The sequence below is a fragment of the Microbacterium sp. PI-1 genome (assembly GCF_004337555.1).
GTDB classification, from domain to species: domain Bacteria; phylum Actinomycetota; class Actinomycetes; order Actinomycetales; family Microbacteriaceae; genus Microbacterium; species Microbacterium aurugineum.
Map to the genome: position 1 here is coordinate 1 of NZ_SJYZ01000005.1, position 55,944 is coordinate 55,944.

At 68.6% G+C, this 55,944-nt stretch carries 58 protein-coding genes (1 of these 58 only partly in view); 34 read left to right on the top strand and 24 right to left on the bottom strand.

The features are described from left to right. The first annotated feature begins 181 nt into the window (after nt 1–181). Genes E0W80_RS06135 through E0W80_RS06160 form a run of 6 tightly spaced genes read left to right on the top strand, consistent with a single transcriptional unit; the run spans nt 182 to nt 7,875 of the window. A complete protein-coding gene (locus tag E0W80_RS06135; protein WP_047520504.1) occupies nt 182–1,519 on the top strand; it encodes a cytosine permease in 1,338 nt (445 codons plus the stop codon). Nucleotides 1,520–1,560: 41 nt separating this feature from the next. Continuing rightward, nucleotides 1,561–3,108, top strand: coding sequence for a hydantoinase/oxoprolinase family protein (locus E0W80_RS06140; protein WP_131491729.1), 1,548 nt, complete (start codon nt 1,561–1,563; stop codon nt 3,106–3,108). 1 nt (nt 3,109) lies between these two features. Beyond that, nucleotides 3,110–4,210, top strand: coding sequence for a DUF917 domain-containing protein (locus tag E0W80_RS06145; RefSeq protein WP_047520506.1), 1,101 nt, complete (start codon nt 3,110–3,112; stop codon nt 4,208–4,210). Then, a complete protein-coding gene (locus E0W80_RS06150; protein WP_131491730.1) occupies nt 4,207–5,325 on the top strand; it encodes a DUF917 domain-containing protein in 1,119 nt (372 codons plus the stop codon). The genes E0W80_RS06145 and E0W80_RS06150 overlap by 4 nt, the downstream gene beginning before the upstream one ends. A 10-nt stretch (nt 5,326–5,335) precedes the next feature. Beyond that, the gene (locus E0W80_RS06155) at nt 5,336–6,364 is read left to right on the top strand and encodes a DUF917 family protein (RefSeq protein WP_131491731.1); all 1,029 of its coding nucleotides are present in this window, start codon (nt 5,336–5,338) and stop codon (nt 6,362–6,364) included. After that, the gene (locus E0W80_RS06160) at nt 6,361–7,875 is read left to right on the top strand and encodes a helix-turn-helix domain-containing protein (protein ID WP_131491732.1); all 1,515 of its coding nucleotides are present in this window, start codon (nt 6,361–6,363) and stop codon (nt 7,873–7,875) included. The genes E0W80_RS06155 and E0W80_RS06160 overlap by 4 nt, the downstream gene beginning before the upstream one ends. A gap of 12 nt (nt 7,876–7,887) precedes the next feature. Here the strand turns inward: E0W80_RS06160 and E0W80_RS06165 are convergent, their stop codons facing one another. Continuing rightward, nucleotides 7,888–8,301 carry a VOC family protein gene (locus E0W80_RS06165; RefSeq protein WP_131491733.1) on the bottom strand — a complete coding sequence of 138 codons (414 nt, stop codon included), beginning with the start codon at nt 8,299–8,301 and terminating at the stop codon, nt 7,888–7,890. Between the two features lie 119 nt (nt 8,302–8,420). Next, nucleotides 8,421–9,161: an NAD(P)H-binding protein gene (locus E0W80_RS06170; protein WP_131491734.1), complete on the bottom strand. Its 741-nt coding sequence runs from the start codon at nt 9,159–9,161 to the stop codon at nt 8,421–8,423. A gap of 120 nt (nt 9,162–9,281) precedes the next feature. Between E0W80_RS06170 and sigJ the strand changes: the two genes are divergently transcribed. The 3 genes from sigJ to E0W80_RS06185 are packed head-to-tail and all read left to right on the top strand — an operon-like array spanning nt 9,282 to nt 13,045. Continuing rightward, nucleotides 9,282–10,163 (top strand): RNA polymerase sigma factor SigJ, encoded by an 882-nt coding sequence (sigJ, locus tag E0W80_RS06175; RefSeq protein ID WP_131491735.1) that lies wholly within the window; start codon nt 9,282–9,284, stop codon nt 10,161–10,163. A 16-nt stretch (nt 10,164–10,179) separates the two neighbouring features. After that, the gene (locus tag E0W80_RS06180) at nt 10,180–11,529 is read left to right on the top strand and encodes a M20/M25/M40 family metallo-hydrolase (RefSeq protein ID WP_165875408.1); all 1,350 of its coding nucleotides are present in this window, start codon (nt 10,180–10,182) and stop codon (nt 11,527–11,529) included. Nucleotides 11,530–11,584: 55 nt separating this feature from the next. After that, entirely contained in the window at nt 11,585–13,045 is a 1,461-nt protein-coding gene (locus E0W80_RS06185) for an MFS transporter (RefSeq protein ID WP_131491737.1), read from the top strand. A 2-nt stretch (nt 13,046–13,047) separates the two neighbouring features. On the opposite strand, the gene E0W80_RS06190 is transcribed toward E0W80_RS06185, so the two are convergent. The 4 genes from E0W80_RS06190 to E0W80_RS06205 form a co-directional block, all read right to left on the bottom strand. Beyond that, entirely contained in the window at nt 13,048–13,875 is an 828-nt protein-coding gene (locus E0W80_RS06190; protein ID WP_131491738.1) for an acyl-CoA thioester hydrolase/BAAT C-terminal domain-containing protein, read from the bottom strand. Then, the gene (locus E0W80_RS06195) at nt 13,875–14,132 is read right to left on the bottom strand and encodes a hypothetical protein (protein WP_227991990.1); all 258 of its coding nucleotides are present in this window, start codon (nt 14,130–14,132) and stop codon (nt 13,875–13,877) included. Before E0W80_RS06195 ends, E0W80_RS06190 begins: the two co-directional genes overlap by 1 nt. A gap of 236 nt (nt 14,133–14,368) precedes the next feature. After that, complete coding sequence (locus E0W80_RS06200; RefSeq protein WP_131491740.1) at nt 14,369–15,538, bottom strand: RtcB family protein; 1,170 nt, start codon at nt 15,536–15,538, stop codon at nt 14,369–14,371. 393 nt (nt 15,539–15,931) lie between these two features. Next, on the bottom strand, nt 15,932–16,699 hold the full coding sequence (locus E0W80_RS06205; protein WP_131491741.1) for a siderophore-interacting protein: 768 nt from the start codon (nt 16,697–16,699) through the stop codon (nt 15,932–15,934). Nucleotides 16,700–16,799: 100 nt separating this feature from the next. On the opposite strand from E0W80_RS06205, the gene E0W80_RS06210 reads away from it, so the two are divergent. Genes E0W80_RS06210 through E0W80_RS06225 form a run of 4 tightly spaced genes read left to right on the top strand, consistent with a single transcriptional unit; the run spans nt 16,800 to nt 20,618 of the window. Continuing rightward, entirely contained in the window at nt 16,800–17,795 is a 996-nt protein-coding gene (locus E0W80_RS06210; protein WP_131491742.1) for an ABC transporter substrate-binding protein, read from the top strand. 48 nt (nt 17,796–17,843) lie between these two features. Further along, nucleotides 17,844–18,830 carry an iron chelate uptake ABC transporter family permease subunit gene (locus E0W80_RS06215; RefSeq protein WP_131491743.1) on the top strand — a complete coding sequence of 329 codons (987 nt, stop codon included), beginning with the start codon at nt 17,844–17,846 and terminating at the stop codon, nt 18,828–18,830. A 7-nt stretch (nt 18,831–18,837) separates the two neighbouring features. After that, nucleotides 18,838–19,866: an iron chelate uptake ABC transporter family permease subunit gene (locus E0W80_RS06220; RefSeq protein ID WP_131491852.1), complete on the top strand. Its 1,029-nt coding sequence runs from the start codon at nt 18,838–18,840 to the stop codon at nt 19,864–19,866. Further along, a complete protein-coding gene (locus tag E0W80_RS06225) occupies nt 19,863–20,618 on the top strand; it encodes an ATP-binding cassette domain-containing protein (RefSeq protein ID WP_131491744.1) in 756 nt (251 codons plus the stop codon). Before E0W80_RS06220 ends, E0W80_RS06225 begins: the two co-directional genes overlap by 4 nt. A gap of 18 nt (nt 20,619–20,636) precedes the next feature. On the opposite strand, the gene E0W80_RS06230 is transcribed toward E0W80_RS06225, so the two are convergent. Genes E0W80_RS06230 through E0W80_RS06240 form a run of 3 tightly spaced genes read right to left on the bottom strand, consistent with a single transcriptional unit; the run spans nt 20,637 to nt 22,567 of the window. Next, a complete protein-coding gene (locus tag E0W80_RS06230; protein ID WP_047520535.1) occupies nt 20,637–20,834 on the bottom strand; it encodes a hypothetical protein in 198 nt (65 codons plus the stop codon). Nucleotides 20,835–20,856: 22 nt separating this feature from the next. Beyond that, entirely contained in the window at nt 20,857–21,816 is a 960-nt protein-coding gene (locus E0W80_RS06235; RefSeq protein ID WP_131491745.1) for a DNA-3-methyladenine glycosylase 2 family protein, read from the bottom strand. Nucleotides 21,817–21,859: 43 nt separating this feature from the next. Further along, the gene (locus tag E0W80_RS06240) at nt 21,860–22,567 is read right to left on the bottom strand and encodes a winged helix-turn-helix domain-containing protein (RefSeq protein ID WP_131491746.1); all 708 of its coding nucleotides are present in this window, start codon (nt 22,565–22,567) and stop codon (nt 21,860–21,862) included. A gap of 333 nt (nt 22,568–22,900) precedes the next feature. Here E0W80_RS06240 and E0W80_RS06245 point away from each other — a divergent pair, with 333 nt between their 5' ends. The 3 genes from E0W80_RS06245 to E0W80_RS06255 all read left to right on the top strand — a co-directional run bounded on the left by E0W80_RS06245 (nt 22,901) and on the right by E0W80_RS06255 (nt 27,491). After that, nucleotides 22,901–23,209, top strand: coding sequence for a GNAT family N-acetyltransferase (locus E0W80_RS06245; RefSeq protein ID WP_047520540.1), 309 nt, complete (start codon nt 22,901–22,903; stop codon nt 23,207–23,209). A gap of 112 nt (nt 23,210–23,321) precedes the next feature. Next, nucleotides 23,322–24,491 carry an exonuclease SbcCD subunit D gene (locus E0W80_RS06250; RefSeq protein WP_131491747.1) on the top strand — a complete coding sequence of 390 codons (1,170 nt, stop codon included), beginning with the start codon at nt 23,322–23,324 and terminating at the stop codon, nt 24,489–24,491. Then, nucleotides 24,492–27,491, top strand: a complete 3,000-nt coding sequence (locus E0W80_RS06255; protein ID WP_131491748.1) for an SMC family ATPase — start codon at nt 24,492–24,494, stop codon at nt 27,489–27,491. It abuts the gene before it with no gap. A 26-nt stretch (nt 27,492–27,517) separates the two neighbouring features. On the opposite strand, the gene E0W80_RS06260 is transcribed toward E0W80_RS06255, so the two are convergent. Next, nucleotides 27,518–28,075, bottom strand: a complete 558-nt coding sequence (locus E0W80_RS06260) for a nucleoside phosphorylase (RefSeq protein ID WP_131491749.1) — start codon at nt 28,073–28,075, stop codon at nt 27,518–27,520. 109 nt (nt 28,076–28,184) lie between these two features. Here E0W80_RS06260 and nadE point away from each other — a divergent pair, with 109 nt between their 5' ends. From nadE to E0W80_RS06275, 3 genes are all read left to right on the top strand, one after another. Next, nucleotides 28,185–29,003, top strand: a complete 819-nt coding sequence (nadE, locus tag E0W80_RS06265; protein WP_047520547.1) for an ammonia-dependent NAD(+) synthetase — start codon at nt 28,185–28,187, stop codon at nt 29,001–29,003. Between the two features lie 85 nt (nt 29,004–29,088). After that, a complete protein-coding gene (locus E0W80_RS06270) occupies nt 29,089–32,559 on the top strand; it encodes a bifunctional RecB family nuclease/DEAD/DEAH box helicase (protein ID WP_131491750.1) in 3,471 nt (1,156 codons plus the stop codon). Next, complete coding sequence (locus tag E0W80_RS06275; protein ID WP_131491751.1) at nt 32,556–33,335, top strand: hypothetical protein; 780 nt, start codon at nt 32,556–32,558, stop codon at nt 33,333–33,335. Before E0W80_RS06270 ends, E0W80_RS06275 begins: the two co-directional genes overlap by 4 nt. Before the next feature lie 6 nt (nt 33,336–33,341). Here the strand turns inward: E0W80_RS06275 and upp are convergent, their stop codons facing one another. Next, nucleotides 33,342–33,974, bottom strand: a complete 633-nt coding sequence (upp, locus tag E0W80_RS06280; protein ID WP_047520553.1) for a uracil phosphoribosyltransferase — start codon at nt 33,972–33,974, stop codon at nt 33,342–33,344. A gap of 81 nt (nt 33,975–34,055) precedes the next feature. Between upp and tadA the strand changes: the two genes are divergently transcribed. Next, nucleotides 34,056–34,511 (top strand): tRNA adenosine(34) deaminase TadA, encoded by a 456-nt coding sequence (gene tadA, locus E0W80_RS06285; protein ID WP_131491752.1) that lies wholly within the window; start codon nt 34,056–34,058, stop codon nt 34,509–34,511. A gap of 28 nt (nt 34,512–34,539) precedes the next feature. Here tadA and E0W80_RS06290 read toward each other — a convergent pair whose 3' ends face one another. Beyond that, nucleotides 34,540–35,511, bottom strand: coding sequence for a cation diffusion facilitator family transporter (locus tag E0W80_RS06290; protein WP_131491753.1), 972 nt, complete (start codon nt 35,509–35,511; stop codon nt 34,540–34,542). A 60-nt stretch (nt 35,512–35,571) separates the two neighbouring features. Here E0W80_RS06290 and proC point away from each other — a divergent pair, with 60 nt between their 5' ends. Beyond that, complete coding sequence (gene proC / locus E0W80_RS06295; protein WP_131491754.1) at nt 35,572–36,411, top strand: pyrroline-5-carboxylate reductase; 840 nt, start codon at nt 35,572–35,574, stop codon at nt 36,409–36,411. 47 nt (nt 36,412–36,458) lie between these two features. On the opposite strand, the gene E0W80_RS06300 is transcribed toward proC, so the two are convergent. The 4 genes from E0W80_RS06300 to E0W80_RS06315 form a co-directional block, all read right to left on the bottom strand. Further along, a complete protein-coding gene (locus E0W80_RS06300; RefSeq protein WP_131491755.1) occupies nt 36,459–38,051 on the bottom strand; it encodes a hypothetical protein in 1,593 nt (530 codons plus the stop codon). Then, nucleotides 38,033–38,809 carry an ABC transporter ATP-binding protein gene (locus E0W80_RS06305; protein ID WP_131491756.1) on the bottom strand — a complete coding sequence of 259 codons (777 nt, stop codon included), beginning with the start codon at nt 38,807–38,809 and terminating at the stop codon, nt 38,033–38,035. Before E0W80_RS06305 ends, E0W80_RS06300 begins: the two co-directional genes overlap by 19 nt. Before the next feature lie 78 nt (nt 38,810–38,887). Continuing rightward, nucleotides 38,888–39,559, bottom strand: coding sequence for a TrkA family potassium uptake protein (locus E0W80_RS06310; RefSeq protein ID WP_047520565.1), 672 nt, complete (start codon nt 39,557–39,559; stop codon nt 38,888–38,890). Beyond that, the gene (locus E0W80_RS06315; RefSeq protein ID WP_047520583.1) at nt 39,552–40,982 is read right to left on the bottom strand and encodes a potassium transporter TrkG; all 1,431 of its coding nucleotides are present in this window, start codon (nt 40,980–40,982) and stop codon (nt 39,552–39,554) included. Before E0W80_RS06315 ends, E0W80_RS06310 begins: the two co-directional genes overlap by 8 nt. A 106-nt stretch (nt 40,983–41,088) precedes the next feature. Here E0W80_RS06315 and E0W80_RS06320 point away from each other — a divergent pair, with 106 nt between their 5' ends. From E0W80_RS06320 to E0W80_RS06360, 9 genes are all read left to right on the top strand, one after another. Next, nucleotides 41,089–41,505 carry a metalloregulator ArsR/SmtB family transcription factor gene (locus E0W80_RS06320; protein WP_131491757.1) on the top strand — a complete coding sequence of 139 codons (417 nt, stop codon included), beginning with the start codon at nt 41,089–41,091 and terminating at the stop codon, nt 41,503–41,505. Between the two features lie 350 nt (nt 41,506–41,855). After that, nucleotides 41,856–42,047 (top strand): helix-turn-helix domain-containing protein, encoded by a 192-nt coding sequence (locus E0W80_RS06325; RefSeq protein ID WP_047520567.1) that lies wholly within the window; start codon nt 41,856–41,858, stop codon nt 42,045–42,047. 123 nt (nt 42,048–42,170) lie between these two features. Then, nucleotides 42,171–42,269 carry an AURKAIP1/COX24 domain-containing protein gene (locus tag E0W80_RS06330; protein ID WP_003792170.1) on the top strand — a complete coding sequence of 33 codons (99 nt, stop codon included), beginning with the start codon at nt 42,171–42,173 and terminating at the stop codon, nt 42,267–42,269. A 78-nt stretch (nt 42,270–42,347) separates the two neighbouring features. Further along, nucleotides 42,348–42,650: a rhodanese-like domain-containing protein gene (locus tag E0W80_RS06335; protein WP_047520569.1), complete on the top strand. Its 303-nt coding sequence runs from the start codon at nt 42,348–42,350 to the stop codon at nt 42,648–42,650. After that, nucleotides 42,647–42,943 carry a glutaredoxin family protein gene (locus E0W80_RS06340; RefSeq protein WP_047520571.1) on the top strand — a complete coding sequence of 99 codons (297 nt, stop codon included), beginning with the start codon at nt 42,647–42,649 and terminating at the stop codon, nt 42,941–42,943. The genes E0W80_RS06335 and E0W80_RS06340 overlap by 4 nt, the downstream gene beginning before the upstream one ends. Then, on the top strand, nt 42,940–43,242 hold the full coding sequence (locus E0W80_RS06345; RefSeq protein WP_131491758.1) for a Dabb family protein: 303 nt from the start codon (nt 42,940–42,942) through the stop codon (nt 43,240–43,242). Before E0W80_RS06340 ends, E0W80_RS06345 begins: the two co-directional genes overlap by 4 nt. Nucleotides 43,243–43,416: 174 nt before the next feature. Next, complete coding sequence (locus E0W80_RS06350) at nt 43,417–44,235, top strand: basic amino acid ABC transporter substrate-binding protein (protein ID WP_131491759.1); 819 nt, start codon at nt 43,417–43,419, stop codon at nt 44,233–44,235. Nucleotides 44,236–44,269: 34 nt separating this feature from the next. Further along, nucleotides 44,270–45,067 (top strand): amino acid ABC transporter permease, encoded by a 798-nt coding sequence (locus E0W80_RS06355; RefSeq protein ID WP_131491760.1) that lies wholly within the window; start codon nt 44,270–44,272, stop codon nt 45,065–45,067. Then, complete coding sequence (locus tag E0W80_RS06360) at nt 45,064–45,819, top strand: amino acid ABC transporter ATP-binding protein (RefSeq protein WP_047523409.1); 756 nt, start codon at nt 45,064–45,066, stop codon at nt 45,817–45,819. Before E0W80_RS06355 ends, E0W80_RS06360 begins: the two co-directional genes overlap by 4 nt. A 185-nt stretch (nt 45,820–46,004) precedes the next feature. Here the strand turns inward: E0W80_RS06360 and E0W80_RS06365 are convergent, their stop codons facing one another. From E0W80_RS06365 to E0W80_RS06390, 6 genes are all read right to left on the bottom strand, one after another. After that, complete coding sequence (locus E0W80_RS06365; RefSeq protein ID WP_131491761.1) at nt 46,005–46,184, bottom strand: YegP family protein; 180 nt, start codon at nt 46,182–46,184, stop codon at nt 46,005–46,007. 88 nt (nt 46,185–46,272) lie between these two features. Continuing rightward, on the bottom strand, nt 46,273–47,364 hold the full coding sequence (locus E0W80_RS06370; RefSeq protein ID WP_131491762.1) for an ABC transporter ATP-binding protein: 1,092 nt from the start codon (nt 47,362–47,364) through the stop codon (nt 46,273–46,275). After that, the gene (locus E0W80_RS06375) at nt 47,361–48,155 is read right to left on the bottom strand and encodes an ABC transporter permease subunit (RefSeq protein ID WP_131491763.1); all 795 of its coding nucleotides are present in this window, start codon (nt 48,153–48,155) and stop codon (nt 47,361–47,363) included. The genes E0W80_RS06370 and E0W80_RS06375 overlap by 4 nt, the downstream gene beginning before the upstream one ends. Further along, nucleotides 48,152–49,090 (bottom strand): ABC transporter permease subunit, encoded by a 939-nt coding sequence (locus tag E0W80_RS06380; RefSeq protein ID WP_165875409.1) that lies wholly within the window; start codon nt 49,088–49,090, stop codon nt 48,152–48,154. The genes E0W80_RS06375 and E0W80_RS06380 overlap by 4 nt, the downstream gene beginning before the upstream one ends. After that, a complete protein-coding gene (locus E0W80_RS06385) occupies nt 49,087–50,226 on the bottom strand; it encodes an ABC transporter substrate-binding protein (protein ID WP_131491765.1) in 1,140 nt (379 codons plus the stop codon). The genes E0W80_RS06380 and E0W80_RS06385 overlap by 4 nt, the downstream gene beginning before the upstream one ends. Before the next feature lie 134 nt (nt 50,227–50,360). Continuing rightward, the gene (locus E0W80_RS06390; protein WP_131491766.1) at nt 50,361–50,876 is read right to left on the bottom strand and encodes a GNAT family N-acetyltransferase; all 516 of its coding nucleotides are present in this window, start codon (nt 50,874–50,876) and stop codon (nt 50,361–50,363) included. Between the two features lie 65 nt (nt 50,877–50,941). Between E0W80_RS06390 and E0W80_RS06395 the strand changes: the two genes are divergently transcribed. Then, on the top strand, nt 50,942–51,769 hold the full coding sequence (locus E0W80_RS06395) for a TSUP family transporter (RefSeq protein WP_131491767.1): 828 nt from the start codon (nt 50,942–50,944) through the stop codon (nt 51,767–51,769). Nucleotides 51,770–51,845: 76 nt separating this feature from the next. On the opposite strand, the gene aspS is transcribed toward E0W80_RS06395, so the two are convergent. Continuing rightward, entirely contained in the window at nt 51,846–53,627 is a 1,782-nt protein-coding gene (gene aspS / locus E0W80_RS06400; protein WP_131491768.1) for an aspartate--tRNA ligase, read from the bottom strand. 143 nt (nt 53,628–53,770) lie between these two features. Between aspS and E0W80_RS06405 the strand changes: the two genes are divergently transcribed. Then, on the top strand, nt 53,771–54,145 hold the full coding sequence (locus E0W80_RS06405) for a DUF5684 domain-containing protein (RefSeq protein ID WP_131491769.1): 375 nt from the start codon (nt 53,771–53,773) through the stop codon (nt 54,143–54,145). Between the two features lies 1 nt (nt 54,146). Further along, a complete protein-coding gene (locus E0W80_RS06410; RefSeq protein ID WP_047520707.1) occupies nt 54,147–54,776 on the top strand; it encodes a histidine phosphatase family protein in 630 nt (209 codons plus the stop codon). 73 nt (nt 54,777–54,849) lie between these two features. Here E0W80_RS06410 and E0W80_RS06415 read toward each other — a convergent pair whose 3' ends face one another. Beyond that, entirely contained in the window at nt 54,850–55,755 is a 906-nt protein-coding gene (locus E0W80_RS06415; RefSeq protein WP_131491770.1) for an NAD(P)/FAD-dependent oxidoreductase, read from the bottom strand. Nucleotides 55,756–55,809: 54 nt separating this feature from the next. Here E0W80_RS06415 and E0W80_RS06420 point away from each other — a divergent pair, with 54 nt between their 5' ends. Continuing rightward, a protein-coding gene (locus E0W80_RS06420; RefSeq protein ID WP_047520711.1) for a MerR family transcriptional regulator crosses the window boundary here: on the top strand, nt 55,810–55,944 show its 5' end (the start). 270 nt of this gene lie beyond the right edge of the window; the window shows 135 of its 405 coding nt (coding positions 1–135); its start codon is at nt 55,810–55,812; its stop codon lies off the right edge, out of view.

The window sequence follows — 55,944 nt, forward strand, 5'->3', positions numbered from 1 at the left end:
CGAGCGTCTGGACGCGGGGAGGGCGCGTCGACGAGACGGACAGAGGTGACAGGAGGCAGACGATCGGGTGGTGTGCGATCTGCACATCCGTGCGGGATGTTCGTGCGATCTGCACATGTGGGCCGGGCGCAGGGCATCGCTACTGTGGCGCACAACCCGTTCCCTCTCCCGAAGGATCCTCATGGCACGCACGGCGCACCCCGACGACTTCGCGCTCTCCCGAGTGACTCCTGAGGCCCGCAAACCCTGGTTCGGAATCGCTGTGCAGCGATTCGGTCAGGTCTCGGCCCTCTCGCAGTTCCTCCTCGGCGCGACCCTCGGCTACAGCATGACTTTCGGCGAGGCCGTCCTCGCCTTCCTCTTCGGCTCGATCATCCTCGAGGTGATCATGTGCGTGGTCGGCTTCATCGGCCAGCGCGAGGGCCTCAACACCGCACTGCTCGCCCGGTGGACCGGCTTCGGGGAGATCGGTGCCTCGCTGGTCGGGCTCGCGATCGGGATCAGCCTCATCGGCTGGTTCGGCATCCAGTCGGCCATCTCGGCACAGTCCCTCGACGCCCTGATGCCCGGTGCGCTGCCGGTCTGGGCGTGGAGCCTCATCTTCGGTCTCGCCGTCACCGCGATCGTCGCCTTCGGCTTCGTCGGCATGCAGTGGCTCGCGAACATCACGGTGCCGCTCTTCCTCATCCTGGTCGGCTGGTCGGTCATCACCGAGCTGAGCCGTCACGACATCGGCGAGCTGCTCACGGGACCGGCACCCGGACCCACGATGAGCGTCTGGGCCGGCACGGGTATCGTCGCGGGTGGTCTCATCGTCGGCGCGATCATCACGGGTGACATGACCCGCTTCAACCGTTCTCGCGCCGACGTCGTCAAGCAGACCGTGCTCGGAGTCTCGCTCGGTGAGTTCGTGATCGGACTCGCCGGTGTCCTGCTGGCGCACGCGGCCGCCACCGGTGACATCGTCGCGATCGTGACGTCGTCCGTCGGCTTCATCGGCCTCTTCATCGTGCTCACCGGCACCCTGAAGATCAACGACTGGAACCTGTACTCGTCGACCCTGGGCCTGGTGAACTTCATCTCGACGGCGTTCGGCAAGAACCTGCACCGCGTCACCACGACGATCGTGCTGGGCGTCGTCGGATCCATTCTGGCCGCGGTCGGCATCCTCGGACAGTTCACCGAGTTCCTGATCGTGCTCAGCGTCGCCTTCCCGCCGATCGCCGGCATCATGGTCGCCGAGTACTACGTGGTGCGCCGCTGGCGTCCTGAGCTCGACGCGACCCGTGAGGCCGGCACCCTTCCGGCCACCGCGCCACGCATCGTTCCCGCGACGATCGTCGTGTGGCTGGTGTCCGCGCTCGTCGGCTACTTCGTGACCTGGGGCATCCCGTCGTTGCTCAGTCTCTTCCTCTCGATGGCGCTCTACATCGTGGCGGGCAAGCTCGGCTGGGTCCGCGGTGTCGGAGTCGCGAACACGCGGCAGGCGAGCCCGGTCGAAGAGACAGCCGCGGCCTGAGCCGCCCCGAGTCAGAACCTCCTCACAGGAAAGCGAGAATCATGCACATCGGCATCGACGTCGGCGGCACCAACACCGACGCAGTCCTCATGGACGGCACCCGCACGCTCGCGGGCGTGAAGCACTCGACCACCCCCGATGTCACCAGTGGCATCATCCAGGCGATCGAGGATCTGCGGGCCGGGCACGCGTTCGAGGGCGCCGACGTCGACGCCGTCATGATCGGCACGACGCACTTCATCAACGCACTCGTGCAGGCGAGCCGTCTGGCGCCGGTCGCGGCACTCCGCCTCGGACTCCCGGCGACGCGAGCTCTGCCGCCGCTGATCGACTGGCCCGACGTGCTGGTCGAGGCGACGCAGGCCCGCAGCTATCTCGCCCACGGGGGCTACGAGTTCGACGGCCGACCGATCTCACCCCTCGACCCGGACGAGATCCGGGCGCACGCCGAAGACATGAAGTCGCACGGTATCCGCTCGGTCGCGATCTCGTCGGTGTTCAGCCCGGTCAACCACGACCTCGAGGTGCGGGCGGCAGAGATCGTCGCAGAGGTGCTGGGGGCGGATGCCGCCATCTCGCTCTCCCACGAGATCGGACGCATCGGACTGCTGGAGCGCGAGAACGCGACGATCATCAACGCCGCGCTGCGCGAGCTCGCGTCCGAGATCGTCGATGGGCTGACCTCCGCCGTGCGCGCCCAGGGCATCGAGGCGCCGATCTTCCTCAGCCAGAACGACGGCACGCTCATGGACGAGGAGTACGTGCGTCGCTACCCGGTCGCGACGTTCGCCTCCGGTCCGACGAACTCGATGCGCGGAGCAGCCGCGACGAGCGGTCTGGACGACTGCGCCGTGATCGATGTGGGCGGCACCACGGCAGACATCGGGCTGCTGATCAACGGCTTCCCGCGGGAGACCGCGAACGAGGTCAAGGTCGCCGGCATCCGCACCAACTTCCGGATGCCGGACGTCCTCTCGCTCGGCATCGGTGGCGGCAGCATCGTCGATGAGGAGACTGCGGAGGTCGGACCGGCATCCGTCGGGTACAAGCTGACCACGGAAGCGCTGGTGTTCGGTGGATCGACCCTGACCGCCACGGACATCGCGGTCGCGGCCGGCCGCGCCCACGTGGGCGACGCGAGCAAGGTCGCGCACCTCGACCCCGTGTTCGTCGAGCGGGTGCTCGCCCGCATCGCCGAGCGTGTGTCGGAGGCGGTCGACCGCATGCGCACGTCACCCGAGCCCATCGCGGTGGTCGCCGTCGGCGGAGGCTCGATCCTGCTCCCCGACGAGCTGCCGCTGTTCGGCACCGTGCACCGACCTGAGAATTACGCGGTCGCGAACGCCATCGGCGCCTCGATCGCACAGGTCGGCGGTGAGATCGACAAGGTCTACGCGATCGAGCCCGGTCGTCGTGACGAGACACTCGCCGAGGTGCGCGCCGAGGCGGTCGACAAGGCGATCGCGGCGGGTGCCAAGCCCTCGACCGTGTCGATCATCGACTTCGACGAGGTGCCCATCCCGTATCTGCCCGGCAACGCCACGCGCATCCGCGTCAAGGCGGTCGGCGACCTCGACATGGGGGCGTGACATGAGCTGGACGATCACCCCCGCCCACATCGACGGGCTCGCTCGCGGTGCCGCCGTGCTCGGCACGGGAGGCGGAGGGGATCCGTACATCGGTGCCCTCCTCGCGCGTCAGGCCCTGACCTCCGGCGACGTCACGGTCGTCGGACTCGACGAGGTGCCCGACGATGCGCTCGTGCTGTTCGTCGCGATGATGGGCGCGCCGACCGTCATGGTCGAGAAGCTCCCCAGCCTCGCCGAGGTCATCGAACCGGTCAAAGCGCTCAGCGTCCACCTGGGCCGTCCGGTGACCCACATCGCGTGCGCGGAGGTGGGCGGAGTCAACTCCACCATCCCGATCGCCGCCGCGGCCGCCCTCGGACTGCCGCTGGTCGATGCCGACGGCATGGGTCGCGCGTTCCCGGAGCTGCAGATGGTGCTGCCGACGCTGTACGGCGTGACGGCATCGCCCCTCGCGTTCAGCGACGAGAAGGGCAACACGGGGGTGCTGCAGACGGCCGACAACTCGTGGACCGAACGCATCGCTCGCGTGGCCTGCGTCGAGATGGGCTGCTCGGTCATGATCTCCGGGTTCTCCATGTCCGGCTCGGCGGCGCGCGAGTCGCTCGTCGCGGGTTCGCTGTCCCGCTGCATCGAGATCGGGCAGCGCATCGCGACGGCACGCGAGGAGAAGTCCGATCCGGTCGACGCGGTCGTCCGGCTCCTCGGCGGACGCGAGCTGTTCGACGGGAAGGTCGTCGACGTGCACCGCGCCACCACCACGGGCTTCGCGCGTGGCCGTGCTCGCATCGACGGGGACGCCGACCGCTCGCTGACGCTGCAGTTCCAGAACGAGCACCTGGTGGCCGAAGCCGACGGCACGGTCCTGGCGACCACGCCCGATCTGATCATGGTGCTCGACGGCGAGTCCGGTGAGCCGATCACGACCGAGGGACTGCGTTACGGACAGCGGGTCCGGGTGATCGCGGCTCCGGCCGATGAGCGCTGGCATTCGGACGCCGCCCTCGCGATGGTCGGCCCGGGGTACTTCGGGTACGACATGGCGGCCCACCGCTTCGACGGCAGCATCTCCACCGGAACCGTGTCGGCGGGAGCGACGGCATGAGCTGGCAGCTCACCGCGGCCGACCTTCCCGATCTCGCTCGCGGCGCGACCTTGCTCGGGACCGGTGGGGGCGGTGACCCGTACATCGGCAAGATGCTCGTCGAGCGCGTGCTGGGCGAGGGGAGCATCACGATCCTGGATCCGGACGAGCTCGCCGACGATCTGTTCGTGATCCCGACCGCCCAGATGGGTGCGCCCACCGTCATGGTCGAGAAGATCCCGGCGGGCACCGAGCCCACGCTCGCCCTGCGCACGCTCGAGGAGCACCTCGGACGCACGGCGGATGCCACGATGCCGATCGAGTGCGGCGGCATCAACTCGATGATCCCGCTCATCGTCGCGGCCGAGACGGGCCTGCCGGTGGTGGATGCCGACGGCATGGGCAGGGCGTTCCCCGAGCTGTCGATGGAGACGTTCGCCGTGTACGGCGTGCATGGATCGCCCCTCGCGCTCGCGGGAGAGCGCGGCGAGAAGGTCGTGATCGACACGGGAGACGACGACCGGCAGATGGAGTGGCTCGCCCGCGGCATCACGATCCGTCTCGGCGGCGTCGGCCATATCGCCGAGTACGCGATGACCGGCGCGGACGTCCGGCGCACCGCCGTCCCGCGCACGATCTCGATGGCCCTCGCGCTGGGCCGCGCCATCCGTCTCGCCCGGGAGGAGCATCGTTCACCGTTCGAGGCGATCGCCTCGACCCTCGCGACGACGCTCTACCCGCACCTTCGGGAACTCTGCGTCGGCAAGGTCATCGACGTCGAGCGGCGCACGACCGAGGGGTTCGCCAAGGGGCGTGCGGTGATCGCACCGCTCGACGCAGAGGAGGGCGCCACTTTCGAGATCTCGTTCCAGAACGAGAACCTCATCGCCCATCACGGGGAGGCGCTCGTGGCGATCGTGCCCGACCTCATCTGCGTGGTCGATCACGAGACGGCCGAGCCCATCACCACGGAGGGACTCCGCTACGGGCAGCGCGTACGGGTGCTCGGCATCTCCACACCCGAGATGATGCGCACCCCCGAGGCGCTCGCCGCCTTCGGACCGTCCGCTTTCGGCCTCGCCGCGGACTTCGTCCCGGTCGAGACTCTGGCCGCGGGTGAGGACGTTTCTCCCTAGGCTGGAGCGCATGATGCTGCAGCGCGACGACCTCACGGCGCTCGCCCGCGGCTATTCGCTCCTCGGATCCGGCGGTGGCGGTTCGACGACCATGCTCGAGCTGATGCTCGCCGGGTCCGACCGGGAGCCGATCGAGATCTCCCCGATCTCCTCGCTGGACCCGCGGACACCCTGCCTGGGCGTCGCCTTCGTCGGCTCGACGATGCTGCTCGGCGAACGCCTTCCCGGCGCCGACCCCTTCGCTCGTCTGCTGGCCGCGGTCGAACGGTGGATCGGTCATCCCGTTCCCGCGGTCTGCTCCCTCGAAGGCGGCGGGATGAACGGGCTCGCTCCGTTGACTCTGGCCGGGTCCCACATCGTGGTGGACGCGGACTGCACCGGCCGTGCCGTTCCGGGGCTGGACCAGATGTCGTTGTTCGTCGACCGGGTTCCCGGACTCGTGTTCGCCTGCGACACCGGCGCCGGAGGGGTCGCCCTCGTCGAGGCGCACCGGGCGATCGACGCCGAGCGGGTCGTGCGGTCCGCGATCATCCAGGCGGGCGGCGTCGGCTGTGCGGTGCTCGGAGGCTTCACGGTCGGCGACCTCCACGAACACGCGATCGGGGGCCATCTGGCGCATGCACTCGAACTCGGCAGGGCCTACCTCGCATCGGCGGGCGCGCCCCTCCCGCTCCTGGCGGATGCCCTCGGTGGCGAGCTGCTGGCTGAAGGGCGTATCGTCTCGGTCGCCGCCTCGCCGCAGGATCCGCACGTGAACGCCGTCGAGATCAGCGGACTCGGCGGTGCCGTCCACCGTGTGGTGAGCCGATCCGAGACCCTCGCGGTGCTGACCGATGGGCTGCTGGTCGCGTCCGCCCCCACGATCATCGTGGTCGTCGATGCGGTGTCACGCGAGATCCTCGAGGTCACGGAACTGCGTCTGGCACGGAACGTCGCGGTCTTCTCCATCCCTGCGCCCGCCTGGTGGAATGCGCGGCCCGAGCGTCGCGCGAAAGTGCTGCCCTCCGCCTACGGCCTCGACGATCTGGATGCGGCGTGAGCGCGCGGCTGCCCGTGAGCGCGCTGCTCTCCCACACGGAGAACGGCGGCCTGCAGTGGGTCGCCGGACCACGCGATGCGGCGTGGGAGGCGGTGGCCGTCGGCGCGAGCGAAGTCGAACTCACCGAGAGGGGTGCCGAGCGGCTCGCGATCATCACCGCATCGGCCCCGACATCGACCTGGCAGCAGGACGCTCTGCTGCGCCGGCTGCGCGACCGGGGGTTCACCGGGCTCGCCGTGTCCGGGGCGGCGGACTTCGACGCGGGCGCGTTCCGCCTCGCGGATCGGATCGGCCTGTGCCTGCTCGACGTCCCGCGCCCCATCCAGCTCGCGAAGGCCTGTTGGATGCTGATCGAGGCACGCGATGCGCTGACGCTCAGCCAGGTGCGCAAGGTCGCGCAGTCGTTCGAGTATGCCGCCGATGATCTCACCGATCTGCTCGGACACATCGCGGCGAACCTCGGTGTCGGTGCCGCGCTGATCGACTCGTCCGGTGTCTTGCAGGAGGCGGGCGCGCATCTCGACGAGCGACTGCATGCGGCCATCAGCTTCGACTCGTGGCTCGATCGCGTGAGCGTCGGCGAGACGGCTGCGGCGTCGGTGCGGGTCGACAGCCCCGGACGCAGCGGTCTGAGGCTCGTGCTCTTCGGGCAGGGCCTCGGCGAGGCACAGGTGCAGTCGCTCTCGGTCGCGGCCGAGGTCGCGATGCCCGCCGTCGCGGCCCGCATCCTGATCGACGAGGTGGCGGCCGTGAATGACGTCGCCGTGTCGTCCGGGCTGCTGCGTGACTTCGTGGACCTGCACGGAGCGGCGGATGCCGATGTCCAGCGGCGGATGCTCGAGCGCGGCTGGCGCACGAGCGGTCATCATCTCGGTTTCCGGGTGGTGGCGAGAGGGCGGCTCGATTCGTTCTCGCTGCTGCGCTCCGTCAGTGCCGGACTCAGTGCGATCGACGCGGAGGCGCATGCCACGACAGCGGGTCGAGGACTGAGCGGGTGGCTGACGTTCCCGGACGCCCCCGATCCCGATCGCGTCGAGCGGGCCGTCGCCGCACTGCGTGAGCTCCACCTGGGTGTCCTGCGGGACTTCACCGTCGCGACCGGCGTCGGATCCTTGCAGGCCGGATCCGAGGGACTCGCCACGACGCTGGACGAGGCGGGGGATGCGGCGCGGATCGCGGCGGCGCGGTCGGCGACAGGTTGGTTCGTACGGGTGGACAGTCTCGGCCTGGAGCAGCTGCTGCTGGCGTGGACGGGGAACGACACGTTCGTGCCCGCCGCGGAATCCCTCCTCGCCCCGCTGCGGGAAGGGGGAGGCGAACTGCTCACCACTCTTTCCGCGTATCTCGATCACGAGTCGGGCATAGCGGCGACGGCGACGGCTCTCGGTCTGCACCGCAACACCATCGCCGTGCGGATCCGGCGCGTGCAGGAGCTGCTCGGGATCGACATGAACGACCCCGAGGCACGATTGGCGCTGCACCTGGCCTGTCGAGCCGTGCAGCCGCGCTGAGGCCGGGCGGGTTCAGTCCTCCGGATCGCCGTGCAGCATCCAGGGGATGCCGAAGCGGTCGACGAGCATCCCGAAGAGGCCACCCCACGGCGGCACATCGAGCGGCATCGTGATGGTCGCCCCTTCGGACAGCTTCTCCCAGACCTCGCGGGTGGTGTCCTGAGAGTTGCCGCTCAACGAGACCGAAAAACCCTGCGGCTTCTCGTACGGCATGCCGTCGGGAGAGTCGGAGCCCATCAGCACGAGTCCGCCCGGTGCATCCAGCTGTGCGTGCATGACGAGGTCCTTCTGGCTCGGATCCTGCACCATGTCGGGGAACTCTCCGAAGGTGTTGATCACGAGCTCCCCGCCGAGCACGCTCCGGTAGAACTCCATCGCCTCGCGGGCTTCGGTGCGGAAGGACAGATACGGATTGAGGTTCGCCATGATCGCTCCGGGGTGAGGTGGATGCATCGACCGCACGCTCAGTCTGCGCCGCCTCCGACCGGATCCGCAAGAGGACTCCTGCGCGCTCCGAGAACCCCGTGCGTCGGTGGAGCAGGTGCTCACCGCGCGGCGAGCCACTCCGTGAAGGTCTGGCGTCCGAGATCGGCGTCGGGACCGGGAAGTGCATCGCCGGCACGCATCCCCGCCATCTGCGGCCCGGGGACGTTGAGCGCCGGGATCCACCCTCGATACCCCTCCCGGCGGGCGAACGCCCGGATCATGGTGGAGAGCTGTTCCTCGCGCGGGCCGGCGAGGTCACGCGCCCGGCCCTGCGGCTCCGACGTCGCGAGAGCTGCGAGCCGGGCGCCGACCTCGGAGGCGGCCACGGGTTGGGTGCGGGCGTTCGGGGCGAGGTGCAGCGGCCCCAGTTTCGCCCGCGCGAACATCTGCCCCGCGAACTCGTGGAACTGTGTCGCCCGCAGAATCGTCCAGGGCACCCGTGAGGACGCGATCACCTTCTCCTGCGCGATCTTGCCTGCGTAGTAGTCGTAGGGGATGCGGTCGATACCCACGATCGACAGGAGCACGACGTGTCGGACTCCGGCCTCCTCGGCCGCGGAGACGAGGGTGCCGGTCGCGGCGGTGAAGAACTCGATCGCCGCGGCGGCCTTGAGCGTCTCGATGCTCGTGACGTCGATCACGACGTCGGCACCGTCCAGCGCGGCATCGAGTCCCCGGCCGGTCACCAGGTCCACCCCGTGCGAGCGGCTGAGCACCACCGCGTCATGTCCGTCGGCCTCGATCGCGGCCACGGTCGGCCGACCGACCGTCCCGGTTCCTCCTGCGACGGCGATTCTCATGGGTGCTCCTTCTCTCTCGATTTCATCCTTCTCCTCTTTCGACGACGCAGACCACGGGAATGTGAGGCGACAGCCGAAAGACGGCAGCGGCGGGCGCCGAGTCGGGCCAGGATGGAGGCGATGGATGATCTCGAGGTGATCGACGCCGAACGCCGCACCCTGCTCGCTCTCGCCTATCGTCTGCTCGGCACGGTCGCCGATGCGGAAGACGCGGTGCAGGAGACGTATGTGCGGTGGTACCGGATGAGCGTCGAGGAACGTGCACAGATCAGGAGCCCCGCTGCGTGGCTGACCCGCGTCGCCGGACGTATCTGCCTGGACGCGCTGGGATCGGCGCGTGCTCGTCGGGAGAGGTACGTCGGCCCCTGGTTGCCGGAGCCCGTTCCGCACGACTCGCTGCTCGCCGCCCGTCCGCACCCGGATCCGTTGGAGCGGATGACGCTCGACGAGTCGGTGGGGATGGCCCTGCTCGTCGTGCTGGAGTCGCTCACCCCCGCCGAGCGGGTCGCGTTCGTGCTGCACGACGTGTTCGGTGTCCCCTTCGCCGAGATCGCGGAGACGGTCGGTCGGAGCCCGGATGCGGTGCGCCAGCTCGCCTCGCAGGGTCGTCGGCGCGTGCGCGAACGCCGGGCGGTCGTGGCGTCGCGGGAACAGCACGATGCCGTGGCGAGAGCCTTCCTCGCCGCTGCGTCGACCGGAGAGCTCGACGGTCTGATCGCACTGCTCGACCCCGACGTCGTGCTCGTCTCCGACGGAGGAGGGAAGAAGTCGGCCGCGCTGCGGCCGGTGGCGGGAGCGGACCGCGTGGCACGCTTCCTGCGGGGGATCGCGCAGCGCCATCCCGAGGCCGAGGTCTCGCTCGTCGCGGCTCCCGACGGGCTCGTGATGCTCGCGACGATCGACGGCCGCGCGGATGCGGTCTTCTCCTTCGTCGTCCGCGAAGACCGCATCACGGAAGTCTTCGCCGTGCGCAATCCCGACAAACTCAGCCAATGGCCGTGAGACCTCACTCGGTACGATGGCGAGCGTGACCACCCCGACCGTGCGCCCCGGCATCGCCGAACGGCTGTCGCAGATGATCCGAATCCCGACGGTCTCGGCGGAGCTCGATGAGCGCGGACCTGCCCCCTTCGAGGAGTTCGTCGCGCTGATCGCCGAGCTGTACCCCTTGACGCACCGGGATTTGCGGCTGGAACGGCACACCGACTTCGGTCTCCTGTTCCACTGGGCGGGCAACGGCGCGGCGGGCCGAGACCCTCTCGTGCTGATGGCGCACTACGACGTCGTCCCCGTCGACGAGAGCGACGCGTGGACGTATCCGCCGTTCGCGGGAACCATCGCCGACGGTTCGGTGTACGGCCGAGGCGCCCTGGACGACAAGGGCCCGCTGCTCGTCGTGCTCGAAGCCGTGGAGAATCTGCTCGCGGACGGCTTCGTCCCGTCCCGCGACGTGTACCTCTCGTTCGGCGGCAACGAGGAGACCTACGGGAAGGCGGCGGAGGAGATCGCACGCGTGCTGCGCGCACGCGGCGTGATGCCGTGGCTCGTCCTCGACGAAGGCGGCGCCGTCGTCGATGCGCCGCTGCCCTTCGTCCCCGGTCGAGCGGCGATGATCGGTGTGGGGGAGAAGGGCGTGATGACCCTCCGGTTGACGGCACGGGGCGAGGGTGGTCATGCGTCCGCACCGCCGTCGCTCACCGCGGTCCGACGCGTCGCGAGAGCCGTCGACCGGCTCGGACCCACGACCTTCCGACCTCGTGCCTCGAAGGCGATCCTGCGGATGCTGTCGCAACTGGCGACGCGCACTCCGGGGCCGGCCCGCCACCTGCTGAGGTTCTTGGGGTCGATGCCGCTGGTGACCGCGCAGGTCTTCGCCGCGCTCGGGGGCGAACCCGCCGCTCTCGTCCGCACGACCGTGGCTCCGACCATGCAGTCGGGCGGCACGGCGGCGAACGTGCTGCCCTCGCAGGCGTCCGCCACCCTCAACCTCCGCATCGCGCTGGGCGAGACCACCCAGCAGACGGTCTTCCGGGTGCGGCGGCGCATCCGCGATCCGCTCGTCTCCGTCGAGGTGGTCGAAGCGGGGGAGCCCTCGCCGGAGTCGCCCACCGACAACGCGCAGTTCGCGTTGCTCGCAGCCGCGTTGGACGTCTCCCATCCCGGGGTCCCCGCCGTGCCCTACGTGATGATGGCCGCCACCGACTCCCGGCACTTCCATCGCTTCTCGCCCGCTGTCTACCGTTTCGCGCCCTTGGACATGTCGAATGCCCAGCGGGCGTCGATCCATGGCGTCGACGAGAGCGTCGAGATCGTCGCCCTGGAGCGCGGGGAGCGATTCCATCGGGCACTTCTCGAACGACTAGGGTGATCTCACCCCGCCTCCTGCCGACGCAGGAGCATCCGAACGAGAAGCAGGAGACGCGATGACGCGCACCCGCACACTGGGCACCCTCGCCGTCGTCGTCGGCTTCCTCGCCTTCGTCGAGTTCACGAGCGGTGTGCTGCAGGGGTACTACACGCCCATGCTGACGGACATCGCCCGTCATCTCGGGGTCCATGATGCCGACGTGAACTGGCTCGAGGGCACGCAGCTGATGCTCTCAGCCCTCGTCGTCCCGGCGTTCGCGAAGCTCGGCGACATGGTCGGCCACAAGCGGATGCTGCTGATCTCCACCGCGGTCACCGGCGCGGCCGCCCTGGTGCTGCCGTTCACGGACTCCTTCGGGGTGTTCCTCGCCGCCTGGGCGCTGATGGGGTTCTACGTCGTCTGGCTCCCGCTGGAGATCGCCCTCATCTGGTCACGGTCGCGGCGGATGGAGGGTCGCTCCTCGATCACCGCCAAGGCGGCCGGACTCCTGGTCGCGGCGCTCGAAGGCGGCGCGATCATCGGCGCCCTCGTCGGCGGCGCACTCATCGACGTCCTGCCGCTCACCGTGGTCCTGCTGGTGCCCGCCGTGCTGATCGTGGTGTGCTTCTTCGTGATCCTGCTGGGGGTCAAGGAGTCTCCGGAGCCCGCGGGCGGCGTCTTCGACACGATCGGTCTCGTGCTGATCTCGCTCGCACTCGTCTGCTTCACCGGTGGTCTCAGTCTGCTTCGCCTCGAGGGCGGACTGGAGAACCCCTGGTCGTGGGGTGTGGTGGTCCTGGGCGTACTGCTGGTGGTTCCGTTCGTGTTGTGGGAGCTGCGGTGCGAAGACCCCCTCATCGATGTGCGCATGTTCCGCTCGCCCGCACTCGGCCCGGTGTTCCTGACGGCAGGGCTCTTCGGGGTGAGCGTCCTCGGTGCGCAGGCGCCGCTGTCGACGTTCGCGCGCACCGACCCCGCGGTCTACGGCTACGGTCTCGGGACCAGCGGATTCGCGACCTCGCTGATCATCGGCGTCTACCTCGTCGCCATGATCACGGGTGCCCTGTTGTTCCCGTCGTTCGCCCGCTGGATCACCCCGCGGCTGACGCTGATGGGGGCATCGGTGCTCGTGGGACTCGGCTTCCTGCTCTTCCTGCCGTTCCACGACACCTACACGCAGGTCATCGCGAACATGGTCGTCGTCGGACTCGGCTCAGGCGCCCTGGTGGCAGCGCTTCCTGCGGCCGCGGCCTCGGCAGCACCGGCGTCGCAGACCGGCGTCGCGACGGGCCTCACGAACTCCGTCAAGACCGTCGGCGGGGCGATCGCCTCGTGTGTGTTCGGCATCGCGCTGCTGCACGGCGTCGCGACCACGGCGGGGGCGACCGAGGGGACCGCGGGTTCGCTCGCCGGCTACTTCACCGTGTGGATCGTGTGCGGTGCCACCGCTCTCGCCGCAGCCGTGATCCTCGTGTTCGTCCCGAAGACCGCGTTCACCGACCGGGCTGCCGATGCGGAGGTCGTCCCGGCACTCTGACGTCACTCGCGCAGATCGAGCGCCCGGGCGATCGCCGTCCAGGCGTCGGCGCCGAGGGCCGCATCGGCGGATGGTGTGCCGCCCCGACCCATGGTCACACCGCCGTGGACGGCCGTCTCGCCGGGAAGGGTGATGCGGTGTCCGGCCTCGGGGTGGGTGACGAGGGTCGTCTCTCTGGCGTGCAACGAGCGGCGACGCTGGATCTCGGCCGCAAATCGGTCGCTTGGCCAGACGCGGTCGTCTCCGCCGGCGACGAGGATGACCGGACCGGTGATGCCCTCGACCCGGATCTCCGCCGCGCGGGTGAGATCGGGATCGCGGGCGAGGCTGGATTCGTAGAGCGAGCGATACTCGGGCGGTTCGGTCGTCGGGGACCACGACGGATCGAACCCCACGGAGGGAAGCGGAGTGCCACGAAGGCTCCAGTGCGACGACCAGTTGCCGTCGACGATGCCCGACCAGACGACGGATGACGGCGCGACCGCGACGGTGGCGTCGACCGGGTGCAGCGACGCGGTGACGAGTGCCGCTTCTGCTCCGAACGACGTGCCGAAGATCGCGACGCGATCCGCATCACGGCGGAGCAGATCCAACTGGTCGACGAAGATCTCGATCGGTACCTCGTGCGGAGCGGGGCGCTGGCCCGTGCCGCCGAACCAGCGGATGGCGCGGACCCGGGCCCCGTGCCGCGCGAGCAGGTCGGCCCGCTGAGCCTCCACACGTCCGCTGGATCCGGCGAGGAGCAGGACCGCGGTGCCGCAGGGAGCCTCTGGAAAGGCGTCGTGCCGGTCGGCGGGGTCGACCGAGGTGCGGGGAAGCTTCGTCGTCATCACTCGCGATCGAGCCCGAACGTGCGCTTCACGATGGCCTGGACGTCGCGGTCGAGGGCATCGATGCGGGTGTTCACGGTGTCGAATCGGGCGTTCATCTCGGTGCGCAGACCGCCGAGCTGTCCGTTCATCTCGGTGCGCAGGCCAGCGATCTCGCTGCGGACGATCCGGACGAACAGGGTCGAGACGACCGTGAGGGTGCTGAACATCAGCACGGTGAACGATCCGATCATGGTCCAGATCTGTGCGTCATTCATGAATCCCACTCCGTCATCGTCGCATCGATCCGGCAAGCCTGCCAGAGTGCGGGAGGCGAAGATATCGGCTACTCACGAACGGCGGACAACTGGTTTGCATGCCGTTCGGTGGAGGAAACGTCAGTCCCCGCCCTGGGGGGTGTGCAGGAACTCGATCCGGATGCCGTCGGCATCTTCGACGGAGGCGAGGTGCTGCCACCCGACCGGGCGGTGGGGTTCCCACCGCCCGGTCCTGTTCAGTCGCCCTTCACGTTGACGATCTGCCGCAGCGTGTGCCGGATCGATACGAGGCTCGCGGCATCCGCCATCACCTGGTCGATCGGCTTGTACGCCTGGGGGATCTCATCGATGAAGGCATCCGTGTCACGGAACTCGATTCCCGTCATCGCTGCCCGCAGCTGCTCGTGGGTGAAGGTCCGCCGTGCTGCCGACCGGGAGTACTCCCGCCCGGCACCGTGCGGAGAGGAGTTCAGCGACTGCGGGTCGCCGAGCCCCTCGACCACGTACGAGGCGGTGCCCATCGACCCGGGGATCAGTCCTGGTCGCCCGGCGTCCGCCTGGATGGCACCCTTCCGCGACACCCACACCTGCGCGCCGTAGTGCTTCTCCGACTCCGTGAAGTTGTGGTGGCAGTTGATGCGCTCCTGCTCGTCGACCGCGGTGCCGAGGAATTCCGAGACCTGGCGCATGACGCGGTCCATCATCTCCTCCCGGTTCAGCAGGGCGAAGTGCTGGGCCCACCGCAGTTCCCGGATGTAGCGGGTGAACTCCGCGGTCCCCTCGACCAGGTAGGCCAGGTCGGGGTCGGGGAGGTCGATCCACCACTGCTTCGCCAGCCGCTGGGCGACGCCGATGTGGTGTCCGGCGATCTTGTTGCCGACGCCTCGCGATCCCGAGTGCAGGAACAGCCAGACCCGGTCGAGTTCGTCGACCGACACCTCGATGAAGTGGTTGCCCGAGCCGAGCGTCCCCAGCTGCAGCCGCCAGTTCCCGGCGTACTGGGCGGGATCGAAGCCGCTCTTCTCGGCGAGCTGCTCGAGCTCGGCGATGCGCGGTTCGGCGGTGGCCACGACCTTGCGGTTGTAGCGTCCGGCCGATAGGGGGATGGCGCGCTCGATCTGCTCCCGGAGTCCTGCGAGGTCATGACCTGCGAGGTCGTTCTCGGTGAACTGGGTGCGAACGGCGATCATGCCGCAGCCGATGTCGACGCCGACGGCCGCGGGGATGATCGCGCCGAGCGTCGGGATGACCGAGCCGACCGTCGCCCCCTTGCCGAGGTGGGCATCCGGCATCAGTGCCAGGTGCGGGTGGATGAACGGCATGCGGGCCGTGGTGTGCGCCTGAGCGAGTGTCTTCTCGTCGATCAGTGACGCCCACGACAGCAGCCGTGCGGAGAGCCTCTCCATGATTCCTTTCCTTGTGGTGGTTTCCGGCCACAGGTCAGGGGGTCTTCCACGGAAAACGCCCCGGACCTGACGGTACGGGGCGTTGTGAGAGCGGGTGCTGTCACACGGCGCGTGCCGGAGGGTACGACTCGTAGCGGTCATTGCGCTTCTGCTGAAGCTGCAACACCGCTGCGATGGGGAGGTTCCGCTGCGCGGTCATCCGTCGACTCCTCGGCTGGTGTGCTGCGCCGAATGGCACAGCTTTGCCACCCTAGGGTGCGACACGCCCGGGAGTCAAGCGGCACCGACCGCGCCGGAAGGCGAAAACCCAGACCAGCGCCGGGAGCTCCGGTGTGTCGAACCACGACCCGCCGCGAACACGTCGGCTGGTCCGGGCTTTCGCCGGGGGAAGGGTCAGTGTGGCGCGTGGTACTCGGCCTCGCCGCGCTTCCAGTACCCCTTCACGACGGCCTTCGCCGTGTCGACGCCCCAGCGTTCGAGCAGTGCCCTGCCCGGCTTGACGATCGACTGCTCCGCGGCGATGAACACGAACGGGTCGTCTCCGACGGCGTCGTCCGCGGTCAGAGTCTCGAGGAAGGCGATGAGTGCGGAACCGGAGGGGGCTTCGCCGCGATGCAGCCACTCGATGTCGACCGGTGCATCGATCTCCAACTCGCGTCCCTGGTTCACGGTCTCCACCACGATGCGGGCCGGGGTGCCTGCCGGGATCAGCGCGGCGAAGCGTCGGATGGCGGGGATCGCGGTCTCGTCGCCGACCAGCAGCCAGGAGCCAGGGTCGCCGGCCAGCACGGCTGACCCGCGCGGACCGCCGACACCGATCCGGGAGCCGAGCGGTGCCGTCGCCGCCCAGGGGGCCGCGACGCCCTGATCTCCGTGCACCGCGAACTCGACATCGAGCCAGTCGTCACCCCAGGCGAGCGGCGTGTACTCGCGGCTCGGCGAGGCGCGGAGTTCCTCGACCGAGTCCGTGGGGCCGGAGGGGAAGAAAAGCCGCATGTGGTCGTCGGCGCCCGGCGAATCGAAGCCGGCGAGGTCCGAGCCGGTCAGCCGCACGCGGACGAAATCCGGCGCGAGCCATTCCCGGGCACTCAGTGCGACGTGGCGGAAGCGCAGCTCCAGGCCACGACGTTCGATCGAGAATCCGGATTTCGTGTTGCTCATAAAGTAAGGCTAACCTAAAACTGTCGAGGGAAGGTTGCCCTAACCTCGCCATCCGGCGCCCGTCGTGTGCGCATCGATCCCGCAGAACAGGAGTCTCTCCATGTCCGTGCCCAGAACCCTCACCGCCACGAGCGTCGCGCTCGTCGGTCTTCTCGCCCTCGCCGGCTGCGCATCCGGCGGTTCGGCGGAATCGGAGAACAACGAACCCGCAGCCGCGACCGTCACGGTCGAGGACAACACCGGCACGCACGAGATCGCGACACCTCCCACCTCCGTCGTGGCTCTCGACAACCGCACCTTCCAGACACTGTCCGACTGGGGCGTCGAGCTCTCGGCCGGAGCCGTCGCGCTCATGCCCGAGACCGTGTCGTACGTGAAGGACGACGGCATCGTCGACATCGGACTGCACAGCGAGCCCGACCTCGAGGCCATCGTCGCCGTGGAGCCCGACCTGATCATCAGCGGCCAGCGGTTCACGCAGCACAACACCGCGATCGCCGACCTCGTGCCCGATGCGACGATCGTCGACCTCGAGCCGCGCGAGGGAGAGCCCTTCGACGAGGAGCTCAAGCGCCAGGTCACCGTGCTCGGAGAGATCTTCGGCAAGCAGGACGAGGCCGCGAAGCTCGTCGAGGACTTCGACGCCGCTGCCGAGCGCGCGAAGGCCGCGTACGACGACGCCGACACCGTCATGGCAGTCAACACCTCGGGCGGCGAGATCGGCTACCTCGCCCCGACCGTTGGCCGCTCGCTCGGCCCGATCTACGACCTTCTCGGGCTCACCCCGGCGCTTCAGGTCGACGACGCGACCGATGACCACCAGGGCGATGAGATCTCCGTCGAGGCGATCGCCGCGTCGGACCCCGACTGGATCCTCGTGCTCGACCGCGACGCCGTGTTCGCTGCCGAAACCCCGGACTACGTGCAGGCTGCGGAGATCCTCGAGAGCTCCGAGGCCCTCGCCGGCGTCACGGCCGTGAAGGAGAAGCAGCTCGTCTACATGCCCACCGACACGTACCTGAACGAGGGCATCCAGACCTACACGTCGTTCCTCAACGACTTCGCAGACGCCCTCGAGAAGAGCGCGAAGAACTGAGGTACTGCGGCGGCATCCGGATGATCCGGGTGCCGCCGCACGGTCATCATGGTCTCCACCGACATCACCCAGCCGCCCCGCCACGCCGGGCGGCTCTTCGACGTGAAACTGCTCATCGGCGTGCTCGTCGTCGCGGTGCTCCTCGTGATCTCGCTCTTCACGGGCGTCTACGACATCGCCGGGGCGGACGACGGCGCGCAGATGTTCCAGATCACGCGCGTCCCCCGCACGATCGCCCTCGTCCTCGCCGGCGCCGCAATGGCCATGGCGGGCCTCGTGATGCAATTGCTCACGCAGAACCGCTTCGTCGAGCCCACGACGACCGGGACCACCGAATGGGCGGGGCTCGGGCTGCTGATGGTCATGATCCTCGTGCCGCAGCCGTCGCTCCCGTTGCGGATGGCCGGTGCGATCCTCGCGGCCTTCGTCGGCACGATGGTGTTCTTCGCGTTCCTCCGTCGGGTCGCCCTCAAGTCCTCGCTCATCGTCCCGATCGTCGGCATCATGCTCGGTGCGGTCGTCGGTGCCCTGTCCACGTATCTCGCCCTGGTCACCAACTCGCTGCAGATCATCGGCGTCTGGTTCGCGGGGAGCTTCACCTCGGTGATGCGCGGTCAGTACGAGATGCTCTGGATCGTGGCGGTCATCGGGGTCGTCGTCTTCATCGTCGCCGATCGGCTGACCATCGCCGGACTCGGGGAGGAGGTCGCCACGAACGTCGGTGTGAACTACAACCGGATCATCCTGCTCGGCACGGTGCTCATCGCGGTGACCACCGGTGTCGTGACGGTCGTCGTCGGCAATCTTCCTTTCCTGGGGCTGATCGTGCCGAACATCGTCTCGATGGTGCGCGGTGACGATCTGCGCAGCAATCTGCCGTGGGTGTGCCTGCTCGGCATCGCGATCGTCACGGTGTGCGACATCATCGGCCGCACCATCATCATGCCGTTCGAGGTCCCGGTGTCGTTGATCCTCGGGGTCGTCGGCGCGGTGGTGTTCGTGCTCCTCCTGCTGAGGCAGCGTCGACGTGGCTAGCGCGGTGATGACACCGACGACGACGGGCGGCCCGGTGCGATCGGCCGGCTCGTTCACGACCCCGCGAGCGCGCCGTCGCTACGTCCTCGTCCTCGGCGTGCTCGTCGTCCTCGCCGCCGTCTCCGGCTTCGGGCTGCTGGCATGGGCGAACCCGATGCCGGTCGGCTCCGCAGGATTCTGGCGCATCGCCCAGCACCGCGCGATCGATGTCACCGTGATGGCGCTCGTCGCCGTGTCCCAGGCGATCGCCACGGTGAGCTTCCAGACCGTCACCAACAACCGCATCATCACGCCGTCGATCATGGGCTTCGAGTCGCTGTACCGCGTCGTGCAGACCTCCACCGTCTACCTGTTCGGAGTCGCCGGACTCGTCGCGATCCAGGGCATCGGCCAGTTCGCGATCCAGGTCGTCATCATGGTCGGACTCGCGGTCGCCCTGTACGGATGGCTGCTCTCGGGGCGGTACGGGAACCTGCAGATCATGCTTCTGGTCGGCATCGTGATCGGCGGCGGTCTCGGAGCGGTCGCCACGTTCATGCAGCGTCTGCTCACCCCCAGCGAGTTCGACGTGCTCGCCGCCCGTCTCTTCGGCAACGTCTCGAACGCGGACGCCTCCTACCTGCCGCTCGCGATCCCGCTCGTGATCGTGGCCTCCGCTCTGCTGTGGATCCGATCGCGTCGGCTCAATCTCATGGCCCTGGGTCCGGATGCCGCGCGCTCGCTCGGTGTCGATCATCGGCGCGAGCTGTTCGTCGTGCTGTTCCTCGTCGCCGTGCTGATGGCGACGTCGACCGCGCTGGTCGGGCCGATGACCTTCCTCGGCTTCCTGGTCGCCACGCTCGCCTACCAGTTCGCCGACACGCATGACCATCGGCTGATCTTCCCCGTCGCGGTGCTCACCGCCTTCACGATCCTCGCGGGGGCGTACTTCGTGATGAAGAACGTGTTCTACGCGCAGGGAATGGTCTCGATCCTGATCGAGCTCGTCGGCGGGACCGTGTTCCTCATCGTCATCCTCAGAAAGGGCAGACTGTGATCGCTCTCGACGGCGTCCGCCGGGACTACAGCAGCGAGGTCGCGATCGGTCCGGTCGACCTCGAGATCCCGACCGGCGGCATCACCGCGCTGATCGGACCCAACGGCGCAGGCAAGTCGACGCTGCTCACGATGATCGGCCGGCTGAACGGGATGGATGCGGGGGCCATCGAGATCGCGGGGCTCGATGTGGCCTCGACGAAGTCGAAGGACCTGGCGAAGGTCGTGTCGATCCTGCGTCAGGAGAACCACTTCGTCACGCGACTCACCGTGCGCCAGCTCGTGGGATTCGGCCGGTTCCCGCATTCGAAGGGACGGCTGAACCGGGCCGACGAGGAGATCATCAGCCAGGCCATCGACTTCCTCGACCTGGGCCCGCTGGAGGGGCGGTACCTCGACGAGCTCTCCGGAGGGCAGCGTCAGCGCGCCTACGTGGCGATGGTGCTGGCACAGGACACCGAGTTCGTGCTGCTGGACGAACCGCTGAACAACCTCGACATGCGCCACGCGGTGCAGATGATGAAGCACCTGCGACGGGCGGCGGAGGAGCTCGGACGCACGATCGTGATCGTGCTGCACGACATCAACTTCGCGGGGCATTACGCCGACCACATCTGCGCGATGAAGGACGGCGCGGTCGTGGAGTTCGGATCCCCTGCCGCGATCATGACGGATGAGGTGCTGTCACGGGTCTTCGACACCCCCGTGAGTGTGATCGCCGGACCCTCCGGACCGCTCGCGGTGTACTACTGACCTCCGCGCACGAGCTCCTCAGAGCTCGATGCCGTGGTCTTCATCGTTGACGCCGGCGTTGTTCCCGCGCCGCGACTCGTACCCGAGGAACCAGCCCAGCCACACGATGGCGGCGAGAAGAACGCCCAGCCACACATTCTGGAAGATGAGCCCGACCACCACGCCGACGATCAACAGGCCGACGGTGATGGAGATACGGATCGCTCTGCGGGACATGGCCCCAGCATAGGCGGCGGAGTCAGCGGTCGCGATGGTTCTCGGGTGCGAGGCGAGGGCCTCGGCGCGGCTCGTGCACCCCGCTGGCGGCGATGAGGCGGACCGCTCGCTGCCGTTGCCCTGCCCAGGGAGCGAGGAGCTCGAGCATCCCGGCGTCATCGGTGCGCGTGCCGGTGAGGGCGTAGCCGATCTCGTGGGCGAGGTGGTAGTCGCCGACGCTGACGGCATCGGTGTCGCCGAGCGCGCGGGCCCGGGTCTCCGCCGAGGTCCACACCCCGACGCCGGGAAGGCTCGTGAGAACGCGGTCGCGCGCCGTGCCGTCCGGGGCGGTCCGCACGGCGTGGGCGATGCGATCGCCTCGTTCCGCGGCGCGCACGAGGGTCCGGGACTGTGGGGGCTCGACCCCGGCGCGGTGCCACGCCCAGGAGGGGATGCGGTGCCACTGTGCGGCGGTGGGCGCGGTGAACATCGGTCGGGGCGTCGGACCGGGGGCGCGCTCGCCGAAGCGGGAGACGAGCCAACGCCACGCTCCGAACGCCTGCATGCCGGTGACCTTCTGCTCGATGATCGCGCATGCCAGCGCGTCGAACACCTCGTCGGTGCGTGTCAGGCGCAGCCCGGGATGGCGATGCGCGGACTCGGCGACGAGAGGGTGATGCGATGCGTCGAACCCCTCGGCGTCGTCGTGGGCTCCACAGAGTGCGGGGACGGCGTCGAGCGCGAAGTCCGTTCCGGGGCCCCAGGCGGTCGCGCGCACCTCGCCACCGATCGTGCGCACCGCCAACGTCGTCGGACCGAGGGGTGTGCGCACCGCCCGCCAGATCACCGATCCGGCGATGACCATGGTCGGGTCGCCCGTGCCACGGCGAAGGAAGCCGAGTGTGCGGCCGAGATCGAGAGGGTGCGATGGGCGGTAGACGGTCTCCCGAGGGGCATCCGATGGCGCGACCTCAGCCGCTGCGGATTGCGCCGTCGATGTCATGCGCCCACCCTACGCGCCGGCCCTGACACCGACTCGCAGACGGTCAGAAGCGGTCGGGCGAGGGGGTTCCGTGTCCGTAGCGGATGACGACGTCGGCGTGCCGGTCGAACCGGTAGCCGATTCCCCGCACCGTGCGGACGATGTCCTCGTAGCGTCCGAGCTTCGCGCGGAGACGACGCACGTGGACGTCGATCGTGCGCTCACCGGGGGTCTCGTCGTCCTGCGCCTGCCACAGAGCAGAGACCAGCTCGCTGCGTTCGATCGTGCGGCCCTCGCGCAGCACGAGGTACTGCAGCAGCTCGAACTCCTTGTAGGTGAAGGCCGCGGACTCCCCGTCGATCAGGACGCGCTTGCGGGAGATGTCGACGGTGACGCCGCTCTCCTCTTCCGCCGTGTCCTCTTCGGCAGCGGCCTTGGTGCGCGCGATGGCGCCCGGCTCCTGCAGGGCTAGGCGGACGACGTCGAGGTCGCGGCCGCCCGAGCCGTGCGGCGCGAGGGCGACCGTGGCGTGCGTCTCCGCACCCGGAGCGAGTTCGGCGAGGGTGCGTCGCAGGGCATCGACGAGCAGCGGCAGGCTCACACCGGCTTCGGCGGCCTTGATCTCGTCGAGCCCCACGTAGAGCGCGAAGCCTCGCGGGGAGCGGACGGCGGGAAGGTCTGCGGTGGCGGAGGGCACCGGTGCGGTGGCCTCGGTACGAGTGCGGATCGCGGCGGTGGTGGCGGGACGCTCGAGAAGTGCGGTGTTCGACATGATGATGAAGTCCTCAGGACGTGAGCCCGGATCGAGGGGGGGCTCTGATGCGTTGCATGAATGACCGGCGGAGCCGGGAAGCGAGCAGAGGGTGGATGCTCGGAGACACTGGCCTCGCAGTTCGCGAGGAATCAGGTCAGGCGGGGTGGCTGTTCGTTCAGCGACACATTCGGCAACACATGCCAACGCGACCGGGCATCATCATCCCGGCAGTCCTGTTCGCCTCCTGGGCGGACAAAGGGCTTGCGTTGGTGGTCATGGGGGGATTATGTCCGATCGTGACGCCCCATGTCAAAACGCCCGGGCGCTCCTGGCGGGCGTAACGTGGATCGAATGACGATCTCGCACACTGTCGGAGGCTTCATCCTGACCGACGAGAAGGACGCGTCCCGCTACACGCTCATGCGCGATGGAAAGCTCGTGAGCGTTCTCGACTACCGCGACGACGGTCACACGATCGCTCTCACCCGCGCGTTCACTATCCCGACTTTCCGCGGCAACGGCTACGCGGGCAAGGTCGTGGAGGGTGCGGTGGCCGACATCGAGGAGCGTGGCGACCGCACGGTGGACGCGGTGTGCTGGTACGTCGCCGATTGGTTCGCCGCGCACCCCGAGCACGCCCCCCTGCTGCGCTCGCGCTGACCGCCGTCGTTTCATGACGTCGTGTTACGGCGGGTTACCGACGGGGTGACGTCATGAACGGGTCGCGGCACGCCTCGGACGGAATGTCCGAGGGGGTTCGTACCGTGTGAGTATGCGAATCCTGCACACCTCCGACTGGCACATCGGCCGCACGTTCCATGGCAACTCGACCATGGACGCGCTGACCGAGGTGCTCGGGGCGCTGACCGAGCAGGTGCGCACGCACTCCGTCGACGTCGTGGTCGTCGCCGGAGACGTCTTCGACTCCGCGACGCCGTCCGGTCCCGCCTACTCGCTCCTCGGCGATGCGCTGGTGGCGCTGGAAGAGGCCGGGGCGCGAGTGATCGTCACGAGCGGAAACCATGACTCGGCCGCGCGACTCGGTTTCCAGGCGCGGCTGCTCCGTGACGGCATCCACGTGCTGACCGATCCGCTCGCCGTCGGGGAGCCCATCACGATCGCGGATGCCGATGGACCGGTTCATTTCTTCGGCATCCCCTACCTCGAGCCGGCCATCGTGCGTCAGCACTGGCCCGAGGGCGACAGCGCGGGCCGCCCGTTGCGCACCCAGGCGCAGACCATGGGGCATGCGATGGACCTCGTCCGTGCGGGCATGGACACGCACGAGGGCCGTGCGGTCGCCATCGCGCACTGCTTCGCCGCAGGGGTCGATGCCACCGCAGGCCTCGAGCGCGAGGTGCGTCAGGGTGGGCTCGACGTCGTGCCCCTCAGCGTGTTCGACGGCCCCGACTACGTGGCGCTCGGGCACATCCACGGTCGCCAGACGCTCAGCGAGCGCGTCCGCTACGCCGGGGCTCCGCTGCACTACAGCTTCGGCGAGCAGCACAAGGCGCGCGGTTCGTGGCTCGTCGACCTCGATGCCCACGGTCTCGCCGCCGTCGAGTGGCTCGAGCTGCCCGTGCCGCGTCGTCTGGTCACGCTCACGGGAACGCTCGACGAGATCCTGGCGCCGGAGATGGTCGCCGAGCATGCGAACGAGTGGGTGTGCGCCGTGTACACCGATGCTCTGCCCCAGGCCGAGCCGATGCGGCGTCTGCGCGAGAGCTACCCCTACTGCGCCATGGTGCAGCACCAGCCCGTGGCCGTCTCCGAGGCGGAGGAGAGGTCGTACTCGCAGCGACTCCGGACCGCGGTGACCGATGTCGACCGGATCGAGGCGTTCCTCGAGCACGTCCGGGCCGGGCACGGCGCCACGGATGCGGAGCGCGACCTGATCCGCGCGGTGCTCGACGAGCGCGTGCGCGCGGAAGCTCTCGTCTAGATGCGCCTCCATCGCCTGGAGATCGAGGGGTTCGGCCCTTTCCGGTCGCGGCAGATCGTGGATTTCGACGCTTTCGGCGACGATGGCATCTTCCTGATCGCCGGGCGGACCGGCGCCGGCAAGTCGAGCATCCTCGATGCCGTCTGCTTCGGTCTCTACGGTGGTGTGCCACGCTACGACGGGGGCGAGAAGCGGCTCCGCAGCGACCACTGCGAGCCCGATGATCCCTCCGAGGTCGTGGTCGAGTTCAGTACTCCGGCCGGTCGGTTCCGCGTGACGCGCTCGCCGGAGTACCTTCGTCCGGCCAAGCGCGGCGGGGGGCTGACGAAGCAGGCCGCAGCGGTGTCACTGGAGGAATGGACGGACGCGGGCTGGGTGGGGCGTGCCGCACGAGCCGTCGACGTCGCCGGCGACCTCGATGAGATCCTGCAGCTGAGCCGCGAGCAGTTCCTGCAGGTGATCCTCCTGGCGCAGAACCGCTTCTCCGAGTTCCTGCTGGCGGGGAGCAGGGATCGCCAGGCGCTGCTTCGCCGCCTCTTCGGCACTCAGCGATTCGAAGACGTGCAGGCCCGTTTCGACGAGCGGCGCCGCCAGGCGGAGCAGACGCTCGGTGCGCGGCTCGCCACCGTCGACGCTCGTGTCGGTGAGGCCGAACGTCTGGTGGACACCGCGGGCCTCTCGGGCGATGCCGACGACGGCACGGCCCCCACGGCGGCGGGGGAGCAGCCGACGGCATCACTGACGATCGATGAGCGTCTCGACGCCCTTCGCCGAGCCCAGGCGCGAGCGGACTACCGTGCCGAGCGGCGGGCCTCCGAACAGGCCGACGCCGAGAAGCGATCGGCCGAGGCCGATGCGGCGCTGGCGACGACGCGTGAGGAGCAGCGCGCACAGCAGGAACGCGACCGTGCACGTGCGGCACTCGCCCGTCTCGAAGCGGATGCGCCGCTGATCGACGAGGCGCGTGCCGAGCTCACGGCTGCGCGTGCTGCCGAGGCGCTGCGCTCGACGATCGCTGCGGCATCACGGGCTCACGAGCTGGTCGACGCTGCCGCGACGGCCGAGGAGCGCGCTCGCGCGGAATGGGACGCCCTCGAGTTCGACGTCGACGGAGACCTCGAGGCGTGGGTGACGGCGCGTACCAAGGAGACCGGGTCCTGGGAGCGGGCGCGTGAGCTCGAGGAACAGGTACCGGCCCTCGACGAAGAACTGCGGATCGCGGTCGCCGCCGTCGACGCAGCGACCGCACGCATCGAGGCCGGGGAAGCGGAGCGCGCCTCGTTGCCCGACGCGGTGGCCGCGCTGAAGGCGGAGCGAGACCAGACCCGGCGCATCGCCGATCGTGCGGACGACCTGAGGATCGCGCGGGAGTCGGCGGACGTGCGTGTCGTGGCGGCGAGGGCAGCCCGGCAACTCCAGGCCGACCAGGCGGCCACGGAGCGCGATCTCACCGCTGCCACCACCGAGCACGCCGCTGCGCAGACCGCGCTCGCGAAGCTCCGTCAGCGTCGCACCGACGGGATGGCCGGCGAACTGGCGTCGAGTCTCCGCCCTGACGACCCCTGCCCGGTCTGCGGCTCTGTCGAGCACCCGAGCCTCGCCACGCACTCCGATCCGGTGTCGCCCGACGACATCGCCGACGCCGAACTCATTCGTGACGCTGCGGCAGAGCGGGAGCGTGAACTCATGTCGGCCGCATCGGCCGTGCAGGCCGAGTTGGCCGCGGTCCTGGCTCGCGCCGACGGAAGGAGCGTCGAGCAGGCCGAGAGGGAGCACGCCGAGGCGACGGCGGCGTACACACGCAGCCTGAGCGCCGTGGAGGAGTTGGAGGCGATCGACGCGAGACTGGCGGCACTGACGGCACGTGTCGAACGGCTCGAGGCCGAGAAGGCGGCAGACGCGGCGGCCCTCGCTCAGGCACGAGAAGACCACGCCGTGCTGCGGCAGCGGGAGGCGCAGGCGCGCGAGTCGATCGCCGAGGCTCGGGGCGACTTCGACACGGTCGCCGCCCGGCTCGCGGACACGGCGACCGCGATCGCCGCCGCCCGTGCTCTCGCTGCGGCGGTCGCGGAACACCGCCGCAGGTCCGAGGCGCTCGTCGCTGCGGAATCCGAGCGAGACACGGCCCTCGCCGACTCGCCTTTCAGCGACGCGGCGGCCGCGGAGGAGGCGCTTCGCTCGTCGGCGGCGCAAGAGGCCCTCGACGCCCGGATCGCGCAGCATGCCGTCCAGCGCGAGAAGGAGCGCGGGATCCTGTTCGATCTGGAACTGCGCACGCTCCCCGAAGAGCCCATCGACCTGGAACCGGCCGAGCAGGCGGCGGAAGCCGCCCGGGCGCTCTGGAAGGGCGCGGTCGATGAGGCGGCCCGCGCTGCAGGTGTCGCCGAGCGACTCGAAGGGTTGATCGAGTCGGCTGCCGCGGAGCATGCGAGGACGACCGCGGAGGCGACCGAATTCGAGCTGCTGCAGAATCTCGCAGACACGATCGCCGGACGCGGAGCGAACACGCACAAGATGACTCTCGAGACCTTCGTCCTCGCCGCCGAACTCGAAGAGATCGTCGAAGCGGCGAACCGGCGGTTGCACGACATGTCGACGGGGCGCTACCAGCTGCGGCATTCGGATGCGCTCGCCGCACGAGGCGCCGCTTCCGGCCTCGGCATCGTGGTCTTCGACGCGTTCACCGGACAGTCCAGGCCGCCGCAGTCCCTCTCGGGTGGGGAGACGTTCCTCACCTCGCTCGCGCTCGCGCTCGGCCTCGCCGAAGTCGTCACCGCGCGAGCCGGCGGCATCCGCTTGGACACGCTCTTCATCGACGAGGGATTCGGCTCGCTCGACGGAGACACTCTCGATGTCGCCATGCGCACCCTCGACGAACTACGACAGGGCGGCAGGACCGTCGGGGTGATCAGCCACGTCGAGGCCATGCAGGAGCAGATCCCGGCGCAGCTCACGGTCCGGGCATTGCCGAACGGTCCCAGCATGATCGAGCCTCGCTGAGGTGGCGCCCGAACGGCGCCGCGGTGTCACACGCCGTATTCGGCGAGGATGAACTCGCGCAGCTGCACACTGCAGCGCGCGACGGCTTCGCGCCAGTCCGTGAGGGCGCCGTCTTCGGCCTGATCGGAGATGGCCCGGAACACGCGGATCGGGACCTCGAACCGCCCCGCCACCCAGATGTACGCATAGGTCTCCATGTCGACCAGAACCGCGCCGGACGGGCGGATCACGGCGGTGATCTCCGCGTCCTCGACGAAGTGGTCGCCGGTCGCGATCAGCACGCCCTCCCTGCCGGTCGACACCTTCGTGGGAAGGGAGACGTGCTGCCCGGAGATTCCGTCGAGATCGGTGACGTCGTGCTGGAATGCCGTGCCGACCTCGTGCACCCTCGACTCGAGGTCGGGGTCGATCGCCCCGGCGGTGCCCACCACGACGATCTCGTCGTAGTCGTTCGCATCGAGGGCACGGGTGAGTGCGTACGTCGCCTGCAACTTGCCGGGGCCCGTGATGAGCCGATCGAAGCCCTCGAGCTCCTCCGGGAAGGCGGACAGTTCGGAGGCGAGCGCGGCGACGAGGAGTTTCACTGCCCCATTCTCTCAGGTCACCGCGGACAGAACCTGACGAGCGACGCGGCGTCACCCGGGTGTAACACGGAGGGGAGATACTGATTCGAGGAACAGAGCGGAGGATCACATGTCGTTGCAGCAGCAGATCTCGGAGGACCTCGGCGTCCGGCCCGAGATCGATCCCGAAGCCGAGGTCGAACGTCGAGTCGCGTTCCTCGTCGAGTACCTCCGCACGACGGGCGCGAAGGGTTACGTACTCGGGATCTCGGGCGGGCAGGACTCGACCCTCGCCGGGCGTCTGGCGCAGCTCGCGGTCGAGAGGGTGCGGTCCGAGGGCGGCGAGGCGAAGTTCCTGGCCGTGCGCCTGCCGTACCGCGTCCAGCACGATGCGGCGGACGCTGAGGCGGCACTCGACTTCATCGCTCCGGATTCCTCGGTCGAGGTCAACATCCAGAACGGCGTCGACGGTGTCGAGGAAGACATCGAGTTCGCGGTCACGAGTGACATCAGCGACTTCAACCGCGGCAACATCAAAGCACGCGTGCGCATGGTCACGCAGTACGCGCTCGCCGGGCACGACGGCCTCCTCGTCATCGGCACGGATCACGCTGCCGAAGCGGTGACGGGTTTCTTCACGAAGTTCGGTGACGGCGCGGCCGACATCCTTCCGTTGTCCGGTCTCAGCAAACGGCAGGGGCGTTCGCTGCTGCAGTTCCTCGATGCCCCGGATCGACTCGCGTTCAAGGTGCCCACCGCCGATCTTCTCGACGGGCAACCCGGCCGGGCCGACGAGGAAGAACTCGGGCTCACGTACGAGCAGATCGACGACTTCCTCGAAGGGCGGTCGGTGGATCCCGACGTCGCCGGCCGCATCGAGGCGCGATACCTGGCGACGCAGCACAAGAGACACCTGCCGGTGACCCCGGACGACACCTGGTGGCGGTGATCGCAGGCCGCTTCTGAGGGCGTCCGGCTTCGCCCGTGTCGGATGCCGCGGATAGTGTCGAAGCATCCGACAGAACGGGAGCATCGTGCGGATCGACACTCAGGCGCAGCGCGTCATCTGGAGCGCGAGCGACCTCAAGGCGGCCGCGGAATGCGAGTTCGCGTGGTGTCGGGCGATCGACGCGAAGCTGGGCCGGGTGCCGGCCGTCGAAGAGCCGGAGGATGCGACGCTGAAGCGCGCCGCGGAGCTCGGTGACGTCCACGAGCAGAACGTGCTCGCCCGCTACATCGACGACCTCGGCGACGAGAACGTGCATCGCATCGAGAAGGTGTCCTCGGTCGATGCGGAGGCGTTGGCCGCGGCGATCGACGAGACCGTGCGGGCGCTGCGGTCCGAGGCGCTGGTCGTCTTCCAGGCGGCGTTCGCGACCGAGGAGTTCGTCGGGTTCGCTGATTTCCTGCGCAAGGACGACGAGGGGCGGTGGCGTGTCCAGGACTCGAAGCTGGCGCGCAAGGCTCGCGTGACGGCGCTCATGCAGCTCGCTGCATATGCCGATCAGCTCGACCGGATCGGCATCCCGCGCTCCGATGAGGTCGATCTCATCCTCGGCGACGGCACTCTCAGCACGCATGCCGTCGACGACCTCCTCCCGTTGTTCCAGGTGCGTCGCGCCCGGCTTCGTGCACTCATCGCCGATCGTCGTGTCGCCGACGGTGCGACGGGCACTCCTCTCGCCTGGGGCGATGATCGCGGTGACCTCCAGATCGTGGCCTGCGGCCGGTGCGCGACCTGTGAGGAGCAGGTGCTCGCGCATCGAGACCTCCTGATGGTCGCGCGGATGCGACCGGTGCAGCGGGCGCGACTGCGGGCAGCCGGTGTCGAGACGATCGACGCCCTCGCCGCCGCGGTCCATGCTCCGGCGGGAATGAACACCGACACGTTCGAGAATCTTCGCGCTCAAGCCCGTCTGCAGCTGCGCGCGGATGCAGAGGGCGAGCCGACGTACGACGTGCACTACGCGCAAGCGATCCATACTCTTCCCCTGCCGAGCCACGGCGACATCTTCTTCGACTTCGAGGGGGATCCGCTCTACACCGAGCCCGCAGCCGACGGGGAGGCGCAGTGGGGGATCGACTATCTCTTCGGCTGGGTAGACAACGCGGACCAGTACTCGGCGCTGTGGGCGCACACCTTCGCCGACGAGAAGCGGGCGCTCGAGTCCTTCCTCGACTTCGTCACCCTGCGCCGGGCGGCGCATCCCGGTATGCACATCTATCACTACGCCCCGTACGAGACATCGCATCTGGTGGCGATGGCCGCGCGACACGGCGTGCGCGAAGGAGAGGTCGACCGGCTGCTGCGAGAAGGGGTGTTCGTCGATCTGTACCCGCTGGTGCTGCGCACCGTGCGGGTGGGATCCCGCTCGTACTCGATCAAGAAGCTCGAACCGCTCTACATGGGTGAAGACGTGCGCACGAGCGACGTGCAGAAGGGCGACGACTCGATCGTTCAGTACGTCGCGGCGCGCGAGCTCGCGGCGGCCGGGAACCAGAGTGAGGCGGAGGTGGTCCTCGCCGACCTCGCCGACTACAACCGCTACGACTGCGTGTCCACGCGAAGGCTGCGCAACTGGCTCATCGACATCGCACGGCAGAAGGGCGTCACACCGGCGCCGCCGGACGCCGCCGACGAGGTCATCTACGAGCCGTCGCCCCGCTCCGTCGCGCTCCTTGCCGACGCGGAGCAGGCCGTGGAGGCCGGGGGCAACGGACTCGTCCATCGCATCGCGGCCGCGGCGATCGACTACTTCCCTCGCGAGGCGAAGAGCTTCTGGGTGTCGCATTTCCAGCGGCTGCGGGAGCCGGTGACGATGTGGGACGGCACGCGAGACGTGGTGCGGGTCGATCGTCCCTCGTCTTCCGTCCGTCGGGACTGGAGTATCGGGGAAGGGCGCAGGGTGATGTCCCGCGACATCGAGATCCGGGGAGAGGTGTCACCGGGAACGACCCTCGGCGCGGGTTCGCAACCGTTCGCCCTGTACGAGGTGCCGGCGCCCTTCGATACCGAAGTGCTGTCCCGAGCAGTCCACGTGCCGCACACCGTCACGGTGGCCGAAGTGCTCGACGACGGTTACCTCGTCACCGAATCGGCGGTGCAGGGCCAGACCTGGGACGAGCTTCCCCTCGCACTCACCCCCGCCGCGCCGCCGCGGGTCGTCTCCCTGCAAGGGGCGATCGACGAGTGGGCCGATGCCGTGCACGTTGCGGCCCCGGGCTACCCGCATGATGCCGCGACCGACATCCTGCGTCGTATCCCTCCGCGCACGACGTCAGGGGATGCGCTCCCGCCCGCAGACGACGACGTCATCGACGCGATCGTGCGCGGCGTGCTCGACCTCGACCACAGCTATCTCGCCGTGCAGGGGCCTCCCGGAACGGGCAAGACCTACACAGGGTCTCGTGTGATCGCACGTCTCGTGAACGAGCACGGTTTCAAGGTCGGCGTGGTCGCGCAGTCGCACGCCATCATCGAGACGCTGCTGGCGCGGATCGTGTCCGACGGCGTCTCGCCCTCTCAGGTGGCGAAAGCGCCGAAGGATCCCGACGCCGAACCGCCGTACACCGCGATCCCGAAGAACGGCATGGCAGCCTTCCACGCAGAGCACATCGGTGAGGGTGCGGTCGTCGGTGGCACGGCATGGGACTTCAGCAACACCCAGCGCGTCGACAGGGAGGGACTCGATCTGCTCGTGATCGACGAGGCCGGACAATTCTCGCTCGCCTCGACCATCGCCGTGGCCGCCGGTGCGAAACGGCTCCTGCTGCTCGGTGATCCGCAGCAGCTCCCGCAGGTGAGCCAGGGCGCTCATCCCGAGCCGGTGGACACGTCCGCTCTCGGGTGGGTGATGGACGGCGATCCGGTGGTCCGGCCGGAGTACGGCTACTTCCTCGCGCGATCGTGGCGCATGCACCCGGCGGTGGCGGCTCCGGTGTCGAAGCTCGCATACGCCGGACAGCTCGCCTCGGCGCCCGGCACGGAACTCCGCTCGCTCGACGGTGTGGAGCCCGGACTGCACGTGGTTCCGCTCCGGCACCGGGGGAACGCCACTGCGTCAGCGGAGGAGGCCGCCGAAGTCGTGCGGCTCGTCGACGATCTGATCGGTCGGACTTTCACCGACAACGACCCGAATGCCTCGGCGCGTCCGCTGACGCAGTCCGACATCATCGTCGTCACGCCCTACAACGCGCAGCGACAGCTGGTGCTTGATGCGCTGTCCGATGCGGGCTTCCCGGATGTTCCGGTGGGGACGGTCGACAACTTCCAGGGCAAGGAGGCGGTGGTGTCGATCACCTCGCTGGCTGCATCGAGCGGTCGGGATGCGCCTCGGGGGCCGGAGTTCCTGCTGCTGCAGAATCGTCTCAACGTGGCGATCTCCCGCGCTCAGGTCGTCGCCTACCTCATCCACTCCCCGGCCCTCCTCGACGATCTGCCGCATACGCCCGAGGGAGTCGCTCGTCTCAGTGCCTTCGCGCGTCTCGTGGGTGCGGCGGAGTGAGCGTCCACACCACGGAGGACATCCTCCGGGCCTCCGCCGCGTGGGTGTGGTTCCCCCGCGACAGCGATCAGGTGCACGAGGAACTGCAACTCGTGCGGTACCCGGCGCGCTTCGGCGGCGGGGTTCGTGCATCGCAGGTCCGCTCGTCTGTCGATGCCTCTTCGGTGCTCGATCACGCGATCGCGCACACCCGCGGCTGGGGCGAGGCGCAGCTCACATTCTGGACCAACCCCTCGGACTCTCCCGATCTCGAAGACGAGCTGCGTCGGCGCGGCGCCGAGCACATCGACACCGTCGCCGTCCTCGCGCGCGCCATCGATGAGCTCGTCGTCGACGTCCCCGGGGAGGCGTCGGCGGAGATCGTGCGCACACTCGAACAGGTGCGGGAGGTCGACGCGATCAACGTGCCGGTCTGGGCGCAGGAACCGCTCGACGAGGAGGGGATCCGCATCGAGAAGGATGAGGTCGTCGCAGGGCTGAAGACGGGGCGCGACGTGCGCGTCCTCGGTCGGCTGGAGGGACGGTCCGTGAGTACCGGCGGGTGCACGATCGTCAACGGCTTCGCACGGTTGTGGGGAGCGGCGACCCTACCGGATGCGCGTGGTCGGGGTGCGTATCGGGCTGTCCTCGCCGAGCGGTTGCGCGCTGCCGCCGAACGGGGCGCGGCGACCGCCCTCGTGAAGGGCCGTGTCGCCACGTCCGCACCGATCCTCAGGCGTGTGGGCTTCCGGCATTTCGGCGACGAGCGCGCCTATCGACTCACCCTCGCAGACTGATATCGGTCAGACCGTGCCGTAGAGGCGATCGCCGGCGTCGCCGAGTCCGGGGACGATGTAGCCCTTTTCGTCGAGACGCTCGTCGAGCGCGCCGAGCACGAGGGTCACGTCGCGGTCGCCCGCCATCGCCTCGATCGCGGCGACGCCTTCAGGGGTGCCGAGCAGGCAGATCGCCGTGACGTCCTTTGCCCCGCGGTCGAACAGGAACTGGATCGCCGCCGCGAGCGATCCACCGGTGGCGAGCATCGGGTCGATGGCGAAGCACTGGCGGTCGCTCAGGTCGTCGGGGAGACGCTCGGCGTACGTGGTCGGCTCGAAGGTCGTCTCGTCGCGCACCATTCCGAGGAACCCGACCTCTGCGGTCGGGAGCAGCTTGACCAGACCTTCGAGCATCCCGAGGCCGGCGCGGAGGATCGGCACCACGATGGGACGCGGCTCCGAGATCTTGACGCCCGTGGTCGTCGTCACGGGGGTGGTGATCTCGATCGGGCTGACCTTCACATTGCGGGTCGCCTCGTACGCGAGCAGGGTCACGAGTTCTTCCGTGAGCTGACGGAACACCGGCGACGGGGTGCGCGCGTCGCGCAGCACCGAGAGCTTGTGAGTGACGAGAGGGTGGTCGGCGACGTGAACACGCATGGATACAGGGTAATGCGCCAGGGAGCCCGGCACGACATCCGGGCCCGGGTGACCTGGGTGCGGCTGTCGTAGGCTCGACGCATGACCGCCGCCGACGACCTCGCGATGCAGCGGGCGCTCGCGCTTGCGGACGAGGCAGCGGCAGCGGCGGAGATCCCGGTCGGAGCGGTGATCCTCGACCGTGACGGGAACATCGTCGCCGAGGGGCGAAACACCCGCGAGGCCACGAACGATCCGACCGGTCATGCCGAAGTGGAGGCCTTGCGTCGTGCGGCGGCATCCGTCGGCTCGTGGAATCTCGAGGGGCACACTCTCGTGGTCACCCTCGAGCCGTGCATCATGTGTGCCGGGGCGATCCTGCAGGCGCGCATCGGGCGCGTGGTCTTCGGTGCCTGGGACGAGAAGGCGGGCGCGGCCGGCTCCATGTACGACGTCCTGCGCGACCGGAGGCTTCCGTACCGCGCCGAGGTGATCGGCGGTGTGCAGGCGGACGCGGTGGCGACGCAGCTGCGCACCTTCTTCGAGCAGCGGCGCTGAGCACTCGCCGCCCGTCCGGACTCCGCGCTCAGTCGGAGGACTTCAGCACGAAGACGTCGGTCGACGGCTCGGGATCGATCGCGGGGCGATACACGTCCGGCTCGATGTAGACGATGCGCGCGACCGGAACGGCCTCGCGGATGCGCGCCTCGATCGCGTTGATGTCGTCGGCGGCTTCCCGCAACGGCTTGTCGGCGTTGAGGGCGATCTTCGCAGCGACCATCAGCTCGTCCGGTCCGAGGTAGAGAGTCTTCATGTGGATGATCTTCTCGATCTCGTCGCCCGCGTTGATGGCATCGACGATGCGGTCGTGATCGGCGGCCGTCGCCCCTTCGCCGACCAGCAGGCTCTTCGTCTCGACGCCCAGCACGATCGCGATCAGCACCAGCAGCACACCGATCATCACGGTGCCGAGGGCGTCGAACACCGGGTTTCCCGTGAGGAGCGTGAGCCCGACGCCGAGCAGCGCGAACGTGAGGCCGGTCAGCGCACCGACGTCTTCGAGCAGCACGACGGGGAGTTCGGGAGCCTTCGAACGACGCACGAAGGAGACCCACGACTGCCCCTTCTCCCGCACGATGTTGCTCTCACGCACCGCGGTGCGCAGCGAGAACGACTCGAGCCCGATCGCGATGAAGAGGACGACCAGCGGCAACCACCACCAGGTCCTGTCGAGCTCGTGGGGGTTGGTGAGCTTCTCGACGCCCTCGTAGATCGCGAAGAGTCCACCGACGGAGAAGAGGATGATCGACACGACGAAGGCGTACACATAGCGCTCCCGGGCATAGCCGAAGGGGTGTGCACGGTCCGCTTCGCGACGTGCCTTGCGTCCGCCGAGCATGAGCAGGAGCTGGTTGCCGGAATCGGCGACCGAGTGGATGGCCTCCGCGAGCATCGAGGCGGAACCGGACAGCGCCCAGGCGACGAACTTCGCGAGCGCGATGCCCAGGTTCGCCAGGAACGCCGCGACGATGGCCTTGTTGCCTCCGGATGCACTCATGGGAAGAGTCTAGAACCGCCCACCGGAGGATGCGGGGAGTGCCCGCCGTAGGATGACGACATGGCTGACTCGCTTCCTTCCCTCGCTTTCCTCGGTGCCGGCTCGATGGGCGGTGCGATCCTGCGCGGAGTGGTCGCGTCGGGCATCCGGATCGACGGCGGGATCACCGCGACGAACCGCACCGCGGAGAAGGCGGAGGCGTTCGAAGGGCTCGACGGCGTCACCAGCATCGCACTCGTGGAGCGCCCGGACGGCAACGTCGAGGCCGCTGCGGGCGCGCGCATCGTCCTGGTCGGCGTCAAGCCGGCGATGGTGCCCGACCTGCTGCGCGAGATCGCCCCGCACCTCGCCGCCGACGCGATCGTGGTGAGTGTCGCGGCCGGTGTCACGCTGCAGACCTTCGCCGACGTGCTCGGTCCCGATGCCCGCGTGATCCGGTCGATGCCGAACACTCCGTCGACGGTGCGCAAGGGCGTCACCGGTCTCGCCGCGGGGGCCGCCGCGACCGCGGACGATCTGTCGCTCGTGCGTCGTCTGTTCGAGACCGTCGGCGCCGTCGTCGAGGTGCCGGAGTCTCAGATCGACGCGCTGTCGACGATCTCGGGATCGGGTCCGGCCTACGTGTATCTGCTGATCGAGGAGTTCACGAAGGCAGCCGTCGGCATGGGCTTCGAGGATGCCGACGCCAGGCTGATGGTGGAGCAGACGTTCATCGGCGCGACCGCACTGCTCGACGCCTCGGGAGAGGACCCTGCCGAGCTGCGTCGCCGCGTCACGAGTCCGAAGGGGACGACGGAGCGGGCTGTCGCGGTGCTGCAGGACGCGCACCTCGACCGCACTTTCTCCGATGCCGCTGCCGCCGCACTCGCCCGGGCGAAGGAACTCGCCGCCGGAGCCTGAACCGGGCCCCGGCGGATCGGCACCCCCCCTATCGGTGCACGAGGTCGCTAGCTCTCGCTGGCGACCTCGGCGAGCACTTCGGGCCAGCGTCGGTTGAGGATGCTGCCTCCGAGCACCGTCCCACCCCACAGGGCGAGCGCGCCGAGCACGACACCGCACGCGAGGCTGACCCAGCCCAGCGCAGGATTCCAGATCCCCGCGATCGCGAACCCGAGGGCGGGTGCGCCGACGAACAGCGTGATCGGTCCGATGACGATCATCGCGAGAAGCGACTGCACGCCACCGGAGGAGCCGCGACCGAGCGGGTTGGCCTCGGGCGCGGGAGCGCGACCCGGGAGGAAGCTGCCCACCCAGGCGCCTGCGCCGGCCGAGATCGCCGTCAGTCCGAGCGCCGACCCGAGGCTGCCGGGCAGCAGGTCCATCCGGCCGGCGAGCAGACAGGTGGCGACGCACAGCACGAGGGTCAGGGGCACGGCGATCAGCCCGAATCCGAGCAGTCGTCCCGCCCTATCCTGGGCGCCGCGGACGCCGCCCAGGATGTGGGCGGCGATCGCGTCGTTGTCGTAGGCGATCGCCATCTGGATGATGGTGCCGGTGAGGAGGGCGTTGATCGTCGGGATCAGCGTGAGTGCGGGCCCGAATCCGACGGACTCGTCCTGCAGTCCGTTCATGAGCGCGAGCCCGATGAAGATCGCGGGCAGGAGCAGCATCATCACGATGTTCACGACCTGTCGAGGGTCGCGGCGGAAATATCGCAGTGTGCGTGCGGCGATGGCGCCGGTCGGAGTGGCCGGCAGGACCCGGTCCAGCAGACCACCGGAGCGTACACGTCCTCCGCCGCTGTTCTGGATCGGGGCGACGAGGCGTGCGGCGAGCAGTCCCCGTGCCGCGAACCATAGGGCGATGACCGTCGCCAGGGCGATGAGCAGGCGGAGTGCTGCGGAGAGGTAGTCGCCCTGCGCGACCGACGCAGAGACGCCGAACACCGCGCCGATGGGCGTCCAGCCGACGATGTCGGTGACGGCTGTGAACGCCCCGCCGATGTCGTTCACCCGGAACAGCGCACCCATGCCGAGGTTGAGCAGCAGGCCGGAGGAGGCGACGAGCAGCACCCCCAGGATCACGACGAGGTCGCGGGTGCCACGGCGGGCCAACCACCCGGCGAGGACCCCGCTCACCACACGGGCGCCCAGCACACACGTCACGACGGCGACGGGTGCGAGGATCAGAGCGCTGAGCAGTGCCGGAAGGCTGATCGACCAGCCGAGGAGCATGAGCAGCAGTGCCGTGATCGTGCCGAGGCCCCCGATGGTCGTCGCGCCGGCGACGACCAGTCCGGGCAGCAGGGCTCCGGCGGTGAGGGGGAGCAGAGCGAATCGCTCGGGGGCCAGCGAATCATCACCGCTCACCAGGATCGACCCGACCCACCACCCGACGACCAGCACAGTGCCGGCGAGGACCATGACGGTGACCGCGGCCTCGGGGGCGGCGAAGCGCAGCGCCACGAGTGCTGCCGTCAGACCCGCGAGCATGCCCAGGGCGATCATCCCAGTGAGGACCAGGGTCACGATCATCCAGGGGTTGCGCGAGAGCTGGTGGCCCAGCTGCCGCCAGCGCAGGCTTACGAGGAGCGCAACCACGCGAGTGTCTCCGTCCCGAGATCGTGTGCGCCCACCAGGGCCAGGAACCGCTGCTGAAGCGTGAGACCGGCGCGCACCTCATCCAGCGTGCCGTGCGCGAGCAGACGACCCTCCGCGACGATGGCGACCCGGTCGCACATCGACTCGACGAGCTCCATCACGTGGCTGGAGAGCACCACCGTGCCGCCGCCGTCGACGAACGCGCGCAGGATCTGGCGGATCGTCTCGCCCGACACAGGATCGACCGCCTCGAGGGGCTCGTCCAGGATCAGGAGTCGCGGCGCATGGATCAGGGCGCACGCGAGGCCGATCTTCTTGCGCATGCCCGCCGAGTAGTCCACGACGAGGCGATCACGCGCATCGGTGAGGCCGAGGGCGGCGAGGAGCTCTTCGGTGCGCGATGCCACGTCAGCCTCAGGCATGCCCCGCAGCAGGCCCGTGTACCGCAGCAGCTCTGCGCCGGAGAGCCGGTCGAGCATGCGGATGCCATCGGGGAGCACGCCCATGCGCGCCTTGGCTTCGGCGGGGTTCTGCCACACATCCGCACCGAGCACCCACGCGTTCCCGGCGTCCGGACGCAACAGTCCGGTCGCCATGGCGAGGGTCGTGGTCTTGCCCGCGCCGTTCGGTCCGAGGAGTCCGAGCATCGATCCGGCCGGCACGTCGAGGGAGAGGGTGTCGACGGCGACCTTCGGCCCGAACTGCTTGTGGAGCCCGCGGAGGGCGAGGACGGGTGGGGCCGTTGTGTGGTCGGTCATGCCCTCCATCCCACCACGGACGGGTCGTCTGCGCGTCCGCCCTGAGGGGGAGTCTTGGAACCGGGGTGGGTCCCGTCGTCAGCGGTCGAGTGCAGCGAAACGCTCGATGTCGCTGTTGGTGCCCGACACGATGATGAGGTCGTGGTTGGTGACGATCGTGTTCGCCTCGGCGTAGCGGAACGGCTTACCGGGGCTCTTCACCCCGACGACGGTGACCTTGTACTTCGAGCGGACGCCCGACTCGTTCAAGCCGACGCCGCGGATGAACTTCGGCGGGTACATCTTGGCGAGCACGAAGTCGTCATCGAAGCGGATGAAGTCGAGCATCCGTCCGCTCACCAGGTGCGCCACGCGCTCGCCGGCCTCGCGCTCCGGGTAGATGACGTGGTTCGCGCCGACACGGGCCAGGATCTTGCCGTGGGACTGGGACACGGCCTTGGCCCAGATCTGCGGCACCTTGAGGTCGACGAGGTTGGCCGTGATCAGCACGGACGCCTCGATCGAAGAGCCGACGGCGACGACCGCGACCTGGAAGTCCTGCGCACCGATCTGGCGGAGCGCATCGATGTTCTTCGCGTCGGCCTGCACGGTGTGCGTGACGCGGTCGGACCACTTCTGCACGAGCTCGAGGTTGTCGTCGATCGCGAGCACCTCGCGGTCGAGACGGTCGAGCTCTCCGGCGCAGGCGGCGCCGAAGCGGCCGAGACCGATGACGAGGACGGGAGCGTCGCCCCGGAGGACTTCAACCAACGATCGGCCTTTCCACGGGCAGTGAGTAGTACTGCGTTCGCGATGTCGCGGCGACCGCCGCGGCGAGAGTCACTGTACCAACGCGCCCCATGAAGATGGTCGCGGCCATGACGTAGGAGGCTGAATCGGGCAGATCCGCGGTGAGCCCCGTCGACAGCCCGACGGTGCCGAAGGCCGAGATCACATCGAACAGGACGTGGCTGATCTCCTCCTTGGTGAGCTGGGCGATCACGATGGTCGACAGCGCGACGATGGTCGCCCCCCACGCGACGACGCTGAGGGCCACGCGTTGCACGTCGCTCGGGATGCGCCGCCCGAAGGCCTCGACGGACTGACGGCCCTTCGCCTCCGACCACACGGCGATCGCGAGGACGGCCAGGGTGGTGACCTTGATGCCGCCCGCCGTCGACGCCGAGCCGCCCCCGACGAACATCAGCATGCTGGCCGCGAGGAGGGAGGAGCCGTTCAGATCGTCCATGTCGATCACGCTGAAGCCGCCGGATCGGGTCATCGCCGAGAGGAAGAAGGCCTGGAACGTCGTGTCCGCGGCATCCATCGACCCGAACGTCTTCGGGTTGTCGAACTCCAGGACGACGAAGACGGCCGCACCCAGGATGAACAGGAGCACGGTGGTGACGAGGGTGAGCTTCGTGTGCAGTGACCAGCGCTTGACGTGCCAGACGTGCTTGGCGAGCGAGTAGATGACGGGGAAGCCGATGCTGCCGAGGAACACGCCCACCATGAGGAGAGAGAGCACGAGGTAGTCGTCGCCGAACACGGCCACACCGCCGTCGTTCGGGGCGAAACCGGTGTTGGTGAAGGCCATGGCCGCGAAGTACGGGGCCTCCCAGAGCGCCGCGATGGGGTTGACCTCCGCCATCACGAGGGCGGGGTAGAGCAGGACGGCGAGCGTGGCCTCGATGATGAGGGCCGATACCGCGACGGTCGTGAGCAGCTGACCGACCTCGCCCAGGCGCACCGTCTGGCTCTCGTTCACCACGCCCCCGTGCGCGCGCAGAGGGTTCGTGTCGCCGGCCGCCAGCAGTTTGGCCCGCAGCCCCAAGCGCTTCGAGATGAGCATCCCCATGAGGGACGCGAGGGTGAGGACGCCGATACCGCCGATGTTCACGCCGAGGAAGACGACGACGTGCCCGAACGGCGACCAGTGGTTCGCCATGTCCACGGTCGACAGGCCGGTGACGCAGATCGTCGACATGGCCGTGAAGAGGGCGTCGCTCAGCGGGGTGACGGTGCCGCTGGCGGACGCGATCGGTAGCGACAGGAGAACCGTGAACACGAGGATCAGGAGCGCGAAGACGACGATCGCGAAACGGGAGGGCGAGGAGGTGAGGATCTGCCTCGCACGGCCGGCGATGCCCGACAGACCCTGTCCTGGGGACGACGCCGAAACGATGCCCGACATCGCTGCCCCCTCATCTTCTCTCTCGGACGCGCCCCACGGTCGCACGGCGCCGGTCAGCCGAGCCTCCGTCATGGTACTCCGTGCCGGAGCCGACTACCCTGATCACATGACGGACATCTTCGACGTGATCGCAGACGGTACGAGGCGCGACATCCTCCAGCTCCTGCTGCGGCACATGTCCGAAGGAGAGACCGGCACGAGTGTCAGCCAGATCGTCGCCGATCTCGGCATCAGCCAGCCCACCGTCTCGAAGCACCTCAAGGTTCTTCGCGATGCCGAACTGGTGTCCGTGCGCGAAGACGGACAGCGCCGGTTCTACAGCCTCGCGGTCGAACCGCTCGAAGTCGTCGATGACTGGCTCGTTCCGTTCCTGGTCGATGCGTACGGCGACGCGGCCCCGGACATCGACTACCCCGGTGGCCCGCTTCCCGACAGTGCAGCACATGCCGCCGAGGTCGTCGGGCGCGCCGCGGCATCCGCCAAGCACGTCGTCACCTCGGCGCTCAAGCGATTCGGCGGCTGAGCCTCATCGACGGTTCGCGTCGCGGTGTGGCCGCTCGTGTGGCGTGCCCGGAAACGCCTCGCCCCTGACGGCCGGGGGGCATGACGTCAGGGGCGATCCGCGGATCCCCAGATCCGCGAGGACTCGGCGCGGTGCCGGCGCGAGTCCTGCACTGACAGTGGCAGTCGCGGCTGAGCGAAAGGCGAGCGACGCCTATGTCTCGGCTGGACGGCGGGAGCGGGTGCCGGAGGCCTGCGCGAGTTTCCTGGCTGAGGATCCCGCCGATGCCCCACTGATCACATGAGTCACACGGGTTTACAGGTGTCCCAGCTACCCCATAGAGTGTGCACATCGAGAAAGGGGTACGTGGGATGCCCGAGGTTCCAGACGTCCGATTCCTCACGGTGGCCGAGGTCGCCGAAATCATGCGCGTGTCCAAGATGACCGTGTATCGGCTGGTGCACGCCGGGGAACTGCCAGCCGTCCGCTTCGGGCGGAGCTACCGCGTACCGGAGTCGGCCGTGGCCGACGCGCTGCAGCGCCCCATCGCCGACGTCGGGTGAGTCGACGCGAGGCCGCACGGCGCACGCCGTCGGGTTTGCTAGACTGATCCGAGGCATTTTTCCGTGCCCGTACCCGGGTGTCCGATTTCGGGGACACCCAGCCCCTGACTTAGTGAGGTTTCCGTGGGTTCTGTCATCAAGAAGCGCCGCAAGCGCATGGCGAAGAAGAAGCACCGCAAGCTGCTTCGTAAGACTCGCCACCAGCGTCGCAACAAGAAGTAAGCGACCAGACACGAGCGCCTGTCTTCGGACGGGCGCTTTGTGTCTCTGCCCACAGATCTCCACCGCCGAGAGGATGTCATGAAGTCGATCACCGTCACCGAACTCGCCGAGCGCTCCGGTGTCCCGCTCATCGATGTCCGGGAGGTGGACGAGTTCGCCGCAGGCCACGTGCCCGGTGCCGTCAACATCCCGATGTCCGAGATCGGCAACCGGCTCGAGGAGTTGCCGTCGGAGGCGTTCGACGTGATCTGCCAGGCCGGCGGCCGTTCGGCGCGGGTCGTCGAGGCGCTGGAGTCCCGCGGGTACGACGCGACGAACGTCGAGGGTGGCACCGGTGAGTGGATCTCGCAGGGACGTGCCGTCGAGGTGCCGTCGGCGTGACCACGCTGACCCTGATCCGCAAGCCCGACTGCCATCTGTGTGAGGTGGCTTCTGAGGTGATCGACGCCGTCGTCGCCGAACTGCCGGACGCGGCGGCGGAGCAGATCGAGATCGTCGAGGCGTCGATCAACGACGACCCCGCCCTGTACGAGCTGTGGTGGGAGAAGATCCCGGTCCTGTTGATCGACGGCGAGTTGCATGCGCACTGGCGCGTGACGCCGGACCGTCTGCGGGAAGCGCTGGAGACAGCCGTCCGCAGCGATATGAAGTCCGAGTCGAAGGAAGCCCTGTGACCATCCGCCATGTCGTGACCTGGAAGCTCGCCGCCGAGGACGCCACCGTGCGTGCCGAGCAGGCGAAGGAAGCCGCGCGCCGCCTGAACGCCCTCGAGGGTGTGGTGCCGCAGCTCCTCTCGATCTCCGCCGGAGCCAACATGGCGTACCCGGAGGCGAACTGGGACGTGACGCTGGTCGCGGACTTCGACTCGGTGGAGGCGATCGAGGAGTACCAGGTGCACCCCGCGCACGAAGAGGTCGTCACGTACATCCGCTCGGTCGTGGCATCGCGCGTCGCCGTCGACTTCGAGGTCTGACACTCCGTCGCGGGTTGCGAGGAACTCGATTTCGTCCGTCTTCCCGGCGGTCTCGCAACACAAACGTGATACGCGGCGACGCCGATGCCATTGGTCACGCGACCGACCGCATGTTTAGATGTTCTCCTACCCGTCACCGGGCGTCACATTCGCCCTCGACTCACAGGAGCCGACATGCCTCGTCGTAACCTCATCGCCGGTCTCGCCCTCGCGGCGACCGCCACCCTCGCGCTCGCCGGCTGCGCGACGGGATCCTCGGACGCGGGCAGCGGTGGTGAGCCGGCTGCGGGCGACGACTACGGCTTGATCGAGGCGGGTACGCTCACCGTCTGCTCGGACATCCCTTACCCGCCGTTCGAGTTCGAGGACCCGAACTCGGAGACCGGCTATTCCGGCTTCGACATCGACCTGCTCGGCGCGATCGCCGCTCAGCTCGACCTGGAGCTCTCGGTACAGGACGTGGGCTTCGACGCGCTCCAGTCCGGGACCACCCTCGCTGCCGGGCAGTGCGACGTCGGGGCATCCGCCATGACGATCACCGACGAGCGCAAGGCCAACATCGACTTCTCCGACCCCTACTACGACTCGCTGCAGTCGCTCCTGGTGCGCACGGATTCGGGCATCGAGTCCATCGACGACCTCGCCGGGAAGAACGTCGGCGTGCAGCAGGGGACGACCGGCGAAGCCTATGCGGGCGAGAACGCGCCTGAGGCAGAGCTCGTGCAGTATCCGTCCGACGGTGAGCTGTGGCCGGCCATGCAGGCCGGACAGATCGAGGCCATCCTGCAGGACCAGCCGGTGAACCTCGAGCACGAGAAGGCCGACTCGAACTACAAGATCGTCGAGACCTACGAGACCGACGAGTCGTATGGCTTCGCTTTCGCGAAGGGCGAGAAGGACGCGCTGCTCGACGCGGTGAACGGAGCACTGGCGGATCTCCGCGACAGCGGCGAGTACCAGAAGATCTACGACCAGTACTTCACGGCCAACTGAGTCCGCAGGCGAGTCGGTCGAGAGGACCTTGACGATGGCGTTGAGGCGCACCACGAAAAGCAAGCTGTACCGGTACACCGTCTATGCGGTGCTGATCGCGATCGCCGTCTGGGTGATCGTCAGCACTGACTGGGCTCGGATCGCGAATCTCTACTTCAACCCCGAGGTCGCGGTGAAGATGCTCCCGGGCATCATCACCACGGCACTCGTGAACACCCTGTGGTTCACCGCGGTGGCCTTCGTCGGCGGTCTGCTGCTCGGCGTCGTGCTGGCGTTGATGAAGTTGTCCGCAATCGGTCCGTTCCGCTGGATCGCGACGTGCTGGATCGAGTTGTTCCGCGGCCTCCCCGCGATCCTCACGATCTTCGCGATCGCGTTCATCCTCCCGATCGGGCTCGGCGTGCCGGCGACGAAGCTCGGCGGACCGGTGGTCCTCGGACTCATCGGTCTGATCCTGGTCGCTTCGGCCTACATGGCCGAGACGATCCGCGCCGGTATCCAGGCGGTTCCGAAGGGGCAGACGGAGGCGGCGCGTTCGCTGGGCATGTCGCCGATGAAGACGACCTTCTGGATCGTCGTGCCCCAGGGTTTCCGGATCATCATCCCGCCGCTGACCAACGAGTTCGTCCTGCTGTTGAAGGACACCTCGCTCCTGTTCGTGGCAGGATCCTTCATCTGGTCGAAGGAGCTCACGAACTTCGCCCGCGACGCGAGCACGCAGAACGCGAACGGAACGCCGCTGATCATGGCGGCGATCCTGTACCTGATCGTGACGATCCCGCTCACGCGCTTCAGTGCGTGGCTGGAACGACGGATGGCGAGGCAGCGATGATCACCGACCTGATCGATGTCCATGCCCCCGCGATCGACGTGCAGGGGCTCGTGAAATCCTTCGGCGACAACGAGGTGCTCAAGGGCATCGACCTCACCGTCACCAAGGGCGAGGTGGTCTGCGTGATCGGGCCCTCGGGCTCGGGGAAGTCGACGCTGCTGCGCTCGGTGAACCTGCTCGAGGAACCGACTGACGGCAAGGTGCTGATCGAGGGGATCGACATCACCGATCCCGACGTCGACATCGACCGGGTGCGCACGCGGATCGGCATGGTGTTCCAGAGCTTCAACCTGTTCCCGCACCTCGATGTGCTCGGCAACCTCACCATCGCTCAGCAGCGGGTGAAGAAGCGCTCCAAGAAGGAGGCCGAGCAGGTCGCACACGCGATGCTCGAGCGAGTGGGGCTCTCCGAGAAAGCGGATGCCTTCCCAGGACACCTGTCGGGAGGGCAGCAGCAGCGCGTGGCGATCGCGCGTGCCCTGTGCATGAACCCCGACATGATGCTCTTCGACGAGCCGACGTCGGCGCTGGACCCCGAACTGGTCGGCGAGGTGCTGCAGGTCATGCGCTCGCTGGCGGACGAGGGGATGACGATGCTCGTCGTCACGCACGAGATGGGCTTCGCTCGCGAGGTCGGGTCACGCCTCATCTTCATGGACGGTGGACACATCGTCGAAGAGGGCGACCCGCGCGAGGTTCTCAGCAACCCGCAGCACCCGCGCACGAAGGACTTCCTCTCGCGCGTGCTCTGACCCGGTACCCGGTCTGCGCGTGGGCACTCCGTCTGCGTGTCGAGACCCCGTCTGCGTGTCGAGACCCCCGGTGACAGACGTCTGCCACAGGGGGTCTCGACGCTGAACGGAGGCGTCGAGCTCAGTCGGACGCGAACTCAGCTGACCGCGAGCTCAGCTGACCGCGAGGTCAGTCGGACGCGAGGTCAGTCGACTTCGACGACCTCGGCGTCGGGGGCGTTCCGCCGGACGGACTCGATGCCGTTCAGGGCAGCGGACTTCGATGAGTAGCCCTCGCTGATCGCGATGACCTCGCCGTTGCCGGCCTTGAGGCGGAAGCGGTGCTCGCCGGACTTGTCGGCGTACAGCTCGAACTTGCCTGCCATGAGGAGTCCTTTCTCTCTCGGATGAGGGCACCCCGCCCCCTCGCGCCTCACGCTAGCGGTCGACGCGGATCCGGGGAAGAGCGCGTGGTCAGCCGCGCGGGTGCACGGCGACGGGTTCGGGAGCGACCGCGATACGCACGCGGTCGCCGAACGAAGGATGGATCCCGGGGGCGTGCTGCACGCGCACGAGCTCGCCCGACTCGGTGCGGACCAGGGTGCGGCGCATGCTTCCCAGGAAGGTGCTCTCCTCGACCAGGGCGTCGGTCGAGGAGTCCGCCTCCGACACGAAGTACACGTTCTCCGGCCGAAGATAGACATCGACCGGGCCATCCGCCGGCGCCTGTAGGGGGAGGCGCTGTCCCCACACCAGCACATGGTCGCCCTCCGCCACGCCCGAGACGACGCTCGAGAGTCCCACGAAGGCCGCGACCCCCGCCGTGGAAGGCAGCGTGTACAGCTGCTCCGGCGAACCGATCTGTTCGATCCGTCCGGCGTTCATCACCGCGATCCGGTCGGAGACGGCGAGCGCCTCCTCCTGGTCGTGCGTGACGAAGACGGTCGTGATCCCGAGGCGCAACTGGATGCGGCGGATCTCGTCGCGCAGCTGCACCCGCACCTTCGCGTCGAGCGCGGAGAGCGGCTCATCGAGCAGCAGCACCTTGGGCTCGGTCACCAGCGCTCGCGCGAGGGCCACCCGTTGCTGCTGACCGCCCGAGAGCTGATGCGGGAACCTGTCGGCCAAGTCACGCAAACCGACCAGCGCGAGCGCGTCGAGGGAGCGCTTCTCCGCCTCCGCCCTGCCGATGCCCCGTCGCCGCAGTCCGAAGGCGGTGTTGTCGGCGACCCGCAGGTGGGGGAAGAGCGAGTACGACTGGAAGACCATGCCGATGTCGCGCTTGTTCGTCGGTATGCGTGACACGTCCCCACCGCCGAGCAGCACGGCGCCGGCGTCGGCTCCTTCGAGGCCTGCGAGCACTCGGAGCAGCGTCGTCTTGCCGCACCCCGAGGGGCCGAGCAGGGAGACGAACTCCCCGGGTGCGATGTCGAGGTCCACACCGTGCAGGACCCGCGTGCCGGCGTAGCTCTTCACGATCCCCTGGAGCTCGACGCGCGTGCCCTCCCCGGCACGGGCGAGCAGCAGGTTGTCCTTGGTGCGGGGCAGGGCATGGTCGACGGTCATGAGCGGGCCTTTCGTGGGCCGCGGGCGACACGGCCGATCAGGAGGAGCAGGAGGAACACGAACGCCAGCGCGAGCAGGGTGAAGATGGCCGGCGCGTACGGATCCTGTTTGTTCACCACGACCATCGCGGTCTGGAACACCTGGCGGTTGAGGAGGGAGGCGATCGTGAACTCGCCGAGCACCACGGCGATCGAGATCAGCGAAGCCGCCAGGAGCCCCTGGCGGAGGTTCGGAGCGAGCACCTTGAGCACGACGACCGGCCAACTCGCTCCGAGCGAGCGTGCGGCCTCGGCGAGTGTGCGCAGGTCGGCGGCATCGATCGAAGCCTGGATCGAGCGGAAGGCGAACGGCAGCACGGTGATGCCGTAGGCGAAGGCCAGCGTCCACGTGCCGGTGCCGAGCGTGCGTCCGATATGCAGGTAGATCGGCGCGAGACCGACGACCAGCACGATCGCGGGAATCGAGATCGGGAGGAGCACCGCGAACTCGAACGCCGGCCGGAGTCTCGGGAAGCGCAGGTTCACCAGGATCATGGTCGGTGCCAGCAGGAGCAGCACGATGGCCACGGTGACGACGGCGAGGATCAGTGAGTTGCCGAGTCCCGTCCAGATCGGCTTGAGGGTGGCGGCGGCCGCGGGATCGAACAGCGCGATCCAGCGAGCGAACGACAGACCGCCCTCGGGATCGCGCAGCGTGAAGAGGAACGTCGACACCAGCGGGACGGCGAAGAACACACCGACGACGATGCCGATGGCCCAGCGGGTGGTGCGGGACGGACCGAGCCGGTTCACGACTGCCACCTCGCCGCGCGTCGCTGCACGAAGGAGTACAGGCCCATCACGATGCCGACCACCACGATCATGCCGAGCGCGAGGGCACCGGCGAGGTTCTCCCGCCCGAGCACGGTCTCGCTCGTGAGAGCGGTACGGATCTGGAGCGGCACGATCTGCGCCCCCTGGCTCGCGAGGGCGGCGGCCGTGGCATAGGACGAGAACGCGTTCGCGAACAGCAGCAGCAGGCTGGCGAGGAACGAGGGTGCGAGCACGGGGAGGCCGACGCGCATCCAGAAGCTCGCACGGGTGCCGCCGAGGGTGAGGTTCGCCTCCGCCCACTGTGGCTTGAGGGCAGCGAGGGCGGGCATGAAGGTGATGACCATCAAGGGGATCTGGAAGAAGAAGTAGGGGAGGATCAGACCCGGCAGCTCGTAGAGCCAGGTGCCGTTCGCGAAGATGTCGATGCCGAGCGAGTCCCTCAGGAAGACGGTGACGACGCCCTGGATGCCGATGGTCGCGATGAAGGCGAAGGCCAGCATGACGCCACCGAACTGGGCGAGCACTCCGGCCGCGGCATCCACGGCGGAACGGCTGCGGCTCTCGGGATCCATGCCGAGCAGCGCGTAGCAGACGAGCGCACCGACGACGGCGCCGACCAGGGCGGTGAGAAGCGAGAGCCCAGCGGAGTTCGCGAACGTGTTCAACACGACGGGGTCGGCGAGGGCCGCGATGTTCGACCAGGTGAACGCGCCGTCCTTCGTGAAGAAGCCGGAACCGACCGCGAGCACGGTGGGAACGGCGAGGAACAGCACGACGTAGGCGGCGAAGGGGATGAGCCCGAGCCAGGCGAAGGACGGAGCGGACCGCCGGGCCCTCGCGTGGGGCGAGAACCCGGCGGTGGGAGCGGGGGCGGATGCCGTGGCATCCGCCCCCGTTGCGGTGAGGGTCGTCACTGGACCGCCGCGGCCCACTTCTCGCCGAGAAGCGTGCCGGCGTTCGTGGACTGCTCCTCGGTCGGGACCACGGTCGTCTCCGGCGCCTCGGGGAGCGCAGCAGCGAGGTCGGCGTCGATCGTGCCCGCGTCGGTCATGGCCTCCATGCGCACCGGACGGGCGCCGCCCTTCAGCCACAGGTTCTGGACCTCGTCGCTGTAGAGGAACTCCTGCCACAGACGGGCTGCAGCGGGGTGCGGGGCGTCGACGTTGATGGCCTGGTTGTAGTACCCGGCGTAGCCCGTGCCGTCGAGCACGACGACCTTCCAGTCCTCATTGTCGGCCGAGTGCGAGGCGTTCAGGTAGTCCCAGTCGAACACGACCGGGGTCTCGCCGCTCACGATGGTCGCAGTGGTGACGTCGACCTTGAGCAGGTTGCCCGCCTGCTGGAGCTCGGAGAAGAAGTCGATGCCCGGCTGGAAGTCGTCGAGCGTGCCGTCGGACTGCACGGTCGCCAGGCCCACGGCGGCGAAGGCGGCACCGGCCTGCGTCGGGTCGCCGTTGATCGCCACAGCACCCTTGTAGTCGGACGAGAGCAGGTCGGAGAGCTCGGCGGGAGCATCGAACTTCGACGAGTCGTAGCCGATCGACATGTACCCGCCGTAGTCGCCGACGAAGAGGCCGCTGGGCTCCTTCAGCTCCTCGGGGATGTCGTCCCAGGTCTGCACCTTGTACGGCGCGAACGCGTCGGTGTTCTGGAGCGCGACGGTCAGTCCGAGGTCGAACACGTCCGGGGCGGTGTCGAGACCCTTGTTGGTCTCCGCGGCCTGGATCTCCTCGGCGCTGGAGACGTCGGGCGAGGTCTCGTTGATCGTGATCTCCGGGTACTTCTCGGCGAACAGATCGAGGATCTCGCCGTAGTTCGCCCAGTCGCGCGGAAGGGCGATGACGTTGAGGGAGCCCTCGGCCTTGGCTGCGGCTTCGAGGTCGGCGAAGGTGCCGAAGTCGGTGACCGAGGTCGCGGTGGCGGCGTCGACATCGGAGCTGCCTCCACCGGTCGCGTCCGCTGCGCCGGAGCAGGCGGTGAGTGCGAGTGCGGCCGTGGTGGCCAGGGCGATGCCGGCGCCGATGCGCGCGCGGCGGGTGATGCGGGCCATGAGTGTCCTCTCGGTGTCCGGCGCTGTGAGCCGGGTTCGGGTTGCGAGAGGACACTATGAGGCGCAGGTTGCCGACCGTCGCGGTGCGGGTGAACGGACGGTGGCGAGACGGTGGCCGAACAGGGCCGCGGGCCTCAGACCTGCGGGACGCTGTACTTGAAGCCGCGGTGCGAGCCGACGTAGCCCAGTCGCTCGTAGAAGCGGTGCGCGTCGGTACGGGCGGCATCGGAGGTGAGCTGCACCATCGTCGCGCCCAGGGCGGGGGCAGCGACCTCTCCCACCCAGCGCATCACGGTGGAGCCGATGCCCGACGAGCGCAGACTGCTCCGCACGCGCACTGCCTCGACGAGCAGTCGCCGCGCGCCCCGACGCGCCATCCCCGGGATCGAGGTGAGCTGCAGCGTGCCGACGACGTCGCCGTCCAGCTCGACCACGAGGAGGTCGTTCGACGGCTCGGTCAGGATCTCGACGAGCCCCCGTGTGTACGCGGGACGGTCCTCGTCGGAAGCCACGTCGCCGCGCGCGGCGCTGATCGGATCGTCGGCGAGGAGAGCGATCACGGCATCCGTGTCGTCCACGGTCGCCCGGCGCAGGAGCGCGGTGCCCCTGCGCGAATCGAACGAGTGCGGCAGCGGGAGGGCATCGAGCATGCCACCAGTCTGCCAGCGCCCGGCCGGATGCCGGAGCACCGCCGACTCTCTGGAATCATGGCCAGGTGGATATCGGCGCTGTGCTCGGACTGGAGCAACTCACGTGGGGCATACTGCTGCTCGTCGTCATCGCCGCTTTCTGCGCCGGCTGGATCGACGCGGTCGTCGGTGGGGGAGGTCTGCTGCAGCTCCCCGCGCTCCTGCTGATCCCCGGCATCTCGCCGGTGCAGGCCCTCGCGACGAACAAGCTCGCCTCGGTCTTCGGCACCGCGACCAGTAGCGTCACCTACTACCGCCGCGCGAAGCCCGACATACGCACGGCCCTGCCCATGGCGGCGATCGCCTTCGTCGGCTCGTTCGGTGGCGCGGCCGTGGCGACCGTGCTTCCGCCCGCCGCGTTCAAGCCCATCATCGTGATCGCCCTGCTCGTGGTGGCGCTGTTCACCGCATTCCGTCCCCAGATGGGCGCGGCGACCCAGCTGCGTTTCCACGGGCACAAGCATCACATCATGGCGGGTGCCGCCGGCCTCGGGATCGGCTTCTACGACGGGATGATCGGTCCCGGCACCGGTACCTTCCTCGTGATCACTCTCGTCGCGCTGCTCGGCTACGACTTCCTGCAGGCGAGCGCCAAGGCGAAGATCGTGAACCTGGCCACGAACGCGGGTGCCCTGATGCTGTTCATCCCGCACGGCGCGGTGCTGTGGTTGCTGGGCGGCATCCTCGCCGTGGCGAACGTCGCCGGCAGCTACCTGGGCTCGCGCATGGCCATCTCCCGCGGCACCACCTTCATCCGCGTGGTGTTCCTGGCGGTCGTGGTCGCCCTGATCGCGAAGCTCGGTGTCGACGTGTGGAACGAGAACATCGTGCCCGCGCTCGCGCTCCTCGGCTGAGCAACGAAAAAGCGCCCGGGTCGCACGAATCCGAAGATCTCGTGCGACCCGGGCGCGCGCCTCGGTGACGGCGGGGTCAGGCTTCGTCGTCCTCCGGCTCGAAGTCGACGCCGGCCTCGGCGCGCTGCGCCGCGGTGATCGGTGCCGGTGCGGCGGTCAGCGGGTCGAAGCCGTTGCCGGACTTCGGGAACGCGATGACTTCGCGGATCGACTCGGTCTTGGTGAGGTGTTGCAGCACGCGGTCCATGCCGAGCGCGATTCCGCCGTGCGGCGGGGCGCCGAACTTGAACGCGTCGAGCAGGAAGCCGAACTGCTCGTCAGCCTGCTCGTCGCTGATGCCCATGACCTCGAACACGCGCTTCTGCACGTCTTCGCGGTGGATGCGGATCGACCCGCCGCCGAGCTCGGATCCGTTGCACACGATGTCGTAGGCGTAGGCGAGAGCAGAACCGGGGTCGGTGTCGAAGGTGTCCTCGAACTCCGGCTTCGGGCCCGTGAACGCGTGGTGCACGGCGGTCCATGCTCCGGCGCCCACAGCGACGTCGCCCGAGGCCACGGCATCTGCAGCGGGCTCGAACATCGGGGCGTCGACGACCCAGGTGAAGGCGAACTCGTCCGGGCTCAGGTAGCCGAGGCGACGACCGATCTCGACGCGTGCGGCACCGAGCAGGGCGCGGCTCTCCTTGGTGGAACCGGCGGCGAAGAACACGCAGTCGCCGGTCTCCGCACCCACGAGCTCTGCGAGTCCGGCCTGTTCCGACTCGGACAGGTTCTTCGCCGCGGGGCCGCCGAGCGTCCCGTCCTCGTTGAACAACACGTACGCGAGACCACGGGCTCCACGCTGCTTCGCCCAGTCCTGCCACGCGTCGAGCTGCTTGCGCGGCTGGCTCGCGCCGCCGGGCATCCGCACGGCGCCGACGTACTCGGCCTGGAAGACGCGGAACGGGGTGTCCGCGAAGTACTCGGTCGCGTCGACGAGTTCGAGGCCGAAGCGCAGGTCGGGCTTGTCGGAACCGTACTTCGCCATGGCATCGGCGTACGTCATGCGCGGCAGCGGGGTCGCGACCTCGACGCCGATCGTGGCCCACATCGCGACGATGAGCGACTCCATCAGGGCGATGACGTCTTCCTGGTCGACGAAGCTCATCTCGATGTCGAGCTGCGTGAACTCGGGCTGGCGGTCGGCGCGGAAGTCCTCGTCGCGGTAGCAGCGTGCGATCTGGAAGTACTTCTCGACACCGCCGACCATCAGCAGCTGCTTGAACAGCTGCGGCGACTGCGGCAGGGCGTACCAGCTGCCGGGGCTCAGTCGCGCGGGCACCAGGAAGTCGCGGGCACCTTCGGGCGTCGAACGCGTGAGGGTCGGCGTCTCGACCTCGGTGAAGTCCTCGGCGTGCAGCACATCGCGGATCGCCTTGTAGACGTCGGAACGCAGGCGCAGGTTGGCGGCCTGTCCGGGACGACGCAGGTCGAGGTAGCGGTACTTGAGGCGCGCCTCTTCTCCGACCGTCTCGGTGTCGGCGAGCGCCGTCGACACCTGGAAGGGCAGCGCAGCGGACTCGTTGAGCACCTCGACATCGGTCGCGATGAGCTCGATCTCCCCGGTCGGCAGGTTCGGGTTCGCGTTGCCCTCGGGGCGCAGCGACACCTCCCCGGTGACCTTCAGGACGAACTCGTTGCGCAGCGGGTGCGCGATCTCCTCGTCGCGGATGACGACCTGGGCGATGCCCGAGGCATCCCGCAGATCGATGAAAGCGACTCCTCCGTGGTCACGACGGCGATCGACCCAACCCGTGAGGGTGACGGTCTGACCGATGTGCTCGGCTCGCAGAGAGCCTGCCGAGTGGGTGCGAAGCACGGAGTATTCCTTCTGATCTGGGAAATGGGGAACGCGCCCATTCTACGGGGGTGGTCGGCCCGTCTCCGGCCCCGTCAGCGGCGCCGGAGCCGTCGGATCAGTAGGATCGCCACGACACAGCTCTTACACAGAAAGGGAGCACCGTGGACAACAACGGCATCTCCGATCTCTACGCATCGATCTTCTCCGGCACCACGGGGCTGATCGCGCTCGTCTTCTACATCCTCGTCGCCGTCGGACTCTGGAAGGTGTTCACGAAGGCCGGATACCCCGGGATCCTCGCGATCATCCCGATCGTGAACCTCGTCTTCCTGGTGAAGATCGCCGGCATGTCCGGGTGGTTCGCGCTGCTCTACCTGATCCCGATCGTGAACCTGGTCCTCGCGATCATCGTGGCGTTCAAGCTCGGCGCACGCTTCGACAAGGGCGGAGTCTTCTCGTTCTTCCTGCTGGTCCTCTTCCCGTACATCGGGTACCTGATCCTCGGCTTCGGGGATTCGCGCTACAGCAAGGCGTGACATGACGGCGTCCCGGTTGCACCTCGTCCGACACGGCGAGGTGCACAATCCGGCCCGCGTGCTCTACGGGCGGCTGCCCGATTACCACCTGAGCACGGCGGGCCGGGGGATGGCGGCGGCCGCTGCCGAGCACGTGGCGGAGTCGGGTCGGCCGGTCTCCGCGCTGTACTCCTCACCGTTGGAGCGTGCGCAGGAGTCCGCCGAGCCGTTCGCCGAGGGCTTCGATCTCGTGCCGGAGATCGACATCCGCCTCATCGAGCCGACCAACGTCTTCGAGGGCACGCAGATGCGTCGTTCCCTCATGAACCCGCTGAACTGGTGGCACCTGCGCCAACCCGCGCTGCCGAGCTGGGGCGAACCGTATTCCTCCATCGCGGAGCGGATGCTCGGCGTCATGGATGAAGCCTGGGATGAGGCGGCCGACGGAGACGTCGTGATGGTGTCCCATCAGGCGCCGATCTGGATCACGCACCTCCGCGTCGCGGGTCTGCCCCTGCGTCATGACCCGCGCACCCGACGCTGCGCCCTGTCGAGCGTCACCTCGTTCGAACGCGTCGGTGATGTCTGGCGCGAAGTCGCCTACGCCGAGCCGGCCGCGACCGGCGGCGCCGTGGATGTCGGAGCCGTCTGACCCCCGTTCGAATCGCGCAACCGGCTCCCTTTCGGCGACGGATGCGGCCAGTTGCGCGATTCGAAAGCCGAGGTCAGTGCTCGGCAGCCAGAAGTGACTGGATGATGCCGACGGCTGCGAGCTGACCGGCGCCGGCCGCCAGCAGGACCGACGCCATCGGGCCGGGGAGCGAGGCGCGGTGCGCGAGGTCGCCCGCGGCGAAGACCCCGGGGAGCGAGGTGCGGCCGAATTCATCGATCTCGATCGCACCGGACTCGAGCATCCGCACGCCGAGATCTGCGGCGAAGGGTGCCCGCTGCCGCATCGTGCCGGACGCCACGAAGACGCCGGCCACGACGGACTCCTCGGAACCGGCGATGATCCGTACCCCGTCGTCGTGCCTCTCGACGGATGCCACCGGAGCAGCGCTGATCCGCACTCCCTCCGCCTCGAGGGAGGTCCGTTCCTCGTCCGTGAACGCCTCGGCGATCGGGAACACCGTGATGTCCTCGACGATGCGCCCGAGCAGCCCGATCAGATGGCCGGCGCGAGGGGCGGCACCCACGATGCCGATCGACCTGCCCGCATGCTCGTGACCGTCGCAGAAGGGGCAGCTGAACGCGAGGGTGCCCCACAGGTCCTGCAACCCGGGGACGACGGGCAGATCGTCGGCGACGCCGGTGGCCAGGATGACCCGTCGCCCCTCGACGGTCGATCCGTCGGCGAGCGTCACGGTGAACGCATCCTCGGATCCGGAGATCCCGGTGGCGGCACCCTCGCGGATCTCCACGTCGGCGTAGGCCGAGAGCTCGTCTCGGGCCTTCGCTCGGAACTCGGCAGGGGGAGTGCCGTCTGCACCGATGATGTTGTGCATGTGCAGCACGGTGCCGTTGCGGTACTCGCCCGAGTCCAGCAGCAGTGCCGAGCGGTGCATCCGGCCGAGGGTCAGGGCGGCTTGCAGCCCTGCCGGGCCTGCGCCGATCACGATGGCGTCGTACATGGGAATCCTTCCGTGGAGGTTGCTTTCCCGCACAGTCTGTGACTTCATGTCAACATGAAGTCAAGCGCCGAGCATCCCTGGTCCGTGGGCGACGTCGCCACCCGGTTCGATCTGCCGACGAATGTGTTGCGGCACTGGGAGTCGGTCGGGCTGCTCACCCCTCCCCGCGACTCCGCCGGGCGGCGACGA

Coding starts and splice junctions, on each gene's coding strand:
- E0W80_RS06135 (WP_047520504.1), top strand. CDS start 182: ATGGCACGCACGGCGCACCCCGACGACTTCGCGCTCTCCCGAGTGACT.
- E0W80_RS06140 (WP_131491729.1), top strand. CDS start 1,561: ATGCACATCGGCATCGACGTCGGCGGCACCAACACCGACGCAGTCCTC.
- E0W80_RS06145 (WP_047520506.1), top strand. CDS start 3,110: ATGAGCTGGACGATCACCCCCGCCCACATCGACGGGCTCGCTCGCGGT.
- E0W80_RS06150 (WP_131491730.1), top strand. CDS start 4,207: ATGAGCTGGCAGCTCACCGCGGCCGACCTTCCCGATCTCGCTCGCGGC.
- E0W80_RS06155 (WP_131491731.1), top strand. CDS start 5,336: ATGATGCTGCAGCGCGACGACCTCACGGCGCTCGCCCGCGGCTATTCG.
- E0W80_RS06165 (WP_131491733.1), bottom strand. CDS start 8,301: ATGGCGAACCTCAATCCGTATCTGTCCTTCCGCACCGAAGCCCGCGAG.
- E0W80_RS06170 (WP_131491734.1), bottom strand. CDS start 9,161: ATGAGAATCGCCGTCGCAGGAGGAACCGGGACGGTCGGTCGGCCGACC.
- sigJ (WP_131491735.1), top strand. CDS start 9,282: ATGGATGATCTCGAGGTGATCGACGCCGAACGCCGCACCCTGCTCGCT.
- E0W80_RS06180 (WP_165875408.1), top strand. CDS start 10,180: ATGGCGAGCGTGACCACCCCGACCGTGCGCCCCGGCATCGCCGAACGG.
- E0W80_RS06185 (WP_131491737.1), top strand. CDS start 11,585: ATGACGCGCACCCGCACACTGGGCACCCTCGCCGTCGTCGTCGGCTTC.
- E0W80_RS06190 (WP_131491738.1), bottom strand. CDS start 13,875: ATGACGACGAAGCTTCCCCGCACCTCGGTCGACCCCGCCGACCGGCAC.
- E0W80_RS06195 (WP_227991990.1), bottom strand. CDS start 14,132: ATGAATGACGCACAGATCTGGACCATGATCGGATCGTTCACCGTGCTG.
- E0W80_RS06200 (WP_131491740.1), bottom strand. CDS start 15,538: ATGGAGAGGCTCTCCGCACGGCTGCTGTCGTGGGCGTCACTGATCGAC.
- E0W80_RS06205 (WP_131491741.1), bottom strand. CDS start 16,699: ATGAGCAACACGAAATCCGGATTCTCGATCGAACGTCGTGGCCTGGAG.
- E0W80_RS06210 (WP_131491742.1), top strand. CDS start 16,800: ATGTCCGTGCCCAGAACCCTCACCGCCACGAGCGTCGCGCTCGTCGGT.
- E0W80_RS06215 (WP_131491743.1), top strand. CDS start 17,844: ATGGTCTCCACCGACATCACCCAGCCGCCCCGCCACGCCGGGCGGCTC.
- E0W80_RS06220 (WP_131491852.1), top strand. CDS start 18,838: ATGACACCGACGACGACGGGCGGCCCGGTGCGATCGGCCGGCTCGTTC.
- E0W80_RS06230 (WP_047520535.1), bottom strand. CDS start 20,834: ATGTCCCGCAGAGCGATCCGTATCTCCATCACCGTCGGCCTGTTGATC.
- E0W80_RS06235 (WP_131491745.1), bottom strand. CDS start 21,816: ATGACATCGACGGCGCAATCCGCAGCGGCTGAGGTCGCGCCATCGGAT.
- E0W80_RS06240 (WP_131491746.1), bottom strand. CDS start 22,567: ATGTCGAACACCGCACTTCTCGAGCGTCCCGCCACCACCGCCGCGATC.
- E0W80_RS06245 (WP_047520540.1), top strand. CDS start 22,901: ATGACGATCTCGCACACTGTCGGAGGCTTCATCCTGACCGACGAGAAG.
- E0W80_RS06250 (WP_131491747.1), top strand. CDS start 23,322: ATGCGAATCCTGCACACCTCCGACTGGCACATCGGCCGCACGTTCCAT.
- E0W80_RS06255 (WP_131491748.1), top strand. CDS start 24,492: ATGCGCCTCCATCGCCTGGAGATCGAGGGGTTCGGCCCTTTCCGGTCG.
- nadE (WP_047520547.1), top strand. CDS start 28,185: ATGTCGTTGCAGCAGCAGATCTCGGAGGACCTCGGCGTCCGGCCCGAG.
- upp (WP_047520553.1), bottom strand. CDS start 33,974: ATGCGTGTTCACGTCGCCGACCACCCTCTCGTCACTCACAAGCTCTCG.
- tadA (WP_131491752.1), top strand. CDS start 34,056: ATGACCGCCGCCGACGACCTCGCGATGCAGCGGGCGCTCGCGCTTGCG.
- E0W80_RS06290 (WP_131491753.1), bottom strand. CDS start 35,511: ATGAGTGCATCCGGAGGCAACAAGGCCATCGTCGCGGCGTTCCTGGCG.
- proC (WP_131491754.1), top strand. CDS start 35,572: ATGGCTGACTCGCTTCCTTCCCTCGCTTTCCTCGGTGCCGGCTCGATG.
- E0W80_RS06305 (WP_131491756.1), bottom strand. CDS start 38,809: ATGACCGACCACACAACGGCCCCACCCGTCCTCGCCCTCCGCGGGCTC.
- E0W80_RS06315 (WP_047520583.1), bottom strand. CDS start 40,982: ATGTCGGGCATCGTTTCGGCGTCGTCCCCAGGACAGGGTCTGTCGGGC.
- E0W80_RS06320 (WP_131491757.1), top strand. CDS start 41,089: ATGACGGACATCTTCGACGTGATCGCAGACGGTACGAGGCGCGACATC.
- E0W80_RS06325 (WP_047520567.1), top strand. CDS start 41,856: ATGCCCGAGGTTCCAGACGTCCGATTCCTCACGGTGGCCGAGGTCGCC.
- E0W80_RS06335 (WP_047520569.1), top strand. CDS start 42,348: ATGAAGTCGATCACCGTCACCGAACTCGCCGAGCGCTCCGGTGTCCCG.
- E0W80_RS06350 (WP_131491759.1), top strand. CDS start 43,417: ATGCCTCGTCGTAACCTCATCGCCGGTCTCGCCCTCGCGGCGACCGCC.
- E0W80_RS06355 (WP_131491760.1), top strand. CDS start 44,270: ATGGCGTTGAGGCGCACCACGAAAAGCAAGCTGTACCGGTACACCGTC.
- E0W80_RS06360 (WP_047523409.1), top strand. CDS start 45,064: ATGATCACCGACCTGATCGATGTCCATGCCCCCGCGATCGACGTGCAG.
- E0W80_RS06365 (WP_131491761.1), bottom strand. CDS start 46,184: ATGGCAGGCAAGTTCGAGCTGTACGCCGACAAGTCCGGCGAGCACCGC.
- E0W80_RS06370 (WP_131491762.1), bottom strand. CDS start 47,364: ATGACCGTCGACCATGCCCTGCCCCGCACCAAGGACAACCTGCTGCTC.
- E0W80_RS06385 (WP_131491765.1), bottom strand. CDS start 50,226: ATGGCCCGCATCACCCGCCGCGCGCGCATCGGCGCCGGCATCGCCCTG.
- E0W80_RS06390 (WP_131491766.1), bottom strand. CDS start 50,876: ATGCTCGATGCCCTCCCGCTGCCGCACTCGTTCGATTCGCGCAGGGGC.
- E0W80_RS06410 (WP_047520707.1), top strand. CDS start 54,147: ATGACGGCGTCCCGGTTGCACCTCGTCCGACACGGCGAGGTGCACAAT.
- E0W80_RS06415 (WP_131491770.1), bottom strand. CDS start 55,755: ATGTACGACGCCATCGTGATCGGCGCAGGCCCGGCAGGGCTGCAAGCC.